General features: G+C 70.7%; 52 protein-coding genes, 4 tRNA genes and 1 pseudogene (1 of these 57 only partly in view). 37 read left to right on the plus strand and 20 right to left on the minus strand.

Features of this window, described 5'->3' with window-relative positions; translation table 11 throughout:
* The 5 genes and pseudogenes from ACWC97_RS30990 to ACWC97_RS31010 all read left to right on the plus strand — a co-directional run.
* Window positions 1-237 (plus strand): annotated as a pseudogene (locus tag ACWC97_RS30990) (hypothetical protein); the annotation flags it as partial.
* A gap of 337 nt (window positions 238-574) precedes the next feature.
* Window positions 575-1,414, plus strand: coding sequence for a DNA glycosylase family protein (locus tag ACWC97_RS30995; protein WP_352276058.1), 840 nt, complete (start codon window positions 575-577; stop codon window positions 1,412-1,414).
* Complete coding sequence (locus tag ACWC97_RS31000) at window positions 1,374-2,870, plus strand: B12-binding domain-containing radical SAM protein (protein ID WP_450652916.1); 1,497 nt, start codon at window positions 1,374-1,376, stop codon at window positions 2,868-2,870. The genes ACWC97_RS30995 and ACWC97_RS31000 overlap by 41 nt, the downstream gene beginning before the upstream one ends.
* Window positions 2,867-3,502: a dTMP kinase gene (gene tmk / locus ACWC97_RS31005; RefSeq protein ID WP_450652918.1), complete on the plus strand. Its 636-nt coding sequence runs from the start codon at window positions 2,867-2,869 to the stop codon at window positions 3,500-3,502. Before ACWC97_RS31000 ends, tmk begins: the two co-directional genes overlap by 4 nt.
* A gap of 4 nt (window positions 3,503-3,506) precedes the next feature.
* The gene (locus ACWC97_RS31010) at window positions 3,507-3,950 is read left to right on the plus strand and encodes an NUDIX hydrolase (RefSeq protein WP_352276062.1); all 444 of its coding nucleotides are present in this window, start codon (window positions 3,507-3,509) and stop codon (window positions 3,948-3,950) included.
* Window positions 3,951-4,171: 221 nt separating this feature from the next.
* On the opposite strand, the gene ACWC97_RS31015 is transcribed toward ACWC97_RS31010, so the two are convergent.
* The 4 genes from ACWC97_RS31015 to ACWC97_RS31030 form a co-directional block, all read right to left on the minus strand.
* Window positions 4,172-4,678: a hypothetical protein gene (locus ACWC97_RS31015; RefSeq protein ID WP_352276063.1), complete on the minus strand. Its 507-nt coding sequence runs from the start codon at window positions 4,676-4,678 to the stop codon at window positions 4,172-4,174.
* A gap of 143 nt (window positions 4,679-4,821) precedes the next feature.
* A complete protein-coding gene (locus ACWC97_RS31020) occupies window positions 4,822-6,480 on the minus strand; it encodes an FAD-dependent monooxygenase (RefSeq protein ID WP_450652920.1) in 1,659 nt (552 codons plus the stop codon).
* 79 nt (window positions 6,481-6,559) lie between these two features.
* On the minus strand, window positions 6,560-7,609 hold the full coding sequence (gene rarD / locus ACWC97_RS31025; protein ID WP_450652922.1) for an EamA family transporter RarD: 1,050 nt from the start codon (window positions 7,607-7,609) through the stop codon (window positions 6,560-6,562).
* A 119-nt stretch (window positions 7,610-7,728) separates the two neighbouring features.
* On the minus strand, window positions 7,729-8,589 hold the full coding sequence (locus tag ACWC97_RS31030) for an SDR family oxidoreductase (protein WP_450652924.1): 861 nt from the start codon (window positions 8,587-8,589) through the stop codon (window positions 7,729-7,731).
* Between the two features lie 114 nt (window positions 8,590-8,703).
* On the opposite strand from ACWC97_RS31030, the gene ACWC97_RS31035 reads away from it, so the two are divergent.
* Window positions 8,704-9,093, plus strand: a complete 390-nt coding sequence (locus ACWC97_RS31035) for a winged helix-turn-helix transcriptional regulator (protein ID WP_450652925.1) — start codon at window positions 8,704-8,706, stop codon at window positions 9,091-9,093.
* Window positions 9,094-9,108: 15 nt separating this feature from the next.
* On the opposite strand, the gene ACWC97_RS31040 is transcribed toward ACWC97_RS31035, so the two are convergent.
* The 6 genes from ACWC97_RS31040 to ACWC97_RS31065 form a co-directional block, all read right to left on the minus strand.
* Window positions 9,109-11,064 carry an APC family permease gene (locus ACWC97_RS31040; protein WP_450652927.1) on the minus strand — a complete coding sequence of 652 codons (1,956 nt, stop codon included), beginning with the start codon at window positions 11,062-11,064 and terminating at the stop codon, window positions 9,109-9,111.
* A gap of 102 nt (window positions 11,065-11,166) precedes the next feature.
* Window positions 11,167-12,234: a 2-oxoacid:ferredoxin oxidoreductase subunit beta gene (locus ACWC97_RS31045; protein WP_352276070.1), complete on the minus strand. Its 1,068-nt coding sequence runs from the start codon at window positions 12,232-12,234 to the stop codon at window positions 11,167-11,169.
* Window positions 12,227-14,182: a 2-oxoacid:acceptor oxidoreductase subunit alpha gene (locus ACWC97_RS31050; RefSeq protein WP_352276071.1), complete on the minus strand. Its 1,956-nt coding sequence runs from the start codon at window positions 14,180-14,182 to the stop codon at window positions 12,227-12,229. Before ACWC97_RS31050 ends, ACWC97_RS31045 begins: the two co-directional genes overlap by 8 nt.
* Before the next feature lie 312 nt (window positions 14,183-14,494).
* The gene (locus ACWC97_RS31055) at window positions 14,495-15,169 is read right to left on the minus strand and encodes a response regulator transcription factor (protein WP_352276072.1); all 675 of its coding nucleotides are present in this window, start codon (window positions 15,167-15,169) and stop codon (window positions 14,495-14,497) included.
* Between the two features lie 124 nt (window positions 15,170-15,293).
* The gene (locus ACWC97_RS31060) at window positions 15,294-16,652 is read right to left on the minus strand and encodes a sensor histidine kinase (RefSeq protein WP_385208080.1); all 1,359 of its coding nucleotides are present in this window, start codon (window positions 16,650-16,652) and stop codon (window positions 15,294-15,296) included.
* Window positions 16,653-16,727: 75 nt separating this feature from the next.
* The gene (locus ACWC97_RS31065) at window positions 16,728-17,936 is read right to left on the minus strand and encodes a sensor histidine kinase (RefSeq protein WP_352276075.1); all 1,209 of its coding nucleotides are present in this window, start codon (window positions 17,934-17,936) and stop codon (window positions 16,728-16,730) included.
* A 226-nt stretch (window positions 17,937-18,162) separates the two neighbouring features.
* Here ACWC97_RS31065 and ACWC97_RS31070 point away from each other — a divergent pair, with 226 nt between their 5' ends.
* The 12 genes from ACWC97_RS31070 to htpX all read left to right on the plus strand — a co-directional run bounded on the left by ACWC97_RS31070 (window position 18,163) and on the right by htpX (window position 29,766).
* Window positions 18,163-18,585 (plus strand): NADH-quinone oxidoreductase subunit A, encoded by a 423-nt coding sequence (locus ACWC97_RS31070; RefSeq protein WP_352276168.1) that lies wholly within the window; start codon window positions 18,163-18,165, stop codon window positions 18,583-18,585.
* Window positions 18,576-19,214, plus strand: a complete 639-nt coding sequence (locus ACWC97_RS31075) for an NADH-quinone oxidoreductase subunit B (RefSeq protein WP_352276076.1) — start codon at window positions 18,576-18,578, stop codon at window positions 19,212-19,214. Before ACWC97_RS31070 ends, ACWC97_RS31075 begins: the two co-directional genes overlap by 10 nt.
* Window positions 19,211-20,428 (plus strand): NADH-quinone oxidoreductase subunit C, encoded by a 1,218-nt coding sequence (locus tag ACWC97_RS31080; protein ID WP_450652931.1) that lies wholly within the window; start codon window positions 19,211-19,213, stop codon window positions 20,426-20,428. The genes ACWC97_RS31075 and ACWC97_RS31080 overlap by 4 nt, the downstream gene beginning before the upstream one ends.
* Window positions 20,425-21,396 (plus strand): complex I subunit 1/NuoH family protein, encoded by a 972-nt coding sequence (locus tag ACWC97_RS31085; protein WP_352276079.1) that lies wholly within the window; start codon window positions 20,425-20,427, stop codon window positions 21,394-21,396. The genes ACWC97_RS31080 and ACWC97_RS31085 overlap by 4 nt, the downstream gene beginning before the upstream one ends.
* On the plus strand, window positions 21,393-22,019 hold the full coding sequence (locus ACWC97_RS31090; RefSeq protein WP_450652933.1) for a NuoI/complex I 23 kDa subunit family protein: 627 nt from the start codon (window positions 21,393-21,395) through the stop codon (window positions 22,017-22,019). Before ACWC97_RS31085 ends, ACWC97_RS31090 begins: the two co-directional genes overlap by 4 nt.
* Complete coding sequence (locus tag ACWC97_RS31095; protein ID WP_385208098.1) at window positions 22,016-22,570, plus strand: NADH-quinone oxidoreductase subunit J family protein; 555 nt, start codon at window positions 22,016-22,018, stop codon at window positions 22,568-22,570. Before ACWC97_RS31090 ends, ACWC97_RS31095 begins: the two co-directional genes overlap by 4 nt.
* Window positions 22,570-22,995: an NADH-quinone oxidoreductase subunit NuoK gene (gene nuoK, locus ACWC97_RS31100; protein ID WP_450652935.1), complete on the plus strand. Its 426-nt coding sequence runs from the start codon at window positions 22,570-22,572 to the stop codon at window positions 22,993-22,995. The genes ACWC97_RS31095 and nuoK overlap by 1 nt, the downstream gene beginning before the upstream one ends.
* Window positions 22,992-24,992: an NADH-quinone oxidoreductase subunit 5 family protein gene (locus tag ACWC97_RS31105; RefSeq protein WP_450652937.1), complete on the plus strand. Its 2,001-nt coding sequence runs from the start codon at window positions 22,992-22,994 to the stop codon at window positions 24,990-24,992. The genes nuoK and ACWC97_RS31105 overlap by 4 nt, the downstream gene beginning before the upstream one ends.
* A 27-nt stretch (window positions 24,993-25,019) precedes the next feature.
* Window positions 25,020-26,567, plus strand: coding sequence for a complex I subunit 4 family protein (locus ACWC97_RS31110; RefSeq protein WP_450652939.1), 1,548 nt, complete (start codon window positions 25,020-25,022; stop codon window positions 26,565-26,567).
* On the plus strand, window positions 26,564-28,168 hold the full coding sequence (locus ACWC97_RS31115) for an NADH-quinone oxidoreductase subunit N (protein WP_450652941.1): 1,605 nt from the start codon (window positions 26,564-26,566) through the stop codon (window positions 28,166-28,168). Before ACWC97_RS31110 ends, ACWC97_RS31115 begins: the two co-directional genes overlap by 4 nt.
* 94 nt (window positions 28,169-28,262) lie before the next feature.
* The gene (locus tag ACWC97_RS31120; protein ID WP_352276089.1) at window positions 28,263-28,724 is read left to right on the plus strand and encodes an MscL family protein; all 462 of its coding nucleotides are present in this window, start codon (window positions 28,263-28,265) and stop codon (window positions 28,722-28,724) included.
* A gap of 178 nt (window positions 28,725-28,902) precedes the next feature.
* Entirely contained in the window at window positions 28,903-29,766 is an 864-nt protein-coding gene (htpX, locus tag ACWC97_RS31125; RefSeq protein ID WP_352276090.1) for a zinc metalloprotease HtpX, read from the plus strand.
* A gap of 20 nt (window positions 29,767-29,786) precedes the next feature.
* Here the strand turns inward: htpX and ACWC97_RS31130 are convergent, their stop codons facing one another.
* Complete coding sequence (locus ACWC97_RS31130; protein ID WP_352276091.1) at window positions 29,787-30,188, minus strand: YccF domain-containing protein; 402 nt, start codon at window positions 30,186-30,188, stop codon at window positions 29,787-29,789.
* A gap of 272 nt (window positions 30,189-30,460) precedes the next feature.
* On the opposite strand from ACWC97_RS31130, the gene ACWC97_RS31135 reads away from it, so the two are divergent.
* On the plus strand, window positions 30,461-30,733 hold the full coding sequence (locus tag ACWC97_RS31135) for a GlsB/YeaQ/YmgE family stress response membrane protein (protein ID WP_352276093.1): 273 nt from the start codon (window positions 30,461-30,463) through the stop codon (window positions 30,731-30,733).
* Here the strand turns inward: ACWC97_RS31135 and ACWC97_RS31140 are convergent.
* From ACWC97_RS31140 to ACWC97_RS31150, 3 genes are all read right to left on the minus strand, one after another.
* Window positions 30,694-31,398 (minus strand): alpha-ketoglutarate-dependent dioxygenase AlkB family protein, encoded by a 705-nt coding sequence (locus ACWC97_RS31140; protein ID WP_450652943.1) that lies wholly within the window; start codon window positions 31,396-31,398, stop codon window positions 30,694-30,696. The two genes, ACWC97_RS31135 and ACWC97_RS31140, sit on opposite strands and share 40 nt — an antisense overlap.
* A 1-nt stretch (window position 31,399) precedes the next feature.
* Window positions 31,400-31,900: a methylated-DNA--[protein]-cysteine S-methyltransferase gene (locus ACWC97_RS31145; protein WP_450652945.1), complete on the minus strand. Its 501-nt coding sequence runs from the start codon at window positions 31,898-31,900 to the stop codon at window positions 31,400-31,402.
* A gap of 219 nt (window positions 31,901-32,119) precedes the next feature.
* Window positions 32,120-32,608 (minus strand): YajQ family cyclic di-GMP-binding protein, encoded by a 489-nt coding sequence (locus tag ACWC97_RS31150; RefSeq protein ID WP_352276098.1) that lies wholly within the window; start codon window positions 32,606-32,608, stop codon window positions 32,120-32,122.
* 430 nt (window positions 32,609-33,038) lie between these two features.
* Between ACWC97_RS31150 and ACWC97_RS31155 the strand changes: the two genes are divergently transcribed.
* Window positions 33,039-33,120: transfer RNA gene (locus tag ACWC97_RS31155), tRNA-Tyr, on the plus strand.
* Between the two features lie 63 nt (window positions 33,121-33,183).
* Window positions 33,184-33,633 (plus strand): DUF523 domain-containing protein, encoded by a 450-nt coding sequence (locus ACWC97_RS31160; RefSeq protein ID WP_450652947.1) that lies wholly within the window; start codon window positions 33,184-33,186, stop codon window positions 33,631-33,633.
* Window positions 33,634-33,645: 12 nt separating this feature from the next.
* On the opposite strand, the gene ACWC97_RS31165 is transcribed toward ACWC97_RS31160, so the two are convergent.
* Window positions 33,646-34,302 (minus strand): SDR family oxidoreductase, encoded by a 657-nt coding sequence (locus ACWC97_RS31165; RefSeq protein ID WP_450652949.1) that lies wholly within the window; start codon window positions 34,300-34,302, stop codon window positions 33,646-33,648.
* A 34-nt stretch (window positions 34,303-34,336) separates the two neighbouring features.
* The gene (locus ACWC97_RS31170; RefSeq protein ID WP_352276102.1) at window positions 34,337-35,632 is read right to left on the minus strand and encodes an amidohydrolase family protein; all 1,296 of its coding nucleotides are present in this window, start codon (window positions 35,630-35,632) and stop codon (window positions 34,337-34,339) included.
* A 389-nt stretch (window positions 35,633-36,021) separates the two neighbouring features.
* On the opposite strand from ACWC97_RS31170, the gene ACWC97_RS31175 reads away from it, so the two are divergent.
* From ACWC97_RS31175 to ACWC97_RS31200, 6 genes are all read left to right on the plus strand, one after another.
* Window positions 36,022-36,094 (plus strand) — tRNA-Thr (locus ACWC97_RS31175).
* 46 nt (window positions 36,095-36,140) lie between these two features.
* Window positions 36,141-36,213 (plus strand) — tRNA-Met (locus tag ACWC97_RS31180).
* Between the two features lie 89 nt (window positions 36,214-36,302).
* Complete coding sequence (rpmG, locus tag ACWC97_RS31185; RefSeq protein WP_003956487.1) at window positions 36,303-36,467, plus strand: 50S ribosomal protein L33; 165 nt, start codon at window positions 36,303-36,305, stop codon at window positions 36,465-36,467.
* Window positions 36,468-36,575: 108 nt separating this feature from the next.
* Window positions 36,576-37,028 carry a MaoC family dehydratase N-terminal domain-containing protein gene (locus ACWC97_RS31190; protein WP_352276103.1) on the plus strand — a complete coding sequence of 151 codons (453 nt, stop codon included), beginning with the start codon at window positions 36,576-36,578 and terminating at the stop codon, window positions 37,026-37,028.
* Complete coding sequence (locus tag ACWC97_RS31195) at window positions 37,028-37,456, plus strand: MaoC family dehydratase (RefSeq protein WP_450652952.1); 429 nt, start codon at window positions 37,028-37,030, stop codon at window positions 37,454-37,456. The genes ACWC97_RS31190 and ACWC97_RS31195 overlap by 1 nt, the downstream gene beginning before the upstream one ends.
* A 137-nt stretch (window positions 37,457-37,593) precedes the next feature.
* Window positions 37,594-38,649: a UDP-N-acetylmuramate dehydrogenase gene (locus ACWC97_RS31200; protein WP_450652954.1), complete on the plus strand. Its 1,056-nt coding sequence runs from the start codon at window positions 37,594-37,596 to the stop codon at window positions 38,647-38,649.
* 19 nt (window positions 38,650-38,668) lie between these two features.
* Here ACWC97_RS31200 and ACWC97_RS31205 read toward each other — a convergent pair whose 3' ends face one another.
* Both ACWC97_RS31205 and ACWC97_RS31210 read right to left on the minus strand, forming a co-directional pair.
* Complete coding sequence (locus ACWC97_RS31205; RefSeq protein WP_450652956.1) at window positions 38,669-39,691, minus strand: adenosine deaminase; 1,023 nt, start codon at window positions 39,689-39,691, stop codon at window positions 38,669-38,671.
* A 121-nt stretch (window positions 39,692-39,812) separates the two neighbouring features.
* Complete coding sequence (locus ACWC97_RS31210; protein ID WP_450652958.1) at window positions 39,813-41,039, minus strand: pyridoxal phosphate-dependent aminotransferase; 1,227 nt, start codon at window positions 41,037-41,039, stop codon at window positions 39,813-39,815.
* Window positions 41,040-41,264: 225 nt separating this feature from the next.
* Between ACWC97_RS31210 and ACWC97_RS31215 the strand changes: the two genes are divergently transcribed.
* The 10 genes from ACWC97_RS31215 (at window position 41,265) to ACWC97_RS31260 (ending at window position 54,599) form a co-directional block, all read left to right on the plus strand.
* Window positions 41,265-41,337, plus strand: a tRNA-Trp gene (locus tag ACWC97_RS31215).
* A gap of 106 nt (window positions 41,338-41,443) precedes the next feature.
* On the plus strand, window positions 41,444-41,731 hold the full coding sequence (secE, locus tag ACWC97_RS31220) for a preprotein translocase subunit SecE (RefSeq protein ID WP_352276112.1): 288 nt from the start codon (window positions 41,444-41,446) through the stop codon (window positions 41,729-41,731).
* A 73-nt stretch (window positions 41,732-41,804) separates the two neighbouring features.
* The gene (gene nusG / locus ACWC97_RS31225; protein WP_450652960.1) at window positions 41,805-42,659 is read left to right on the plus strand and encodes a transcription termination/antitermination protein NusG; all 855 of its coding nucleotides are present in this window, start codon (window positions 41,805-41,807) and stop codon (window positions 42,657-42,659) included.
* Window positions 42,660-42,833: 174 nt separating this feature from the next.
* On the plus strand, window positions 42,834-43,268 hold the full coding sequence (rplK, locus tag ACWC97_RS31230) for a 50S ribosomal protein L11 (protein WP_006126872.1): 435 nt from the start codon (window positions 42,834-42,836) through the stop codon (window positions 43,266-43,268).
* An 81-nt stretch (window positions 43,269-43,349) separates the two neighbouring features.
* On the plus strand, window positions 43,350-44,072 hold the full coding sequence (gene rplA, locus ACWC97_RS31235; protein WP_352276115.1) for a 50S ribosomal protein L1: 723 nt from the start codon (window positions 43,350-43,352) through the stop codon (window positions 44,070-44,072).
* Window positions 44,073-44,241: 169 nt separating this feature from the next.
* Window positions 44,242-45,159, plus strand: a complete 918-nt coding sequence (locus tag ACWC97_RS31240; RefSeq protein WP_450652963.1) for a hypothetical protein — start codon at window positions 44,242-44,244, stop codon at window positions 45,157-45,159.
* Between the two features lie 275 nt (window positions 45,160-45,434).
* Window positions 45,435-45,965 carry a 50S ribosomal protein L10 gene (gene rplJ / locus ACWC97_RS31245; protein ID WP_352276119.1) on the plus strand — a complete coding sequence of 177 codons (531 nt, stop codon included), beginning with the start codon at window positions 45,435-45,437 and terminating at the stop codon, window positions 45,963-45,965.
* Window positions 45,966-46,076: 111 nt separating this feature from the next.
* Window positions 46,077-46,460, plus strand: a complete 384-nt coding sequence (gene rplL / locus ACWC97_RS31250; protein ID WP_352276120.1) for a 50S ribosomal protein L7/L12 — start codon at window positions 46,077-46,079, stop codon at window positions 46,458-46,460.
* Window positions 46,461-47,069: 609 nt separating this feature from the next.
* A complete protein-coding gene (gene rpoB / locus ACWC97_RS31255) occupies window positions 47,070-50,555 on the plus strand; it encodes a DNA-directed RNA polymerase subunit beta (RefSeq protein ID WP_352276121.1) in 3,486 nt (1,161 codons plus the stop codon).
* 129 nt (window positions 50,556-50,684) lie between these two features.
* Window positions 50,685-54,599 carry a DNA-directed RNA polymerase subunit beta' gene (locus ACWC97_RS31260; protein ID WP_352276123.1) on the plus strand — a complete coding sequence of 1,305 codons (3,915 nt, stop codon included), beginning with the start codon at window positions 50,685-50,687 and terminating at the stop codon, window positions 54,597-54,599.
* 66 nt (window positions 54,600-54,665) lie between these two features.
* Here ACWC97_RS31260 and ACWC97_RS31265 read toward each other — a convergent pair whose 3' ends face one another.
* Together ACWC97_RS31265 and ACWC97_RS31270 are read right to left on the minus strand one after the other, a co-directional pair.
* A complete protein-coding gene (locus tag ACWC97_RS31265) occupies window positions 54,666-55,643 on the minus strand; it encodes a M48 family metalloprotease (protein WP_450652966.1) in 978 nt (325 codons plus the stop codon).
* 26 nt (window positions 55,644-55,669) lie between these two features.
* Window positions 55,670-56,031: the 3' portion of a Pycsar system effector family protein gene (locus ACWC97_RS31270; RefSeq protein WP_352276126.1), read on the minus strand. It continues 148 nt past the right edge of the window; only the last 362 of its 510 coding nucleotides appear in the window; the start codon falls outside the window, past its right edge; the stop codon is at window positions 55,670-55,672.

Here is a 56,031-nt window from a genome sequence, read left to right on the forward strand (position 1 = left end):
GACAGTGATCCCGAGGACGGTCCGCGTCTGGATCTGGAGGGGAAGGCGTGGGTGCAGCACCTGCGGCCGCACCGGCCGGCCGGTGCCCGGCCGAACCGCCCGGCCGAGCTGCGTGAGTGGTACGCGGACCGCAAGGGTCAGCGCGAGGCGCAGGCCCACCTCAGGGGCGGCAGCCCGCTCCTCGTCGTCGTCCCGGACACCGACATGACGTACACCCTCTCCGCCCACCCGAGATGAGCAACCGTCGCGCCGACCGCGTCGGTCGTGCCGCGCGCAGGAGTCGAACCCGGTGTCATCGATGCCAGCTTGGTCGGCGCGCGGATGGCGTATGTGCCGCGCGATGGTGCGGGCCAGAAGGAGCGTGAATCCAGTCATTCCCCCGAGAACACGTTGAACGGCAAGCAGGCGGCTGTACTTCGGCCTGATTCGGCGATGAGATGCCCATCCGAAGCTACGTTGTTCGGGAGCGGAGAGGTCGCCGAGCGGATTCTTCTTCCCGTGCGGTACCTCGAAGCGTGTGCGTGCACCACCGCCATTTTGTCCAACCCCATGCGTTGCGACCGGAATTGAGCTCATGAGCGCGAAGATCATCACCGAACATCCCGGATGGCAGAACACGGCCGACGGTCATCGGGCCCGTCTTGTTGAGCACGCCGGAACCACGTGGCTCGCCCTCTGGGATGGCTCGGACGGATGTCTCTCCTTCTCGCCCATCGAAGGGGACGGTGACGTCGAGCAGCCGTGCCCCTCCCTCACGTCTTCGGTTGAGCTGCCCACTTTCGAAGGGGCCGGTCCGCTGCTCGCCGAGTTGGTGGGCATGGGTACGGTCGCCCGCCTCGACAACCCCTCGTTGTGGGACGCGATCGCGACGGCGATCCTCCGTCAGGTGGTGAGCGCGAAGCAGGCCCTGCGGAAACACCGGGCGTTCTATGGCGCGTACGGACAGACGGTCTCCACCATGGCCGGCGACTTCGCACGTGTGCCGACTGCCGAGACGGTCCTCGGTCTCTCCGACGAGGAGTTCGCGTCCGCTGGGACGAAGTTCAATCGAGTGGCCCTGCGTGCCGCTGCCGAGGCGTACCTCGAACGGGGTGAGCACTGGTCCACGCTCGACCCCGAGAGCCTGGTCAAAGAGCTCGTCGAAGTGCCTCGTATCGGCCCGTGGACGGCGGGCGCGGCCGCAGCCGACTTCACCGGCGACTTCTCGATCTATCCGCACGGTGATCTCGCCGTACGGACATGGGCCCGGAAGGCGGCCCCCAGTCTCGAATTTCCGCGAGGGGAGACGGAATTCGAGGCCATGTGGCGCCGATGGGCGCCTTCTCGCCCTCAGCTGCATGCCCTGACTCTGTTCACTCTCACGTGGGGGAGCAATGACCTTAACGACCGCAGAGGACACCCGCGCGACCACTGATCTGATCGCCGGTGCCGAGTCGAGCCGGGCGCTCGACGCCCTGTTCGTGAACGCGCCGCTCCGTGACTACGCCCTGCGTCCCAGGACCAACGACTACACGTTGCCCGTCCTGGGCATGGCATACATCGCCACGTACGCCCAGCAGGCCGGTTTCAACGTGGGTGTGCTGGATGCCGAGGCACATGGGCTCGGAGTCGACGCGACGGCGCGACTGGTCAACAACGTCCGCCCCCGGTGGGTGGGGATGAACCTGCTCGCCCCCACCTACGAGATGTCGGCCCGCATCGCCGCCGGGCTCGATCCCGGCATCGCGCTCATGGTCGGCGGGCACCACGCCCGTGCGATGCCCGCCCGTATTCTCGACGACCCCCGCATGGCCAACCTGCGGGCCCTGGTCGTCGGTGAGGGCGAGTCCCGGGTCGCCGCGCTCCTGGCCGATGACCGGCGGCGCACCGAACTTCCCGGAGTGATGTGGCGGGACCGTCTGCTCGGCACGCATGTCGTCGGTATCGCGCGTGAGAGGGCGGCCGACTGGCTCAGCCCGGACATCGACGCCCTGCCGCTCGTGAACCGGGAATTCCTGCCCCAGGACCCGTATCTCGCGGACGACGGCCGGATCGAGGCGAACATCGTCGGGTCACGCGGGTGCCCGTACGACTGCGGGTTCTGCGGAGCCGCCGTCTCGGCCAACCCCGATATCAGGATCCGGCCCCGATCGCCCGAGAGGATCGTCGGCGAGCTCGATCACCTGCACGAAGCCTACGGGGCGACTGCGTACCGGTTCGTCGACGACCTGTTCCTCGGGGCCAAACGCGTGATCATCCCGCAGATGGAGGCGTTCACCCGGCACCGGATCGGTGACCGGTACGTGTGGGACGCCACGGGGCGGATCAACGTGTTCGACCGGCTCGACGACGACATGCTCGACACGCTCAAGGCGAACGGGCTGCGCGAGGTTGCCCTCGGGATCGAGTCGGGGAGCGACCGGGTTCTCGCCGGTATGGACAAGCGGATCACCGCAGGGATGACCGAGAGGGTCACTGCCCGCCTGCTTATGCGCGGCATCGGCGTGAAGGGATATTTCATCCTGGGGTATCCGGGGGAGGACCAGGGAGACCTCGACGCCACGGTGCAGCACATCCACAACCTGTGGGGCATGGCGGACCGGTATGGCGCGGGACGCTTCCGGGCAAGTGTTTTCGAGTTCCGCCCCTACCCCGGCACGCCCGTCTGGACGGCGCTCACTGATGCGGGGCACGCCCCCGACACCCTGCTCGCGTATTCCGATGTCGACCTGACCGACGACGGCGCGCACGAGGGCATGAGGCAGCGCGACGAGTTCAATTTCTCGGTCGGTGTCCAGTTCGGAGCCGTACCTCTCCGCAGGTTGCGAAAGACACTCGCCGAACTGACGCGCGAGCAGCACGAGCGGAACCGCCTGGGGCACACCGTATGAGCAGGCGCCCCGGCACCTTCATCAGCGTGGACGGGCCGAGCGGCGTCGGGAAGTCGACCACGGTCGCCGAACTCGGCCGCCTGCTCCTCGGACGTGGCGTTCCTGTCCACACGACGACCGAACCCTCGACGAGCGAACTCGGTGAGTTCACCCGGTCCAGGGCGAACCACATCCACGGGCGTGCCCTGGCCTGTCTCGTCGCGGCCAACCGGTACGAGCACATCGAGGTCGAGCTCGACCCCCTTCTCACCTCCGGCCGTACCGTCGTCTGTGACCGCTACCTCGCATCGAGTCTCGTCCTTCAGCGGCTCGACGGCGTTCCCGAGCCGTTCGTGCTCGCCCTGAACCGGCACATTCCACTGCCCGACCTCGCGGTGATCCTCACGGCCGCACCCGAACGCATCTCGGCTCGCCTCGCCGAGCGCGGGAGACGCCACCGTTTCCATGACGATCCGATGGGGCCACGTCGCGAGATCGACCTCTACCGAGAGGCTGCACAGACCTTGAGGGGCCTCGGCGTCGAGGTGTTCTTGGTCGACTCGACGGACTCCACCCCCGCGGACGTGGCGACGCGAATCGCCGACGCTCTGCGGAGTAGCGTCGGGAAACCCGAACCCCACGACCCCCGGTGAGTACATGAACGCGACACCCGCGACCCCCGTGATCGATACGCACGTGATTCTGCGCGACGGCGACAAGGTGCTGTTGTCGCAGCGCGGAGGACCGTACGGCTACGGGCGGTGGCACGCTCCGTCGGGGAAACTGGACGCCGGTGAACCGCTCACCGCCGGCGCCGCCCGCGAGTTGCGCGAGGAGACCGGGGTCGAGGTCGATCCCCGGCACCTTCGGCTGGTGCACGTCGTGCACCACAAGCAGAGCCCCGAAATCGAACGGGTCGGCCTGTTCTTCGAGGCCACCAGGTGGCAGGGCGAACCGGTCAACCGCGAGCCCGAGAAATGCCTCGACCTGCGGTGGTGGTCCGTGTACGACCTGCCGGAGGACATCATCGAATACCCCGAGGCCGGACTGCTCGGCTACATCGAGGGTGGTGATCCGCTCACGGAGCACGGTTGGCCGTAGACCGCCTCCGGCCCAGCCGCTGGTGCGGAAGTGGCTGTGCGGGCCGTCGCGGGAGACCCGCACTTCGGATTGAAGACGTCGTCGTCAGCCCGCTCCGCCACTGTTGAGTCGCTGAACCCGGGTGATCGCGGGGCACGTCTCTCGTCGCTGGTCGGGGAAAATCGCCGGATGCCGGAACGGACGGAGACTCCCTCGGGGGCAGTGCCCCGGAAACGCCACGGCTAATTGCGGCGCAGTGCGTCGCGTACGGCCGTGGGGCCCGTGCCTCCCGGGGAGGGGAGGTTGACCGCCTGGTCGACGAGCCATGCGCCCGCCTCGCCGTGGACGAGTCGCAGTGCGGTGTGCGCGACCCGGCCCGGTCCCTCGTCGACGGTCACCCGGAGCCCGGTCCCCGCCGGGTGGTCGCCGAACGCCTCCACGTCGAATGCCGTGCCGGTGCTCATCCGGGCGTCCCGGTGATCGCCGATCCCGGGCGTTCCGATGATCTCGACGCATTCGTCGAGCGTCTTCGCGTCCATCCCGCGCCGCAGGCGTTCGGTCATGCCCTCGCAGACCGCCCTCCAGTCCCGGTGCAGCGAGGCACGCTGGTAGGCCCGCGCCGCTTCGACCGCGGCCGCCGTGGACGCGGTCGTCTCGGCGCCGTCGCCACTACTGCCGCCGCAACCGGTCAGCGGCAGCACCGCCGCTGCCACCAGCAGTCCGGCGGCGCGTCTGGATCTCGCAGCCACGTCCTGTCCCCCCAACTCTTCGACCTCGGAAGGAGGATTACAGCACGAGGCGCGATACGCCGGAGTCCCTAGTACCCGCTGGCGCCCGGCCGGTCATCGGCGCGGAGCCGCAGGCGGTGTACCCCCTCCGACGCGCCGCTTGCTCAGCGCGGTGCGGGGGCGCCGACCGCGCGGGTGAGATAGGTGATGACCGTGTCGGGTTCGGTGGCCGGGGCGATCAGGGCCACGTGGTTGTCCGGGCGGATCAGGACGAGCGTTCCGGTCGGCGCGGGCGGGGTGAGGCCGTAGGCGGTGCGGGCGTGGCCGGCGTCGTCGACGAGGCCGTGTGCGGCGTCCGTCTCCGCACCGTCCGTCTCCGCACCGTCCGTCTCCGCACCGGCCGTTCCCGCGTCCGGGCCGGACCCGTCCCCGTACGGTCCCGCGTCCACGCCGTACGCGCGCACGGCCGGGCCGTACGCCGCCTCCGTCGCCCGGAGCGCCTCGGCCGTGTCGGGGCCGAAGCCCAGCAGGGTGAAGTGCGGGCCCGCGAAGGCGTCGAACAGGCGGATCGGCGCGCCGGTCGCGGCGGAGCGGCAGGGGGCGTCCGGGGCCCGGTCGCCCGGCCGCAGCCGGGGTGTGGAGCCCGGGCCCGCCAGCGACGACCACGGGTAGCCCACGCCCAGGCCGGTCGTGTCGCCGGAGACCGCCGTGTCCAGGCCGCCGCCCGGTCGGCGGATCGCCTCCAGGGTCGCCCGGAGCCGGTCCGCCGTCACGTCCAGGGTCCAGGCGGCCACCGGCAGCCGCTCCTCCTCGTACGTGTCCAACAGGCGCGGGTCCGCCGAACCGACGGCGACCCGCGCGAGCTTCCAGCCCAGGTTGAACGCGTCCTGGATGCCCGTGTTCATGCCCAGTCCGCCCGCGACGGAGTGGACGTGCGCGGCGTCCCCGGCGAGCAGGACGCGGCCCACCCGGTAACGGTCCACCATCCGCTCGTTGACCCGGTACGTGGACAGCAGCGTGGCCCCGGTCAGGCGGTCGGCCGGGAGGCGGGTGTGCTTGGCGAACAGCCGCCGGAAACTCTCCAGGGAGGGCGGCACGGGCGCACCCGCCGCGTCCCGCTCCGGGCCCGCCTGGAACCACCAGCCCGCCCGCGTGCCCGGGATCGGGCACAGCATCACGGCACCGTCCTCGTCGAACCACTGGTGCCAGAGGGACCGGTCCAGGCCCTCCACCTCCACGTCCCCGCAGACCATCGACTGCTCCGGCGCGGTCTTCCCCTCGAACGGGACCCCGAGCAGCTTGCGCACCCGGCTGTGGGCGCCGTCGCAGCCCACCACGTACCGGGCGTCGATGCTCCGGCCGTCCGCCAGCGCGACCGTCACCAGGTCGTCCGCCTCCGTCAGGCCGACCGCCTCCGCCCCCAACTCCACCCGCACACCGAACTCCGCGAGGCGCTCCCGGAGGATCTCCTCCAGTTGCCACTGGGCGATCAGCCGGCCATGGGCGTACGGGGCATCGGGCGTCGGGCGCAGCGAAGCGGCCGGATCGGCGTCGGCGACCGGCACCCCGTCCCGGTACTTCCGCATCGGCAACGGTGCCGAACCCGCCGCCAGCACCCGGTCGGCGACCCCCAGATCCGCCAGCACCTCCAGGGACCGGGGATTCGGGCCCTTCGCCCGGGAACTGCGGGGGAATCCGGGCGAGCGGTCGATGATCCGCACGCCCACCGAGCGGCGGGCCAGATCGCAGGCCAGGGTCAGGCCGGTCGGGCCCGAACCGACGATCAGTACGGGGACGGGTGACGAAGGTACGGCGGCAGGCATGCGGGCTCCTCGGTCGCGGTTCCGTGGACGACCAGAGAACCGCAACCGAGTTAAAAATGCAACCGGGTAACGTTATGGGTCAGGGGTGGGGGGAAGGGCTCGGCTCCCCGGCCGCCGGGCGGGGAGCCGGGGCGGAGGGGATGTGCGGGGGCGCGACCTCCCGGGCCGCCGCCTCCCTGGTCACTGCTTCCCGGGCCGCCGTCCCCCGGGCCACTGCCTCCCGCGCCGCGCGCGCCCGCACCCGGTTCCGTCGAGCCGTACGGAACGCGTCCCAGGTCAGCACGGTCAGCGCCAGCCACACCAGGCCGAACCCGGCCCACCGCGCCGGCGGCATCGCCTCGTGGAAGTAGACGACGCCGAGGACGAACTGGAAGACCGGCGCCAGATACTGCAACAGCCCCAGGGTGGAGAGCGGCACCCGGATCGCCGCCGCCCCGAACAGGATGAGCGGAACGGCCGTGACGAGCCCCGCCGACGCCAGCAGCGCCGAGTGGCCGAGCCCCTCGGAGGCGAAGGACGACTCGCCCCGGGCGCCCAGCCACAGCAGATAGCCGAGCGCCGGAAGGAACATCACGGCGGTCTCGGCGGTGAGCGACTCCAGGCCGCCCATGTTGACCTTCTTCTTCATCAGGCCGTAGGTCGCGAAGGAGAACGCCAGGGTCAGCGAGATCCACGGCGGACGCCCGTAGCCGATCGCCAGCACCAGCACCGCCGCGAAACCCGTGCCGACCGCCACCCACTGTATGGGGCGCAGCCGCTCCCCGAGGAAGAGGACGCCCATGGCGATGGTGACCAGCGGGTTGATGAAGTAGCCGAGCGACGCCTCCACCACGTGCCCGTTGTTCACCGACCAGATGTACAGGCCCCAGTTGACGGTGATGGTGACGGCGGCCACCGCGAGCAGACCGAGCTTGCCCGGCTGTCGCACCAGCTCGCCGATCCACGACCAGCGGCGCAGCGCCAGCAGCGCGAGGAGGACGAAGCCGAGGGACCAGGTCATGCGGTGGGCGAGGATCTCGATCGATCCGGCGGGCTTCAGCAGCGGCCAGAAGAGCGGGACGAGCCCCCACATGGCGTAGGCGCTGAAGCCGGACAGGAGACCCGCCCGCTGTTCGTCGATCCCCTTCACGGGCCCTCCAGGCGTATCTGTTCCACCGCACGAAGGTAGCGCCGGGAAGGGCCCGGTGTCATACCCGTATCGGGATACGGTCATGACACACGAGGTCCCTGGGGGCGGGGGAGCGGGTGTTACGCCCGGGCCACCGCGGCGGACACCGTCTCGGCGAGCGGGGTCGTCGGGCGGCCGATCAGCCGGGCCAGATCGCCGCTGGTGAGGGCGAGCCGGCCGCGCGCGATCGCCTCGTCCACGTCGACGAGGATCGACGCGAAGAACTCCGGGACCCCGGCGCCGGTCAGGATCTCCTGGTGCACCGCGGCCGGGACGTTCCGGTACGAGATCTCCCGGCCGGTGGCGGCGGAGACGACCGCCGCGTACTCGGCGAGCGACCAGGCGACGTCGCCGCTCAGCTCGTAGGCCGCGCCGAGGTGGCCCTCGCCGGTCAGCACGGCGGCGGCCGCGGCGGCGAAGTCGGCCCGGGTGGCGGAGGCGATCCGCCCGTCACCGGCGTTGGCGACGATGGCGCCGTGGGCCAGGACCTGGCCCAGGTTGGCCGTGTAGTTCTCGGTGTACCAGCCGTTGCGCAGGAAGGTGTACGGCAGACCGGAGTCGAGGATCAGCCGCTCGGTGGCCCGGTGCTCGTCGGCCAGCCGGAAGTCGGCCTCGGGGCCGCCCAGGACGCCGGTGTACGCGAACTGGGCCACGCCCGCCGCCACGGCTGCGTCGATCACCGCAGCGTGCTGCGGCACCCGCTTGCCGACCGCGCTGCCGGAGATCAGCAGCACCCGGTCGCCGGCCCGGAAGGCGTCCTTGAGCGACTCCGGGCGGTCGTAGTCCGCGACCCGGACCTCCACGCCCCGGGCGGCCAGCGGCGCCGCCTTCTCCTCGTCCCGGACGACGGCGACGACCTCGCCCGCGTCCACGGTGGTCAGCAGCTCCTCGACGACCAGACGGCCGAGTTCTCCGGTGGCTCCGGCGACGACGATGCTCATGGGTGGTTCCTCCTGGGGGTACGCGGTCCGGGGCTCGATCCACCGGCCCACACGGCTCACCGTAGGGGGTGTACTCACTATTCGTAAGTACCCACTTGTAGGTAAGGTACTGGTATGAATGTAAGTGGAATGGACCCGCGCCCCGATGTGAACCGGCCGCTGTGTCCCTCCCGGCCGGTGCTCGAACATGTCACCAGCCGGTGGGGCGTCCTGGTCCTGGCCGCCCTGCTGGAGCGCTCGTACCGCTTCAGCGAGCTGCGCCGCGAGGTGGGCGGGGTCAGCGAGAAGATGCTGGCCCAGACCCTCCAGACCCTGGAGCGGGACGGCTTCGTGCACCGGGACGCCAAGCCGGTGATCCCGCCCCGGGTCGACTACGCGCTCACCACCCTGGGGCGGGAGGCCGCCGAGCAGGTGTGGGCACTGGCCCGCTGGGCCGAGCGCAGCGTGGACGCGGTGCGGGTGGCGCGCGAGGCGTACGACGAACGCAAGGCGCGGGCCTCGTAGCGGCGCCCGCCCCGCTCAGTCCGGGTCCGGGGTGCGCCCCTCCTCCAGGGCCCGCAACGCACGGGACACGTCGAACGGCAGGATCGTCACCGCCACGTGCGGCAGCGGGGCCAGCGCCTTGGCCATCTGCTCGCCGGTGCCCCGGTGCAGCAGCTTGCCGAGCACGTTGGAGTAGGTCCGGCGCGGCACCAGGACCGTCAGCGCGGTGTGGCCGTCCTCGGTGGTGCGGGCCGCCAGCTCCCGCATCGCGTGGCGCAGCCGCCGGTCCGGGCACGCCACCAGGTCCAGGGGCACGGAGGTGGCGGCGGTCGCCTCCCAGCGGGCGGCCAGCCGCCGGGCGTGCGGCTCGTCGATCGCGAAGTGCACGGCCCGGATCCCGTCCGGGCGCAGCTCATGGGCGTACCGCAGCGCCTTCAGCGTCGCCAGGTCCAGCGTCTCGACCAGCACGAGGACCAGGTGGCGCCGGTCGCGGGGGCGGTCGGCGCCCGGCGCCTGGATGCTCCGGAGCGCGGCGGCCTCGCGGCGGTACTCGCGGTTGATCCGGATCAGCCCCCACACGCCGAGCGGGAAGACCACCACGACCAGCCAGGCCCCCTCGGTGAACTTGGTCACCGCGAAGATCAGCACCACGGCGGCCGAGATCGCCGCGGCCAGCGCGTTCACCCCGATCTTGAGCCTGCGGTGCGGTTCGCGGCGCCGCAGGTGGTACGCGGTGAGCCCGGCCCCGGCCATGGTGAACGCGGTGAACACGCCGATCGCGTACAGCGCCACCAGCCGGTCCACGCTCGCCCCGGTGGCCAGCAGCAGGGCCAGCGAAACCACGGCCAGCGCGATGATGCCGTTGGAGAACGCGAGCCGGTGACCGCGCCGGGTCAGCACCCTCGGCAGGAACCGGTCCTGGGCCACGAAGCTGGCGAGGAACGGGAACCCGGTGAACGGGGTGTTGGCGCCGGTGTAGAGGACCAGCGCCGTCGCCAACTGCACGAAGACCAGCCCGGCCGTGCCGAGGGGGCCGTCACCGAAGGCGAAGTGCGCCTCCTGCGCGATGACCGTCGGGGTGCCGTCGGCGTACGGGACGGCGTGGGTGAAGTGGGCCAGCGTGGAGACGCCGAGGACCAGTGTGCCGAGGATGCAGCTCATCGTGATCAGGGTGCGGCGGGCGTTGCGGCCCTGCGGCTCGCGGAAGGCGGAGATGCCGTTGGAGATCGCTTCGAGGCCGGTCAGGGACGAGCCGCCGTTGGCGAAGGAACGCAGCACGATGAAGAGCGAGGCGCCGTAGAGCCAGCCGTCCCCCGGGGTGCCCAGCGGCACGACACCGGGGGCGTGCAGATCGGCGTGCGGCAGCTCCCCGGTGAGCCCGCGCAGCGCTGCGGCGACGAGCACCAGCCCGACCGCCGCCATGAACAGATAGGCCGGCAGCGCGAACGCCCGCCCCGCCTCCCGGATCCCGCGCAGGTTCCCGTACGCGAGCAGCACGATCACCCCGACGGAGACGGGGAGCTGGAGGTGGTCGAGGCCGGTGAAGCCGCCACCGGCCAGATGGGCGAGCGAGATCAGCGCGTTGGTGCCGGCCGAGACCTGCACGGCGACGGTGACGATGTAGTCGACGAGCAGGGCGACGGCGGCGATCTGCGCGACGTCCGGCCCGAAGTTCTCCCGCGCGACGACGTACGAACCGCCCGCCCGGGTGTAGATCATCACGACATCGCTGTAACAGAGCGTCAGGAGCAGCAGCACCAGGAGGATCGCGCCGGTCACCGGCATCAGCAGGGTGAACGCCGCCGTGCCGATCACGGGCACCAGGACCCGCAGCATCTCCTCGGAGCCGTACGCGGACGAACTGATGCAGTCGGAGGCGAGCACCCCGAGCGCCGTCCGGTTGTCCAGCTTCTCCTGACTGATGCGCTCGGTGGTCAGCGGTCTGCCGAGCAGACGCCGTTTGACGCGGTACGCGGGACGGTCCAGGGTCATGGCCACATCGTGCGCGGCGACCGGCCGCCGTCCCGGGACGCCGACGCCGGACGGGCCGAAGTTCAGCCCGTCCGGCGACGGCGGTACGTACCGGTGGCGGGGTCAGCCGACGACCGTCCAGTTGTCGTTCCCGGCGAGGAGCGCGCCCAGGTCGCCCTTGCCGTGCCGCTCCTCGGCGGTGTCGAGCTGCTCCGCCATGAGCGTGTCGTACACCGGACGTTCCACATCGCGCAGGACGCCGATGGGGGTCTGGTGCAGGGTGTCCGGGTCGGCGAGGCGGGAGAGCGCGAACGCGGTGGTCGGGGACGCGCTGTGGGCGTCGTGGACCAGGACGCGGGACTCGTTCTCCGGGGTGACGTCGACGACCTGGAGGTCACCGGTGGCCGGGTCGCGGACGACGCCCTTGGCGTCGTCTGTGCCGAAGCGGATGGGCTGCCCGTGCTCCAGCCGGATCACCGCCTCCTGCGCCCGGTCCTTGTCCTTCATGGCCTCGAAGGCGCCGTCGTTGAAGATGTTGCAGTTCTGGTAGATCTCCACGAGCGCCGTGCCCGGGTGGTCGGCGGCGGCGCGCAGCACGCTCGTGAGGTGCTTGCGGTCGGAGTCGATGGTGCGGGCGACGAAGGACGCCTCCGCGCCGAGCGCCAGGGAGACCGGGTTGAACGGGGCGTCCAGCGAGCCCATCGGCGTCGACTTGGTGATCTTCCCGATCTCGGAGGTGGGGGAGTACTGGCCCTTGGTCAGCCCGTAGATCCGGTTGTTGAAGAGGAGGATCTTGAGGTTGACGTTGCGGCGCAGGGCGTGGATCAGGTGGTTGCCGCCGATGGACAGGGCGTCGCCGTCACCCGTGACGACCCAGACGGACAGGTCCCGGCGGGAGGTGGCCAGCCCGGTGGCGATGGCCGGGGCGCGGCCGTGGATGGAGTGCATCCCGTAGGTGTTCATGTAGTACGGGAAGCGGGAGGAGCAGCCGATCCCGGAGACGAAGACGATGTTCTCCTTCGCCAGGCCCAGTTCGGGCATGAAGCCCTGCACGGCGGCGAGCACGGCGTAGTCGCCGCAACCGGGGCACCAGCGGACCTCCTGGTCGGACTTGAAGTCCTTCATGGTCTGCTCGGCCTCGGCCCGGGGCACCAGGTTGAGGAGCGGGTTGGCCGTGTCGGTGTCAGGCATCGATGGCCTCCTTGAGTGCCGTCGCGAGCTGTTCGGCCTTGAACGGCATGCCGTTGACCTGGTTGTAGCTGTGGGCGTCGACGAGGTACTTGGCCCGGACGAGGGTGGCGAGCTGGCCGAGGTTCATCTCGGGGACGATCACCTTGTCGTAGCTCTTCAGGACCTCGCCGAGATTCTTCGGGAAGGGGTTCAGATGGCGCAGATGGGCCTGCGCGATGGGCAGCCCCTCGCCGCGGAGGCGGCGCACGGCGGCGGTGACCGGGCCGTACGTGGAGCCCCAGCCGAGGACCAGGGTGCGGGCGCCGTCCGGGTCGTCGACCTCCACGTCGGGGACGGTGATCCCGTCGACCTTGGCCTGGCGGGTGCGGACCATGAGGTCGTGGTTGGCCGGGTCGTAGGAGATGTTGCCGCTGCCGTCCTGCTTCTCGATGCCGCCGATGCGGTGTTCGAGACCGGGGGTGCCGGGGACCGCCCAGGGGCGGGCCAGGGTCTGCGGGTCGCGCTTGTAGGGCCAGAACACCTCGGTGCCGTCGGCCAGTTCGTGGTTGGCTTCGGTGGCGAACCGGACGCGCAGGTCGGGCAGGTCGGTGACCTCGGGGATCCGCCAGGGCTCGGAGCCGTTGGCGAGATAGCCGTCGGAGAGGAGGAAGACCGGGGTGCGGTACGTCAGGGCGATCCGGGCGGCGTCCAGCGCGGCGTCGAAGCAGTCCGCCGGGGTCCGGGGCGCCACTACGGGCACCGGGGCCTCGCCGTTGCGCCCGTACATCGCCTGGAGCAGGTCGGCCTGCTCGGTCTTGGTGGGCAGGCCGGTGGACGGGCCGCCGCGCTGGATGTCGACGACCAGCAGCGGCAGCTCCAGGGAGACCGCCAGCCCGATCGTCTCGGACTTCAGCGCCACCCCGGGGCCGGAGGTGGTGGTGACCGCGAGCGAACCGCCGAAGGCGGCGCCCAGCGCCGCGCCGATCCCGGCGATCTCGTCCTCCGCCTGGAAGGTCCGCACACCGAAGTTCTTGTGCTTGGACAGCTCGTGCAGGATGTCGGAGGCCGGGGTGATCGGGTACGAGCCCAGGTACAGCGGCAGGTCCGCCTGGCGGGCGGCGGCGATCAGCCCGTACGACAGCGCCAGGTTCCCCGAGATGTTGCGGTACGTGCCCGGCGGGAACGCGTGCGAGGCGGGCGCCACCTCGTAGGAGACGGCGAAGTCCTCCGTCGTCTCCCCGAAGTTCCAACCCGCCCGGAACGCCGCCACGTTGGCCTCGGCGATCTGCGGCTTCTTCGCGAACTTCTGGCGCAGGAACGCCTCGGTGCCCTCGGTCGGCCGGTGGTACATCCACGACAGCAGGCCCAGCGCGAACATGTTCTTCGAGCGCTCGGCCTCCTTGCGGGACAGGCCGAACTCCTTCAGCGCCTCGATCGTCAGCGTCGTCAGCGGCACCGGGTGGACGTGGTAGCCGTCCAGCGAACCGTCCTCCAGCGGACTGGTCGCGTACCCCACCTTCGCCATCGGGCGCTTGGTGAACTCGTCGGTGTTCACGATGATCTCCGCGCCGCGCGGAATGTCGCCGATGTTGGCCTTCAACGCCGCGGGGTTCATCGCGACCAGCACGTCCGGCGCGTCCCCGGGGGTGAGGATGTCGTGGTCCGCGAAATGCAGCTGGAACGACGAAACCCCCGGCAGGGTGCCTGCGGGGGCGCGGATCTCGGCGGGGAAGTTCGGCAGCGTCGACAGATCGTTGCCGAACGACGCGGTCTCCGAGGTGAAGCGGTCACCGGTGAGCTGCATACCGTCTCCGGAGTCACCCGCGAAACGGATGATCACCCGGTCCAGACGGCGGATCTCCTTCTCGCCTGCTCCCGTGTCACCGGAGCGGGGGGCGCGCTGGCCCCCGACGAGCGCCTCGCTGGCCTCATCGGCCTGTCCGGCTGGGCTACTGACCTGGCTGGTCACTGAACTGGACCTCCCTAGCGGCGGCGGCTCGGGTTCCGCCGGTACACCGACGGTCCCCCTGCCCACCCTACTTCTGTAAGGGGTGCCTTACTCGGAGCGATCACATAATGGATGGGGTTTCGAGGCGCGAATTGATCCCTGATGTGGCGCGTTCCGTGTTCCGGGCGTCCTGGGGGCCCCGAGGTGCCCGGGGTCCGCACGTTAGCTGACGGTGCGTCAGGTCTCCAGGTCCGCCGCCACCGCCGGTCGGGGCGGGGTCGACCGGGGAGGGCCCGGCCGGCGCCGGGCTCCCGGCGCCGGAGGACCCGGGAATCAGGAGTTCAGGTACGTCAGGACCGCCAGGACGCGCCGGTGGTCCCCCTCGCTGGGGGACAGCCCCAGCTTCAGGAAGATGTTGCTGACGTGCTTCTCCACCGCGCCGTCGCTCACCACCAGCTGCCTGGCCACCGCGGAGTTCGTGCGGCCCTCCGCCATCAGCCCGAGCACCTCGCGCTCGCGCGGCGTCAGCCCGGCCAGGACGTCCTGCTTGCGGCTCCGGCCCAGCAGCTGCGCCACCACCTCGGGGTCCAGTGCCGTTCCGCCCCGCGCCACCCGCACCACCGCGTCCACGAACTCCCGGACCTCGGCGACCCGGTCCTTCAGGAGATAGCCCACGCCCCGGCTGGACCCGGCCAGCAGCTCCGTCGCGTACTGCTCCTCCACGTACTGCGACAGGACCAGCACCCCGATCCCCGGGTGGTCCTTCCGCAGCCGCACCGCCGCGCGCACGCCCTCGTCGGTGTGGGTCGGGGGCATCCGCACGTCGGCGACCACCACGTCCGGAGCCGCGCCCTGCGCCGCCAGCTCGTCCACCGTCCTGATCAGGGCCTCGCCGTCACCCACCCCGGCGACGACGTCATGCCCCAGATCGGTCAGCAGCCGGGTGAGCCCTTCCCGGAGCAGCACCGAATCCTCGGCGATGACCACTCGCACCCTGTTCTCCACCATGAAAGCCGCATCCCCCACTGGTCCGCCCGCGCTGTTCGGGTCCGTTCGTACGGTCCCCAGCATTACAGCTTTCCGGTGGTGGTGTGCGGTGCCCCGTTCATCCTGTTGCTGCGCATACGTCCGCTCAGCCGCGCCAGGGCAGCTCGGCGGTGATCCTGGTCGGGCCGCCCTGCGGGGAGTCCACGGCCAGGACGCCGTCCACCGCGTCCAGCCGCTCGGCCAGCCCCGCCAGCCCGCTGCCCGCCGAGGGGTCGGCGCCTCCCCGGCCGTCGTCGGTGACCTGGAGCATCAGCCGGTCGCCGGTGCGCCAGACCTCGACGGTGGCCGAGCGTGCCGCGCTGTGCTTGCTGACGTTCTGGAGGAGCTCGGAGACGGTGAAGTACGCGATGCCCTCGATCGCCTGGACCGGGCGTTCGGGCAGGTCGACGGTGACGGTGACGGGGACGGTGCAGCGGGAGGCGATGGCGGAGAGGGCGGCGTCGAGTCCGCGGTCGGTGAGGACGGCGGGGTGGATGCCGCGGGCGAGGTCGCGGAGTTCCTGGAGGGCGATCTTGACCTCGCCGTGGGCCTCGTCGACCATGCGGGCGGCGGCTTCGGGGTCGGCGGTCAGCTTCTCCTTCGCCAGCCCCAGATCCATGGCGAGGGCGACGAGGCGGGCCTGGGCGCCGTCGTGCAGGTCACGTTCGATGCGGCGGAGATCGGCGGCGGCGGTGTCCACGACCACGCCCCGGTCCGTCTCCAGCTCGGAGACCCGGCTCGCCAGCCGGGACGGCCCGAGCAGCCCGCGCACCAGCGCCCGGTCCACGTGCGCCAGCCCCCGGACCAGCCACGCCGTCACCGTCACCAGCACCAGGCCCGTCACGAAGGCCAGCACCATCCCGACCGGGGTGTCGACGTACACCGTGCGGCCCGTGTCGGAGTACACCTGGAGGCCGTCGTGGCCCAGCCGCGCGGGCAGGACCCAGTACCACAGCGGATACGTGAGGAGGGTCCAGCCGCACATCCAGAGCGGCAGCCCGAGGCCGAACGAGATCAGCGCCCACGGGAACTGCACCACCGAATAGAGCACGTGCCGCCAGGACGCCCCGTTCTTCAGCGACGCGCCCATCCAGGACATCAGCCCGCCGGTCCGCCCGCGCACCGGCTCCGGCGCCGCCACGTCCACCCCGAGCAACGCCCGCGCCCGCTCCCGCTCCACCGCGCCGAACCCCCGGCACAGGGCCAGCGTGCCGGCCAGGATCGGGATCCCGAGGAAGGTGATCAGCATGCCCACGCCGAACGTGGTCAGGGTGATCGAGAAGCCGAACAGGACCAGCCCGACCGGCACGCTCAGCACCTGGTACAGCAGCGCGCGCCAGGTCCTGCCCTCGAACGGGGCCCGCAGCGCGGCGGGCAGCAGACGCTTCAGCGGGGAGCCGTCCCCGGGACCGGCCGCCCCGGACCACCGAGGGTCCCGCGTGTCCGGTCCGTATGCCGTGGCCATGGGTGTGTCCGTTTCCTCTCGGCGTGCGCGTGCGTGATGCGCGGGTACGTGGGGTGCGGGTGCGGGGGGAGCGGCTCAGCCGCGCCGGATCCGCTCGGCCGCGGCCTTCTTCGACGGTTCGCGGTCGCGCCAGGGCAGCTCGGCGGTGACCGTGGTGGGCCCGCCGGCCGGCGAGTCCAGGACGAAGAGCCCGTCGACGGCGCCCAGCCGCTCGGCCAGCCCCGCCATCCCCGTGCCCCCGTCCATCCTCGCCCCTCCCCGACCGTCGTCGGTGACCTGGAGCATCAGCCGGTCGCCGGTGCGCCAGACCTCGACGGTCGCCGAGCGTGCCGCGCTGTGCTTGCTGACGTTCTGGAGCAGCTCGGAGACGGTGAAGTACGCGATGCCCTCGATGGCCTCCGCGGGACGCGCCGGCAGATCGACGGTGACGGTGACGGGGACGGTGCAGCGGGAGGCGATGGCGGAGAGGGCGGCGTCGAGTCCGCGGTCGGTGAGGACGGCGGGGTGGATGCCGCGGGCGAGGTCGCGGAGTTCCTGGAGGGCGATCTTGACCTCGCCGTGGGCCTCGTCGACCATGCGGGCGGCGGCTTCGGGGTCGGCGGTCAGCTTCTCCTTCGCCAGCCCCAGGCCCATGGCGAGGGCGACGAGGCGGGCCTGGGCGCCGTCGTGGAGGTCACGTTCGATGCGGCGCAGGTCGGCGGCGGCGGTGTCCACGACCACCCCCCGGTCCGCCTCCAGCTCCGCGATCCGGCGCTCCAGCTCGTCGGAGGGCGAGAGCAGCCCGCGCACCATCGCCCGGTCCCCGTTGGCGAGGAACCGCGTGATGTACGGCACCACCGGCCACAGCGCGATCAGACCCACCAGCGTCACCCCGAAGGTGAGCACGCCCCACGGCAGCCGGACGAAGGAGTAGAGCACCGCCCGCCACCCCACCGGGTCCTTGATGCTCGACCACAGCCACGGGAAGAACCCCGTCTCCCGCCGCGACAGCACCACCGGGCTCGGCTCGTCGATCCGCACCCCCAGCAGCGCCCGCGCCCGGCCCCGCTCGAACCGGCCGATCAGCCGCGCCCCGTGCAGCGAGACGGCGAGCAGCGGCAGACCGACGACCGTGACCGAGAGCGCCGCGCCGACGCCGATCGTCGCCACCGTGTAGACGAACGCGAGGAGCGTCATCGGCAGATCGGCCAGAAGATGGCCGATCTCGCGCCGCGTCCACCGGTCGGGGATGGCGCGGGCGGGCGGCGGCCGGTCGTCGTCCGGCACCTGGGGGCTCATGGTCATGGGACAAGCCTGCCGGTACGGATCGCCGCACGCCATGGGGCTCATGGGTGCCCCGGGGTGGGGATAACCCCACCTCGGGGCATTCACGACGGGCCCCTCGCCCGACGCGGCTGCTTACCCTCCCTTTAACAGGGCCTAGACTCCCGTGCGTACGGACACCGGACGGATTCCAGGGGAGCGAGGGGCGGACGTGGCTGACCTGCCGGATGCACCGGGCCTGCCGGATCTGACTGATCTGCCGGACCTGACGGGGTCGGCATCGACGTCGGCCGTTCTCGCGTCGGACTACTTCCGGGGATACGCGGTCGTCGGACTGCTCGCCGTGATCGGCGTGCTCTTCGTCGCCGTCGCCTTCGGGGCCGGCCGGCTGCTGCGCCCCGTGGTGCCGACGCCGGAGAAGCTCCTCACCTACGAATGCGGCGTCGACCCGGTGGGCGAGGGCTGGGCCCACACCCAGGTCCGCTACTACGTCTACGCCTTCCTGTACGTGATCTTCGCCGTCGACTCGATCTTCCTCTTCCCGTGGGCGACGGTCTTCGCCGCACCGGGATACGGGGCGACGACGCTGATCGAAATGTTCGTCTTCCTCGGTTTCCTGGCCGTGGGACTGCTCTACGCATGGAAGAAGGGCGTCCTCGAATGGACGTGACCAGCACGCGGGCCGACGGGGGAGCCGAGCAGCAGCCCCTGCCGACCTTCCTGCCGGAGCCCAAGCGGCTCGGCGTCCTGTCGCGCCTGGCACCCGAACCGATGAAGGTGGTCCTGAACTGGGGCCGCCGCTACAGCCTGTGGGTCTTCAACTTCGGGCTGGCCTGCTGCGCCATCGAGTTCATCGCCGCCTCCATGGCCCGGCACGACTTCATCCGGCTCGGCGTGATCCCGTTCGCCCCGGGCCCGCGCCAGGCCGACCTCATGATCGTCTCCGGCACGGTGACCGACAAGATGGCCCCGGCGGTGAAGCGGCTCTACGAGCAGATGCCCGAGCCGAAGTACGTCATCTCCTTCGGCGCCTGCTCCAACTGCGGCGGCCCCTACTGGGACTCGTACGCGGTCACCAAGGGCGTCGACCAGATCATCCCCGTCGACGTCTACGTACCCGGCTGCCCGCCCCGGCCGGAGGCGCTGCTCCAGGGCATCCTCAAGCTCCAGGAGAAGATCGCCCGCGAGTCGCTGGGCGAGCGGTACGCGACGGGCGGCACCCGCCCCTCGACCGCCGCGCTGCGCAGCGGACTCGTCGCCGCGCCGCCGAAGCCGGACACGGGGGAGGAGCCCGCGTGACCACCACCCCGGACGACGCCTACGACCGGCTGCCGGACGCCGCCGCCGAACTGTTCGGCGAGGGCGCGACGGCGGAGTACGCCTACGAACTGCTGACCGTCGACGTACCGGCCGCCGGCTGGATCACCGCCCTCGAAACCGCCCGCGACCGGCTCGGCTGCACGTACTTCGACTGGCTGAGCGCCGTCGACGAACCGGACACCGGCTTCCGGGTCTGCGCCCATGTCGTGGCCCTGGCCGGCGGCCGGGTCCGCCGCCTGATGCTCCGTACGACCGTGCCGCACGCGGCGCCGGTCCTGCCCACCGCCGTCGGCGTCTACGCGGGCGCCGCCTGGCACGAGCGCGAGACGCACGAGATGTTCGGCATCGGCTTCGACGGCCACCCGCACCTGGTGCCGCTGCTGCTGCCCGAGGGCTTCGAGGGCCACCCGCTGCGCAAGGACTTCGTGCTGGCGGCCCGGGTCGCGAAGGCGTGGCCCGGAGCGAAGGAGCCGGGCGAGTCGGAGCACGGCGGACCGAAGCGGCGCACGATGCTGCCGCCCGGGGTGCCCGACCCGAACGAATGGGGGCCCCTGAAGGGGCAGCTCCCGCCCGCCCCGGCCCGACCGGCGCGCGCCGCGCGTGCGGCGGGCGACCGGCCGGTACGCCGGACCCGCAGCGCGAGCGAGGGCTCGGCCGCCCAGCGCACCGCCGGAGCCACCGCCCCGGAAGCCGCGGCTCCGGCCGTTCCCGGGGCGGCCGGGGAGGCGCCCGCGCGCCCCACGAGGCCGCGCCGCAACCGCAGCGCCTCCCAGGGCTCGGCCAGCCAGCAGAACGAACCCCAGCCGAACGAACCCCGGAAGGACACCCCGGCGAAGCCGGGCCCGGACGCCCCTACGGACGCGGGCACCGGCTCCGGCACGGCCGCGAGCGACGCCCCCTGGCACCACGCCCGCCCGGCCTTCGACCCGGAAACGCCTCCCGAGGCTGCGGAAAAGCCTGAGGCCGCCGGGAAGCCCGAGGCCTCGGGAAAGCCTGAGGCCGCCGGGAAGCCCGGGACCCCTGAGGCTCCTGCGGCTCCCGAGACTGCCGGGGCTCCTGCGGCCGCAGGAACTCCCGAGGCTCCCGAGGCTCCTGAGGCCCAGGAAACCCCTGAACCTCCGAAGCCCCCCGAACACCCCAAGACACCCGAACCCCCTGAGTCCCCCGAGTCCGCCGGAGGCGATCCCGCGTGAACGACGTACTGGACGTCGCCCTCCGCCTCGTCGCCGTCTTCGTCGCCTTCCTGGTCCTCCCGCTCGTCGTCGGGCAGACCGAGCACAAGGTGATGGCGCACATGCAGGGCCGCCTCGGCCCCATGTACGCGGGCGGCTTCCACGGCTGGGCCCAGCTCGTCGCGGACGGCGTGAAGTTCGCGCAGAAGGAGGACGTGGTCCCGGCCGACGCCGACCGCCGCGTCTTCCAGCTCGCCCCGGCCGTCGCGCTCCTGCCGTACCTGCTGGTGCTCGTCGTCATTCCGATCGGCCCCGGCGAGGGCGCGGCCGGGCAGTTCATCGACGCGGGCGTCTTCTACGTACTCGCCGTCATGGGCGTCGGCGTGCTCGGCTCACTGATGGCCGGCTGGGCCTCGGCGAACAAGTTCTCCCTCCTCGGCGGGCTCCGCACCGCCGCCCAGCTGCTCGCGTACGAGCTGCCGATGCTGCTCGCCGCCGCCTCCGTGGCGATGGCGGCCGGAACCGTCTCGCTCACCGGCATCCTCGACTCCTTCGAGTGGTGGTGGCTGCCCTGGCAGATCGTCGGCGCCCTGGTCTTCTTCGTGGCCGGGCTCGCCGAACTCCAGCGCCCGCCCTTCGACATGCCGGTCGCCGACTCGGAGATCATCTTCGGCGCCTACACCGAGTACACCGGTCTGCGTTTCGCGCTCTTCCTGCTCGCCGAGTACGCGGGCATCGTCGTCCTGTGCGGACTGACCACCGTCCTCTTCCTCGGCGGCTGGCACGGACCGCTCGGCGCCGACGGACTCGGCTGGGTCTGGACGCTCCTCAAGACCGCGGTCCTCGCCTTCGTCGTCATCTGGCTCCGGGTCACCTACCCCCGGCTCCGCGAGGACCAGCTGCAGAAGCTCGCCTGGACCACACTCATCCCGCTCGCCCTCGCGCAGATCGCGCTCACCGGCATCGTGAAGGTGGCGATCAGTTCATGACCGCGCGCATCCCCGGCTCCGGACTGGCCAAGGGCCTGGCCGTCACCCTGCGGACGATGACCCGGAAGACGGTCACCGCGCAGTACCCCGACGTCCAGCCCGAACTGCCGCCCCGCTCGCGCGGCGTCATCGGGCTGTTCGAGGAGAACTGCACCGTCTGCATGCTCTGCGCCCGCGAATGCCCCGACTGGTGCATCTACATCGACTCCCACAAGGAGACGGTGCCCGCCGCCACCCCCGGTGGCCGCGAACGCAGCCGCAACGTCCTCGACCGCTTCGCCATCGACTTCTCCCTCTGCATGTACTGCGGGATCTGCATCGAGGTGTGCCCCTTCGACGCGCTGTTCTGGTCGCCGGAGTTCGAGTACGCGGAGACGGACATCCACGAGCTCACCCACGAACGCGACAAGCTCCGCGAGTGGATGTGGACGGTGCCGGAACCGCCCGCGCTCGACCCGGCCGCCGAGGAGCCGAAGGAGATCGCCGCCGCCCGCAAGACGGCCGAAAAACTCGAAGCCCAGCGCGCCCAGGAAGCCCAGCAGGCGCAAGAGGCCCAGCAGGCCGCCCAGGAGAACCAGCAGGCCCGGGAGAACCGGCGCCCGGAACGAGAAGGAGAGGCGTGACACTCGCAGCAGCCGCGGCCCACCCCGGCTTCCTCTCCCCGACCGGCGTCGAGATCGTCTTCGTCCTCGTGGGCCTCGCCACCTTCGGCGCGGCCCTCGCCACCGTCACCACCAGGCAACTGGTGCACGCCGCCCTCTGGCTGGTCGTGGCGCTCGGCGGACTCGCCGTCGAGTACCTCCTGCTCACCGCCGAGTTCATCGCCTGGGTGCAGGTGCTGATCTACGTCGGTTCCGTCGTCGTCCTCCTCCTCTTCGGACTGATGCTCACCCGGGCCCCCATCGGCCGCTCCCCGGACGCCGACTCCGGCAACCGCTGGGCGGCCCTCGCCGTCGCGCTCGCCGCCGCCGGATCGCTCGTCTGGGTCGTCGTCGACGCCTTCCGCACCACCTGGATCGACCTGGCCGGACCGGCCCGGGGCTCCACCGAGGTGACCGGCGCCTCCCTCTTCCGGCACTGGGTACTGCCGTTCGAAGCACTCTCCGTCCTGCTGCTCGCCGCCCTGGTCGGCGCGATCGTCCTGTCCCGCAAGCGCGGTAAGGAGCAGAGCTGATGCACCTCGCCTATCCCGCCGTGCTCGCCGCCCTCCTCTTCTGCACCGGGCTGTACGGAGTGCTCGCCCGCCGCAACGCGATCCTGGTCCTGCTCTCCGTCGAGCTGATGCTCAACGCCGTCAACCTCAACCTGGTCGCCTTCGACGTCTGGCTCCGCGACACCCTCCACGCCGGCCAGGCCCTCACCCTCTTCACCATCGCCATCGCGGCCGCCGAGATCGGCATCGGCCTGGCGATCGTCCTCGCCGTCCACCGCAACCGGGGCAGCTCCGACATCGACCGGCTCCGCGACACCGCCGAGACCGACGCCGCCGAGGACCTCCCCGCCCTCTCCGACGACGAGGCGCCCGCGCCCCCCGACGGCACCGATGACCAGGCCACTGCTGCGGCAGGGAAGGCAAAGAAGGCAGAGGCCACCGCGTGACCACCACGACCCTCGCCGTCCTCGTCCCCCTCCTCCCGTTCCTGGGCGCCGTCGCCGGCCTCCTGACCGGGCGCACCGCCCCCGGCTTCGTACGCCCCCTCGCCGTCCTGCCGACCGTCGCCGCGTTCGCCCTCGCCGTACTCGTCGCCTCCCGCCAGGGCGGCGGCCGGACCATCGACGCCGCGACGCGGCTCACCCCCACCGGCTCGGTCCCGATCGACCTCGCCCTGCACCTCGACGGCTTCGCGGTCCTCGTCGCCGTCCTGGTCGGGCTCGTCGCGAGCTGTGTGCAGATCTACTCGACCGCCTACCTCCGCGACGACCCCCGCTACCCCTCGTACGCGGCCCTGGTCTCCCTCTTCACCTCCGCGATGCTGCTCGTCGTCTACTCCGGCGACCTGATGGTGCTCCTGGTCGGCTGGGAGATCATGGGCATCTGCTCTTACTTCCTCGTCGGCCACTACTGGGAGACGCCCGAGGCCCGCGCCGCCTCCCTCAAAGCCTTCCTGGTCACCAAGCTCGGCGACGTCCCCTTCCTCATCGGCCTGTTCGCGCTCGCCGCGGACACCGGCACCTTCCGCATCACCGGCATCCTGGGCGCCGTCGCCAACGGCGGCCTCGACCACCCCACCCTCATCGCCCTGCTGCTCCTCGCGGGCGTCGCCGGGAAGTCGGCCCAGTTCCCCCTGCACACCTGGCTGCCCGACGCGATGGCCGGCCCCACCCCCGTCTCCGCGCTCATCCACGCCGCGACGATGGTCGCCGCCGGCATCTACTTCGTGGCCCGGCTCCTGCCCGTCTTCGCCCAGTCCGGCGCGGCACTCGTCGTCCTCGCCGCGATGGCCGCGATCACGATGGTCGGCTCGGGGCTCGCCGCCCTCGCCCAGGACGACATCAAACGCGTCCTCGCCTACTCGACGATCGGCCAGCTCGGCTACATGGCCGGTGCCCTCGCCGTCGGCGACCGGGCCGCCGCCGTCTTCCACCTCCTCTCCCACGGCGCGTTCAAGGCCGTGCTCTTCCTCGCCGCCGGAGTCGTCATCCACGCCGCCGGCACCAACTCACTGGCCGCCATGTCCCGCATGGGCGGACTGGCCCAGCGCATCCCGGACGCCTACTGGACGATGACCGTCGCCCTGTTCGCCCTCGCCGCCATCCCGCCGTTCGCCGGCTTCTTCTCCAAGGAAGCCGTCCTCGTCGCCGCCGAGCACACCGCACTCGGGGACCGGCACGTCGCCCCGGCCGCCGCGGGCTGGACCGTACTCGTCGCCGGACTGCTCGCCGCCCTCCTCACCGCCGCGTACGCCACCCGCCTCTGGCTCCTCGCCTTCCGGGGCCGCGGTGCCGAGGCACCCGACCACGGCAGGCAGCCCGCCGCGATGACCGCCGTCCTCTGGATCCTCGCCGTGCCCACCATCGCCTTCGGCCTGAGCGTCGGCGTGATCGGCGACTGGTTCGACGGCCGCAGCCTCGCGCCCACCCTCACCACCGCCGTCCTCTCCACCGGCGTCGCGCTGGCCGGCGGACTCATCACCTACGGCGCCTGGCGGCACACCTCCGCCCTCGCCGCCCGCACCCGCGTCGGCACCGTCGTCGCCCACCCGGACGCCGAACCCGCCGTCATCGAGGCCCAGGCCATGACCGCGCACACCGCCGCCTACGGAACCGACGGCGACGCCCCCGACCCGGCCGACCCCGGCCGCCTCCTGCTCGGGCCGCTGCACCACCACGCCGCCGCCGGTTTCCACCTGGACGCCCTGTACACGGCGCTGTTCGTCCGCCCCGTCCGGGCCGCGGCGAGCCTCGTCCGCTTCCTGGACCGCGAGGTCGTCGACACCTACGTACGCGGCTCCGGCACCGGCGCACGCTGGTTCGGCACCGCCGTCCGCCGCGCCCAGACCGGCAACGTGCAGACCTACCTCGGCGCGCTGCTCGCCGGCTCCCTGGTCCTGGTGATCGCCGCCGTCGTCTTCGCCAACGTCAACGCCGGGTCGTGAGCCGTGATCGATATCAGTGAATCCGTGATGCAGTTCCTTCTCGCGTTCGTCGTCGCCGGCCCGCTCGTCGGCGCCGCGGCCGCCCTCCTCCCGGCCCCGCCCGGACTGAAGGGGAGCAGCCCCGACCAGGCCGTGCTCCGCCACGGCGTGACCGTCACCGGCGCCGTTCTCCTCGGCGCGCTCGTCCTCGCCGCGGGCTTCGACCACGACCACCCGTCGAAGATGCAGGCCACCACCGACATCAGCTGGATCCCGGCGCTCGACGTCCGCATCCACCTCGGCATCGACGGCATCTCGCTCCCCCTTCTCGTCCTGACCGCGCTGCTGGCCTTCCTCTGCGCGCTCCACAGCTACTTCAAGCCCCCCGAGGGCCCCTCCCCGAAGGCCTTCGTCGCCCTCCTGCTCCTCCTGGAGACCGGCACCCTCGCCACCTTCGCCGTCCTCGACCTGATCCTCTTCTTCCTCGCCTTCGAGACGGTGCTCGTCCCGATGTACTTCCTCATCGCCCGCTGGGGCGGTGCCGGACGGCAGGCCGCCGCCTGGAAGTTCATCCTCTACACACTGCTCGGCTCGGTCGTCATGCTGCTGGGCCTGCTCCTGATCGGGCTCAAGAGCGGCACCTTCGACATGGTGGCACTCGCCACCGACAACGGCCGTGGGCTCACCTCGTCCGTGCAGGTCATCGCCGTTCTGGCGATCGGGATCGGGCTCGCCGTGAAGACCCCGATGTGGCCGCTGCACAGCTGGCTGCCGGACGCCCACACCGCCGCCCCGACCGTCGGCTCCGTCCTGCTCGCGGGCGTCCTGCTGAAGATGGGCACCTACGGATTCGTCCGCATCCTGCTCCCGATCGCCCCCGACGGGATGCACACCTTCGCGCCCTACCTCGCCGCCTTCGCCGTCGTCGGCATCGTCTACGGATCCCTGGCCTGCCTCGCCCTCGTCCGCCCCGGCGGCAAGGGCGACCTCAAGCGCCTGATCGCGTACTCCTCCGTCGGCCACATGGGCTTCGTGCTCCTCGGCATCGCGAGCATGACCCCCACCGGGGTCAACGGCGCGCTCTTCGCCAACATCGCCCACGGCCTCATCACCGGCCTGCTGTTCTTCCTGGTCGGCGCCATCAAGGACCGGTACGGCACCGCCGACCTGGACACCCTCTCCGGCGCCACCGGAGCCGCGCTCTACGGTCGGGCCCCCCGCCTCGGCGGCCTCCTCGCCTTCGCCGCCGTCGCCTCCCTCGGACTGCCCGGCCTCGCCGGGTTCTGGGGCGAGATGCTCGCCCTCTTCGGCTCCTTCGAGCCCGCCGACGGCCTCAGCAGGCCCGCCTTCCTCACCTTCATGTCGATCGCCGCGTTCGGCACCCTGCTCACCGCCGCGTACATGCTCATGGTCGTCCGCCGGGTCTGCATGGGCGAGAAGCGCGAGGCACCGGCCCTCGCCGACATCCGGACGTACGAGTTCGCCGCCTGGACCCCGCTCGCCGCGCTCACCGTCCTCGCCGGTCTCTGGCCCGCCGTCCTCCTCGGCCTCACCGACCCGGCCGTGCAGAAGCTCCTCGCAGGAGGCAAGTCGTGACCACCGCCGTCGCCGTCCCGGGCGTCGTCACCGCCGCCGGGAGCACCCCCGACCTCGTCCAGTCCGTCGACTGGCTCGCGATCGCGCCCCCGGTCGCCGTCGCCGCCATGGCCCTGGTCGTCCTGGTCGCCGACCTCTTCCTCCCCGAACACCGCAAAACGCTGCTCGGCACCCTGACCGCCGCCGGGCTCGTCGCCGCCCTGGCCCTGCTCGTCCCGCTGCGCGCCGGCGACCGCTCCACCTTCTGCCTCACCGAATCGGCCGCCGCGACCTCCGGGACCGCCTGCAGCTACACCGCCGACCACTTCGCCCTGGTCATCCAGGTCCTGGTGCTCGGCGGCGCCCTGCTCACCGCCCTGCTCTCGCTCGGCGACACCCGAGGGCGGCGCCCCGGGGAGTACTGGTTCCTGCTGCTGTCCTCCGCGGCCGGCGCCGCCCTGCTGCCCGCCGCCCGGGACCTCGCGACCCTGGTCATCGCCCTCGAAGTCGCCTCGCTGCCCGCCTTCGCGCTCGTCGGCATCAAGCGCGGCGACCGGCGCTCCTCCGAGGCCGCGCTCAAGTTCTTCCTCTCCTCCGTCGTCGCGACCGCCGTCATGCTGCTCGGCGTCAGCTTCGTCTACGCCGCCACCGGCACCCTGCACCTCACCGAGATCGCCGCCCGCCTCGACGACGTGCCCGGACAGCTCGACACCCTCGTCAAGGCGGGCGTCGCCCTCACCCTCGTCGGCTTTGCCTTCAAGACGGCCGCCGCGCCCTTCCACTTCTGGGTGCCCGACACCTACGTCGGCGCCCCGCTGCCGATCGCCGCGTACCTCTCGGTCGTCGGCAAGGCGGTCGGCTTCTCCGGCCTCATCCTCGTCACCGTGATCGCGTTCCCGGCCTACGCCGACGTCTGGGGACCGGCCCTCGCCGTCCTCGCCGCGCTCACCATGACCCTCGGCAACGTCGCCGCCCTGCGCCAGCGCGCCGACCGGGCCCGCGGCGCCGTACGCCTGCTCGCCTGGTCCTCCGTCGCCCAGGCCGGCTACCTCCTGGTCCCGATCGCCGCCGCCGCGTACTCCAGCGACGAGCACATCGGCTCCACCGTCGCCTACGCCCTCATGTACGCCGTCGTGAACCTCGGGGCCTTCGGGGTCGCCGCCCTGGTCGCCCGGACCAGCCCCGGCAACCGCCTCACCGACTACCGCGGCCTGTACGCCACCCGCCCCCTCGCCGCCCTGGCGATGGCCTTCTTCCTGCTCTGCCTGGCCGGACTGCCGCCCGGCATCATCGGCCTCTTCGCCAAGGTCACGGTCTTCTCCGCGGCCGTCGACGCCGGACTCGGCTGGCTCGCCGTCGTCATGGCCGTCAACGTCGTGATCGCGTTGTACTACTACCTCCAGTGGACCGCGACACTCTTCCGGGCCCCCGAGGAGGCCCCGGCGAACGCCCCGGCGCCCGCCCCCGCCGCGGTCCCCGCGGACGGCGCCGTACCCGCCCCCACCAGGCACGCCGTCCCGGCCCCCCTCACCGCCGTGATCGCGCTCACCACGGTGGCCGGAGTGCTGCTCTCCGGCGCCCCCCAGGCCGTCCTCCGCTTCGCCGCGGTCAATCTCTTCTGACGTCACGAAGATCGGTTTGCCCGGGGCGCCCCGTACAGGGCATGGTCTTGCCCGCACATCCCCCCACACGGACACATCCCAGAGGAGCAGAGCGGTGCTGAACGGGTTCAAGGACTTCATCCTGCGCGGAAACGTCATCTCCATGGCCATCGGTCTGGCCGTCGGAGCCGCGTTCACCGCGGTCGTCACCGGATTCAGCACGGCCTTCATCACCCCGCTGATCGGCCTCGCCACCGGATCCGTCGGCGACTTCAGCTCGGCGCAGTTCACGGTCGAGGGCGCCATCTTCCCGTACGGGAAGTTCCTCGCTGCCGCCATCGCGTTCCTGATCACCGCCGCCGTGCTCTACTTCGGCGTCGTCGTGCCCATGGCGAAGGTCCAGGCCCGGTTCGCCAAGGCGGAGAACGTCGACATCAAGGCCGTCGTCCGCGACTGCCCCCGCTGCTACACCGAGATCCCGGCCATCGCCTCCCGCTGCGCCCACTGCACCAGCGAGATCAAGCCCGACCCCGCGGCCCTGGAGACCGCCGGACTCCCGGTGCCCGCCCAGCGCTGACCCGTACGGCCCAGTGCCCGCTCCGGCCCGCAAGGGCCGGACGGGCCCTGCCCGGCGGCGGTACGGCCCCGGGGAACTCGCTCCTCCCGCCTGGCGTTGACCCGTACGGGAGGCTCCACTGGGTAGTGGAGACCACCAAGCAAAGGGTTCCCCTGCCGCACCACTTGGAGGGCGTACCGTGCACCGCCGGCACAACGGGCTGAGAACCGCCGTACTCCTCGGGGGCCTGTCCGCCCTCATCATCGTCATCGGAAGCTTCTTCGGGCGTACGGGCCTGATCGTCGCGGTCCTCGTGGCCCTCGGCACCAACGCCTACGCGTACTGGAACAGCGACAAGCTGGCGCTGAGGGCGATGCGGGCCCGCCCGGTGAGCGAGTTCGAGGCCCCGCAGCTGTACCGGATGGTCCGCGAGCTCTCCACCGCCGCCCGCCAGCCCATGCCCCGGCTCTACATCTCCCCGACGCAGGCCCCCAACGCCTTCGCCACCGGCCGCAACCCGCGTAACGCCGCCGTCTGCTGCACCGACGGCATCCTCCAGATCCTGGACGAGCGCGAGCTGCGCGGCGTCCTGGGCCACGAGCTGAGCCATGTCTACAACCGCGACATCCTGATCTCGTCCATCGCCGGGGCGCTCGCCTCCGTCGTCATGTTCCTGGTCAACTTCGCCTGGCTGATCCCGGTGGGCCGGTCCGACAACGACGACGGCCCCGGATTCCTCGGCATGCTGCTGATCATGATCCTCGGCCCGGTCGCGGCCTCGATCATCCAGCTCGCCGTCAGCCGCTCCCGGGAGTACGAGGCGGACGCCTCCGGAGCCCAGCTCACCGGCGACCCACTGGCCCTGGCCAACGCGCTGCGCAAGCTCGAAGCCGGTACGAAGCAGCTGCCGCTGCCCCCGGAGCCCAGGATCGAGACCGCGAGCCACATGATGATCGCCAACCCGTTCCGCCCCGGCCAGGGCCTGTCCAAGCTGTTCTCCACGCACCCGCCCATGGCGGAGCGGATCGCCCGGCTGGAACGGATGGCGGGCCCCCGCGCCTGAAGGGCCCACCGTCCGGAGGCTCAGCGGGCGCCGAACGCCTGGTCGCTGGGGACCACCTCGCGGCCCAGCGGCATCAGCGAGATCGGGATCAGCTTCAGGTTCGCCCAGCCGAAGGGGATGCCGATGATCGACACGAACAGCGGGATGCTGGTGAGCAGGTGCCCCAGCGCCAGCCACCACCCCGCGAAGACGAGCCAGATCACATTGCCGACGCAGGACGGCGCCCCCGCCTCCGGCCGTTCCACGGTCGTCCGCCCGAACGGCCACAGCACATAACCGGCGATCCGCAGCGACGCGATGCCGAACGGGATGGTCACGATCAGCACGAAACAGATGAGTGCCGCGACGAGATAGCCGAGGGCCATCCAGAACCCGCAGAACACCACCCAGATGATGTTCAGGATCAGCTGTATGGGCTTCATGTCGCTCGCCTTCCGGGGGTTGCCCGTAGTTGCTCCGATGGCCAGTATCGGCCCCGTCCGGGGGCAGAGGTAACCGGAGCGGTCCGCGTAGGTGACCGATCCGGCACCGGCCCGTTCGCCGGAGCCGCCCCTCACCAAGAACGCGCGAACCGCACCGCACAGTTGCTCGCGCGGGTCCCGGGTCACGGGCCGCGGGCCAGAAACCGGGGCAACCACGCCACCGTCATGGGCGTCCTGGATTCCAGGAACGAGTGATGGGTAGGTTCGCGCGCATGAGCATTATCGGATGGATCATTCTGGGCCTGGTGGCCGGTGTCATCGCCAAGGTCCTGCTGCCGGGACGTGACCCGGGCGGCCTGGTCGGCACCACCCTGATCGGAATCGTCGGCGCCTTCCTCGGTGGCTGGATATCGTCGCGCTTCCTCGACCGCCCCATCGACAACGACTTCTTCGACATGGCCACCTGGATCGCCGCCATCGGCGGTTCCCTGATCCTGCTGATCCTCTACCGGCTGCTGTTCGGGAACTCCCGCGAACGCCGCTGACGCCCCGTGCCGGCCAGTCCGGTCTCGCGCAGGGTGATGTTGAGCCGGCCATGGCTCAGCCCCGTCGCGGGACCGGCCGTCCCCGGCCGCACCTTCGGCACCCCGTGGAAGGCGTAACGGGACGGCCCGCCGAAGACGAACAGATCGCCCGAGGCCAACTCCACGTCCGTGTAAGGCCTTCCGCGGCCCTCCGGGTTGCCGAAGCGGAAGACGCAGCTGTCGCCGATGCTGAGCGACACCACCGGGGCGTCCGAGCGCTCCTCCTTGTCCTGGTGCATGCCCATACGGGCCGCCCCGTCGTAGAAGTTGACCAGCGCCGCGTCCGGCGCGTACGCCGCCGCCGGGCCCTCCTCCCCGTACGCCGCGGCCACCGCCTCACGCCCCAATTCCGCCAGCCAGTCGGGGAATTCGGCCACCCGGGCCCCGTTCACGTCGTCGGCCGTACGCGTGTACCGGTACGGCTGCCAGTGCCACCCCAGGCAGACCGTCCGCACCGACATCACCCCGCCGCCCGGCAGCGCGGTGTGCCGCAGCGGCACCGGCCCGCGCGCCCACTCCCGGCAGGCCGCCACCAACTCCCGCTGCCGCTCGATCGGAAGCCACTCCGGCACGTGCACCGCGCCCGGCGCGACCACGGCGCGGGGGCGGGGGAAGAGCCCGGTCACCTCAGCGCACCGCCCCGGCGCCTTCCAGCCCCAGCAGCAACTCCTTGCGCTCCAGGCCGCCCGCGTACCCCCGCAGCGACCCGTCGGCGCCGATCACCCGGTGGCACGGCCGCACGACCAGCAGCGGATTGCGCCCGATGGCCGTCCCCACGGCCCGCACCCCGGCCCCCGAGGAGCCGACCCGCGCGGCGATCTGCCCGTACGAGACGGTCTCCCCGTACGGCACGGTCTCCAGCGCGGCCCACACCCGCCGCTGGAAGTCGGTGCCGATGCCCTCCGCGTACCTGAGGTCGAAGCGGGTCAGCCGGCCCGCGAAGTACTCGCGCAGCTGGGCGGCGACCGGCTCGAAGGCCGCCTGTGCGCGCACCCAGCCCTCCTCGACCACCGCGCCGCCCTTCTGGCCGGGCAGCGAGAGCGAGGCGAGTGCCACCCCGTCGCCGGTCTCCTCGCCGACCAGCAGCAGTTCGCCCAGCGGGCTGTCGACCGTCGCGTACATGGTCATGACTCGTACCCTTCTCGCACGTCCTGCCGGATTCCGGGGGAAACCGTCACCCGATGTGGACCAGTCTGCGTCCCCCGCGCCGACCGGACCGGCGGTTTTCGGACGTCGAGCCCCGTGCGTTCCACCCGACTCACGCCCCGCCGCCCGCGCGAACGCGACGGGGCCCGTCGCCGGAGTCCTCCCCGGCGACGGGCCCCCGCCGCACCCTGTCCGGTCAGCTCACCGGTAGTTCACGTACTGCAGCGCGAAGTCGAAGTCCTGGCCCTTCAGCAGCGCCTGCACGGCCTGGAGGTCGTCCCGGCTCTTCGAGCTGACCCGCAGTTCGTCGCCCTGGACCTGCGCCTTGACGCCCTTCGGGCCCTCGTCGCGGATGATCTTCGCCACCTTCTTGGCGTTCTCCTGGGAGATGCCCTCCTCGATCGTGGCGGTGATCTTGTACTCCTTGCCGGACAGCTGCGGCTCGCCCGCGTCCAGCGACTTCAGCGAGATGCCGCGCTTGATCAGCTTGGACTGGAAGATGTCGAGGATGGCCTTGACCCGCTCCTCGCCGTTCGCCGCCATTAGGATCTTCTCGCCGGACCAGGCGATCGAGGCGTCGGTGCCCTTGAAGTCGTAACGCTGCGAGATCTCCTTGGCGGCCTGGTTGAGGGCGTTGTCGACCTCCTGCCGCTCGACCTTCGAGACGATGTCGAAACTGGAGTCGGCCATGACGTGTGGCTCCTTGGATCGGGGTACCGGGAATCGGGACGCGTCGGAATGCGCACGGCGCCGTGCGCGCGTACGAGCGGCGGCGGACCCACCGGTCCCGCGCGCCGCGGTCAAAGCCTAAGGGCTGTCCCGTCGTCCCCGGCGGGCGCGCGACGACAGCCGCGGCACCTCGCCGCGTTGTCGGAACATCCGAATACATGCAGTACGCGGACGCCCCTCCGTCTTGCGGCGCACCGCATTCGACGCCGCGCGCCGATCCACCGGGGACGACGGGACAGCCCTCTGCCTCCCCGCCCACCGGAGCCACTGACGGATCCGCCGACCAAGCCGCTGATCAACCGGGTGGCGAAGCACCCCCGGGCATCGGGTATCGTTTACGTCGTTGCCAGAGAGCACCGCCGAAAAGCGGGAATCAGCGGCAGCAAATCCCGGCGGTGTGCCCGAGTGGCCAAAGGGAGCAGACTGTAAATCTGCCGGCTCAGCCTACCCAGGTTCGAACCCTGGCGCCGCCACATGGAAGGGCCCCTGTCTCACGACAGGGGCCCTCTTTGTTTCTGCTGCGAGGGGCCGTGACGATGGAATCCGTACTGGTCAGTGCCTGTCTGCGCGGGGTGCCCTGCCGGTTCGACGGCCGGGCCAAGGAATCCGGCGCGGTGGCCGAGGCGCTCGGCGAGCGCCGTCCGGTCGCCTTCTGCCCCGAGACCGCCGCCGGGCTCGCCACCCCGCGCCGCCCCGCCGAGATCGTCGGCGGCGACGGCCACGACGTGCTCGACGGCCGGGCCCGCGTCGTCGACGACTCCGGCCACGACGTGACGGCGGAGTTCGTGGACGGCGCACAGCGGGCGCTGGCGGCCGCGCGGCGGGCCGGGTGCACCGAGGCGCTGCTGATGGATCGCAGCCCCTCCTGCGGGCGCGGAACGGTCTACGACGGCACGTTCACCGGCACGCTCCGCCCGGGTGACGGCGTGACCGCCGCGCTGCTGGAGCGCCACGGCATCGCCGTACGCCCCGCGCCGCGCGGCTGACGCCGGGCCGGCTCAGTTCCCGGCGACGTCCTTCACCGCGACCGAGACCGGTACGTTCCCCGCGATCAGCTCCAGCGTCAGCCCCGCCGTCGCCGGGGTGTCCAGCAGCTCCAGCAGCGCCACCGCCACGTCGTCGCGCGGCACCGGGCCGCGGCCGGTCGACGCGGCCAGCAGGACCGTCCCCTTGCCCGCGTCGTTGGTGAGCATGCCGGGGCGCAGGATCGTCCAGTCGAGCGCCGTACGGGAGCGCACGTCCGCGTCTGCCGCGCCCTTGGCCCGCAGGTAGGCGTCGAAGACCTCGTCGCCCGGATGGTCCGGATCGGCGCCCATCGACGAGACCACGACGTAGCGCCGTACGCCCGCCCGCTCGGCCGCGTCGGCGAACAGTACCGCCGCCCCGCGGTCCACCGTCTCCTTGCGTGCCGCGCCGCTGTCCGGGCCCGCCCCGGCGGCGAAGACCGCCGCGTCGGCACCGTCCAGCACCCGCGCCACCTCCTTCACGGAGGCCGATTCGAGATCCAGGACGACCGGCTCGGCGCCCACCGCCCTGAGGTCCTCGGCCTGGGCCGGATTGCGGATGACGCCCACGGCTTCGTCCCCGCGCGCGGCGAGCAGCCGCTCCAGCCGAAGCGCGATTTGACCATGTCCACCTGCGATGACGATGCGCATGGTCACGACGGTACGCCGGGACGGGCCGCCGCGCTCAGGGCCCGCCGGAGGGACCGTGATCGGATCGCCCCTGGCGGGGCAGGCCGAGGCCCACGGCGGTCTCGGAGTCGCAGTACTCGCGCACCGCGCTCGTCCGCGCCACCACCCGTCCCCGGTGCACCACGATCCGGCTGTACGCGAGCGAGAGCGCGCCCGCCAGCCCCTCCCCGCGCACGGCGAGCAGCTCGGCGGGGAACCCGGCCTCGACCCGGACGGCGGGCAGCCCCATCACCTCCCGGGCCACCGAGGACACCGCCCCGTACGCCTCCTCGGGCGATAACCCGTGCTGCGAGGCCAGCAGGTAGGCGGCCTCCAGGGGATCGCCCCGGCCCACCGGGTTCGCCACGTCCCGCAGCGCCCCGCTCCCCGCCGCGACCCGCACCCCGGCCGACCGCAGCAGCCGCACCGGCGCACTGCCCCGCCCCTCGGCCCCGCAGCAGCCGCCCTGGGGCAGGCAGATCACCGTCACCCCGGCCGCGGCGAGCTGGTCGGCGGCGCGCCCCGCGACCTGCGCGGGAAGCCGGGAGAGGCCCGCCAAGGGGCCCAGCGAGACGCCGGGGCGCAGCCCTCCCGCCATGGCGGCGAGCCGGGCGAGCCGGGCCGGGTCGGCGCCGTCCGTGTGCAGGTCGACGGGGCAGCCCTGCTCGGCGGCGACCTCCAGCACCGCCTCCGCATACCCCGCCGGGTCCGGATCGAGGTCCGGGCAGCCGCCGACCGCGCCGGCCCCCATCTTCACCGCGTCGCGCAGCATCGCCAGGTTCCCGGCGCCCGCGACACCGGTGAGCAGCCGGGGCACGGCGACAGGGGTCAGCTCGGCCAGCCCCCGCAGCGACCGGCGGGCCTGCAGCACGGCTTCGAGCGCGGCCAGGCCCTGGACGTCCCCGATCCGGACGTGCGAGCGCAGCGCGGTGGCGCCGTGGCCGAGCTGGAGCAGGGCGGCCTCGGTGGCGCGACGCCGGATGTCCTCCGGACGGTCCGAGGCCGGTCCGGGGAGGCCGGGGCCCGCGCCGTCGGCGGTGAGCGCGGTGTCGCCGTGGGCGTGGGGCTCGGCGGGGGCGGGGAGCAGCAGGTAGCCCCGCAGGTCGAGCCGCGGGCCGGAGGAGGCGGTGAGGCTGTCCGCCGTGCCGACGGCCTCGATGCGGCCGCCGCCGAGCCGTACGTCCACGACGCGGCCGTCGGCGAGACGGGCGCCGCAGAGCACCGGGCCGGTCCCGGCCGGGGAGGCGCCGCGGGAGGCGCCGGACGCGTCGGCGGCCCGGTCGTCCGGCTGCCGCGGCTGGCTGTCGGGCATCGTGCTCCAGGTAGCAGGCGATCGAAGGTGGGCGAAGGGGCGGGCGCGAGGAGAGGGGCAAAAGGGGGAGGGAACGAGGGAAGAGGGGCAAGATCACGCAGAGTGGGACGAGCCTAGGGGCGTGTCCGGCGCGGTTCGGGGAGGAGCGGAATAGTCGTACCGGTGCGGCCCGGCGGGATGTGCGGGGCGGAAACACGTCGGCGCGGTGCCGGGGGCCGGGGCCGGGGAAGCCCTGCTCAGAGGGGCGGCAGGGGCTTCCGGGGCGTGCGGTGCGCGGCCTGAGGGCCCGCGCGGCACGGGATCGGCGGTGCGTGCGTCCGGGCCGCGGGAGGGGGTCCGGAATCGGATTTGGGCGATCGGCGACGGACCGTGTAATGTCTTCCTCGCTCGCCCCAATAGCTCAGTCGGTAGAGCGTCTCCATGGTAAGGAGAAGGTCTGCGGTTCGATTCCGCATTGGGGCTCTGGTGATCGAGATCCCCCGCTTCGGCGGGGGAGATCAGTCATCAAAGCGGTGTAGCTCAGTCGGTAGAGCAAGCGGCTCATAATCGCTGTGTCACCGGTTCAAGTCCGGTCACCGCTACACACGGTAGCCGATTGTGGGGTCGGTCCTTCGATCGGCTACTCTTCTTTGCGTTCATCCGTCCATCCGTCCGTCCAAGGAGCACTCACGTGGCTGCCACCGACGTCCGCCCGAAGATCACGCTGGCCTGCGTGGAGTGCAAGGAGCGGAACTACATCACCAAGAAGAACCGGCGCAACAACCCGGACCGTCTTGAGATGAAGAAGCACTGCCCGCGCTGCAACTCGCACACGGCGCACCGCGAAACGCGCTGAATCAGGCTCGTACACGAGGCCGTCCCCTTTGGGGGGCGGCCTCGTGTCGTTGTATGAAGGCTGTTCTGTCTTCGGCCTGTTCACATTTCACCAGGAGGTAGCGAGCCCATGGCGCTCGACCAGTCCTTCGTGGGGCGGACCTATCCGCCCACCCCGCCGTACGAGGTGGGCCGGGAGAAGATCCGCGAATTCGCCGAGGCGGTGGGCGACGCGAATCCGGCGTACGTCGACCCCGAGGCCGCCAAGGCGCTCGGCCACAGCGATGTGATCGCCCCGCCCACCTTCGTGTTCTCCATCACCTTCAAGGCCGCCGGCCAGGTCATCCACGACCCGCAGCTGGGCCTGGACTACAACCGGGTGGTGCACGGCGACCAGAAGTTCAGCTACGTACGCCCCGTGCGGGCGGGGGACCGGCTGACCGTCACCTCGACGATCGAGTCCATCAAGTCCCTGGCGGGCAACGACATCCTGGACGTCCGGGGCGAGGTCCACGACGAATCGGGCGAGCACGTGGTGACCGCGTGGACGAAGCTGGTGGCGCGCGCCGCCGAGGAGGCGTGATGACGGCGAAGGTCGCCTACGAGTCGGTCGAGGTCGGTACGGAGCTCCCGGCGCAGTCCTTCCCGGTGAGCCGGGCGGCGCTGGTGCGGTACGCGGGTGCCTCCGGGGACTTCAACCCGATCCACTGGAACGAGAAGTTCGCCCGCGAGGTCGGGCTGCCGGACGTGATCGCGCACGGCATGTTCACCATGGCCGAGGCGATCCGGGTGGTCACGGACTGGGCCGGTGACCCGGCCGCGGTCATCGAGTACGGGGTGCGGTTCACCAAGCCGGTCGTCGTGCCGAACGACGACGAGGGTGCCCTGATCGAGGTCAGCGCCAAGGTGGCCGCCCTCCTGGACGACAACCGGGTGCGGGTGGACCTCACGGCCATGAGCGCGGGCCAGAAGGTGCTGGGCATGTCCCGCGCCGTGGTGCGGCTCGCCTGAGACCGCGGCGTACGAGGCATGAGGGGCGCGGTCCGCGGGGCCGCGCCCCTCAGCTCTTCCCCGTGACCGGAAGCGGGTGGTGGCCGCCACCCGTGCCCCGCCCGAGCGCCGGGGACACGGACCGTACCCTTGTCCCCGTGCAGGAACTCCATGACGCGCCCCTCGCCCCGCTGACCACCTTCCGGCTGGGCGGCCCCGCCACCCGCCTCCTCACGGCCACGACCGACGACGAGGTGGTCGCCGCCGTCCGCGAGGCCGACCGGAACGGCACCCCGCTGCTCCTCATCGGCGGCGGCAGCAATCTCGTCATCGGCGACAAGGGCTTCGACGGCACCGCCCTGCGCATCGCCACCCGGGGCTTCGCCCTGGACGGCACGCGCCTGGAGCTGGCCGCCGGCGAGGTCTGGACGGACGCCGTCGCCCGCACCGTCGAGGCCGGGCTCGCGGGCATCGAGTGCCTGGCCGGAATCCCCGGCTCCGCGGGGGCCACACCGATCCAGAACGTCGGCGCGTACGGCCAGGAGGTCTCCTCCACCATCACGGAGGTCGTCGCCTACGACCGCCGGGCCGGCGAGACGGTCACCATCCCGAACGCCGACTGCGCGTTCTCGTACCGGCACAGTCGTTTCAAGGCCGAACCCGACCGGTTCGTGGTGCTGCGGGTCCGTTTCGAGCTGGAGGACGCGGGCGGCCTCTCCGCGCCGCTGAAGTACCCGGAGACGGCCCGGGCGATGGGCGTCGAGCAGGGCGAGCGGGTGCCCGCGGCGGCCGCCCGCGAGACGGTGCTCGCGCTCCGCGCGGGCAAGGGCATGGTGCTCGACCCGCAGGACCACGACACCTGGTCGGCGGGGTCCTTCTTCACCAACCCGATCCTCGACGAGGCGGCGTACGAGGCCTTCCGCGCCCGGGTCGCCGACCGGCTCGGCCCCGAGGTGGTACCGCCCGCCTTCCCCGCGGCCGGGGGACACGTCAAGACCTCGGCGGCCTGGCTCATCGACCGGGCCGGCTTCACCAAGGGCTACGGCACCGGCCCGGCGCGCATCTCCACCAAGCACACCCTGGCCCTCACCAACCGGGGCGAGGCGAGCACCGAGGACCTCCTCGCGCTGGCCCGCGAGGTCGTCGCCGGGGTCCACGAGGCGTTCGGCGTCACGCTCGTCAACGAACCGGTGACGGTCGGCGTGCGGCTGTAGGGCGCCACCGCCCGCCGGATCAGACGGCGGGCTCCGCCAGCCAGGCGTCGACGCCCGCCAGCAGCTCCTCCCGCACCGCGGCCGGGGCGGCCGAGCCCCGCACCGACTGCCGGGCCAGCTCGGCCAGCTCCTCGTCCGTGAACGCGTGGTGGCGCCGGACGAGCTCGTACTGCGCCGCCAGCCGGGAGCCGAAGAGCAGCGGGTCGTCCGCGCCCAGGGCCATCGGCACCCCGGCGTCGAAGAGGGCGCGCAGCGGGACGTCGGCGGCCTTCTCGTACACGCCCAGCGCCACGTTCGACGCGGGGCAGACCTCGCAGGTCACCTGGCGCTCCGCGAGCCTGCGCAGCAGCCGGGGGTCCTCGGCGGCCCGCACCCCGTGCCCGATCCGGGCCGCGTCGAGGTCGTCCAGGCAGTCCCGCACGCTGGACGGGCCCGACAGCTCACCGCCGTGCGGCGCGGCCAGCAGGCCGCCCTCACGGGCGATGGCGAAGGCCCGGTCGAAGTCCCGGGCCATTCCGCGGCGCTCGTCGTTGGAGAGCCCGAAGCCGACCACGCCCCGGTCCGCGTACCGCACCGCGAGCCGGGCGAGCGTGCGGGCGTCCAGCGGGTGCTTCATCCGGTTCGCCGCGATCACCACCCGGATCGGCAGGCCGGTCTCCGCGGAGGCGCTGTCCACCGCGTCCAGGATGATCTCGATCGCCGGGATCAGCCCGCCGAGCAGCGGGGCGTAGGAGGTCGGGTCGACCTGGATCTCCAGCCAGCCGGAGCCGTCCGCGACGTCCTCCTGGGCCGTCTCGCGGACCAGCCGCCGGATGTCCTCCGGCTCCCGCAGGCAGGACCGGGCGATGTCGTAGAGCCGCTGGAAACGGAACCAGCCGCGCTCGTCCGTGGCCCGCAGCTCGGGCGGCTCGCCGCTGGTCAGCGCGTCCGGGAGCCGGACGCCGTACTTGTCGGCGAGTTCGAGCAGGGTCGTTGGCCGCATCGACCCGGTGAAATGCAGGTGCAGGTGGGCCTTGGGCAACAGCCGTACATCACGCTCCATCCCCGGATCCTGCCGTATGCGCGGGGTTCGGTGGTAGCCGGTTCCCGAATCAGGGGTGAACCCCGAACAAATGAGCGACCCCCGGCCGGAGCCGGGGGCCGCCCACTCATGGAGCAGCCGCTCAGGCCTTGGCCTCGGCGAGCAGCTTCTGGATCCGCGAGACACCCTCGACCAGGTCGTCGTCGCCCAGGGCGTACGACAGCCGGAGGTAGCCCGGCGTACCGAACGCCTCACCCGGGACGACCGCGACCTCGGCCTCGTCCAGGATGAGCGCCGCCAGCTCGACCGAGGTGGCCGGACGCCGGCCCCGGATCTCCTTGCCGAGCAGCTCCTTCACCGAGGGGTAGGCGTAGAACGCGCCCTCGGGCTCCGGGCAGAACACCCCGTCGATCTCGTTGAGCATCCGGACGATGGTCCGCCGGCGCCGGTCGAAGGCCGTGCGCATCTCGGCGACCGCGTCCAGGCTCCCGGAGACGGCGGCCAGCGCGGCGACCTGGGCCACGTTGGAGACGTTGGACGTGGCATGCGACTGGAGGTTGGTCGCGGCCTTGACCACGTCCTTCGGGCCGATGACCCAGCCCACCCGCCAGCCGGTCATCGCGTACGTCTTGGCGACGCCGTTGACCACGATGCACCGGTCGCGCAGCTCGGGCACCATCGCGGGCAGCGAGGTGAACTTCGCGTCGCCGTAGACCAGGTGCTCGTAGATCTCGTCGGTCAGTACCCACAGGCCGTGCTCGGCGGCCCAGCGGCCGATCGCCTCGGCGTCGGCCTCGCTGTACACGGCGCCGGTCGGGTTCGACGGGGAGACGAACAGGACGACCTTGGTGCGCTCGGTGCGCGCCGCCTCCAGCTGCTCGACGGAGACCCGGTAGCCGGTCGTCTCGTCGGCCACGACCTCCACCGGGACACCGCCGGCCAGCCGGATCGACTCCGGGTAGGTCGTCCAGTACGGGGCGGGGACGATGACCTCGTCGCCCGGGTCGAGGATCGCGGCGAACGCCTCGTAGATGGCCTGCTTGCCACCGTTGGTCACCAGGATCTGGGAGGCGTCGACCTCGTAGCCCGAGTCGCGCAGCGTCTTCTCCGCGATGGCGGCCTTGAGCTCCGGGAGGCCCCCCGCCGGGGTGTAGCGGTGGTACTTCGGGGTGCGGCAGGCCTCGACGGCGGCGTCGACGATGTAGCCGGGCGTCGGGAAGTCGGGCTCGCCGGCACCGAAGCCGATCACCGGGCGGCCGGCGGCCTTGAGGGCCTTGGCCTTGGCGTCGACGGCGAGGGTGGCGGACTCGGAGATGGCAGCGATACGGGCGGAGACCCGGCGCTCGGAGGAGGAGGTTGCAGCGCTCATGGCTCCCATGGTCCCAGACCGTGATCCCAGTCGGCGCAAGGGTTTCAGGGTCCGGACACCGCCCGGACAGCATGTGGACGGGATACGACCAGGAGTTGTCGGAAGCTATCTGTTCGACGCGGGGCCGATGAGCACGTACACTCACCTGTCGTTGGCCTTCACCAGCCGCACCGTTCCTGCATCGGAGTCATCCGGGAAGATGCGGTAGGTTGGTGGAAACCACAAAGGGTCGTAGCTCAATTGGTAGAGCACTGGTCTCCAAAACCAGCGGTTGGGGGTTCAAGTCCCTCCGGCCCTGCTACACACTCCTTCGCCAGGATGTGTGCGCATGTACGTACTTCAATGCACCGCCGTGCGGCTCCACCGGGCGCGGCACGGCCATGACCCGGAATCAGGTGAGAAGCGTGACGGACGCCGTGGGCTCCATCGACATGCCTGATGCCGAGGATGAAGTACCCGAGTCGAAGAAGAAGACCCGGAAGGGCGGAAAGCGCGGGAAGAAGGGCCCTCTGGGTCGCCTCGCGCTGTTCTACCGCCAGATCATCGCCGAGCTGCGCAAGGTCGTCTGGCCCTCTCGCAGCCAGCTGACGACGTACACCACTGTGGTGATTGCTTTCGTCGTCGTCATGATCGGCCTGGTGACCGTGATTGACTTCGGATTCCAGCGGGTCATCAAGTACGTCTTCGGCTGATCCCGCGGAGGGCGCCTCATGGGCGCCCCTTTCGCATGTTCCACCCATTTGTATTCCAGGAAGAAGCAGCCACGTGTCTGACCCGAACCTGAACGACGCCGTCGAGCCGACGGCGGGCGCCTTCGAGTCCGCCGAGGACGAGCTCGACATCGTCGAGGCGGCGGACGCCGAGGACCCGGACCAGGCCGAAGCTGCCGACGCCGCCGCGGGTGAGCCCGCCGAGGAAGCCGCCCTGCACGCCGACGAGGCCGAGGAAGCCGCGGAAGAGGCCGGGGACGCGGACGTGGAGGAGGCCGAGGAGGCCGCCCCCGTCGACGCCGTCACGGCGCTCCGCGAGGAGCTGCGCGGTCTGCCCGGCGAGTGGTACGTCATCCACACGTACGCCGGTTACGAGAAGCGCGTGAAGGCCAACCTGGAGCAGCGCGCCGTCTCGCTCAACGTCGAGGACTTCATCTACCAGGCCGAGGTGCCCGAGGAAGAGATCGTCCAGATCAAGAACGGTGAGCGCAAGAACGTCCGCCAGAACAAGCTCCCGGGCTACGTCCTGGTGCGCATGGACCTGACGAACGAGTCCTGGGGCGTCGTCCGCAACACCCCCGGCGTCACCGGCTTCGTGGGCAACGCCTACGACCCGTACCCGCTGACGCTGGACGAGATCGTCAAGATGCTCGCCCCGGAGGCCGAGGAGAAGGCCGCCCGCGAGGCCGCCGAGGCCGAGGGCAAGCCGGCTCCGGCCCGCAAGGTCGAGGTCCAGGTGCTCGACTTCGAGGTGGGCGACTCGGTCACCGTCACCGACGGCCCGTTCGCCACGCTCCAGGCGACGATCAACGAGATCAACGCCGACTCGAAGAAGGTCAAGGGCCTGGTCGAGATCTTCGGTCGCGAGACCCCGGTCGAGCTCAGCTTCGACCAGATCCAGAAGAACTGAGCCTCCCGGCTGATTCTGGACACATGCCTACCGAGCAGGTCAGACCGGCTGAGAAGCCCGTCTGACCTGCTTGGTTTTTGGTCGCGCAGCTATACCCGTTATCGTTGTGCGGTATGCCTCCATCCGGATGACCGGACGGCGGCGAAACACTCTCACTAGGACCCGGAGAGAGCAATGCCTCCCAAGAAGAAGAAGGTCACGGGGCTTATCAAGCTCCAGATCAACGCCGGTGCGGCCAACCCGGCCCCGCCGGTCGGCCCCGCGCTCGGTCAGCACGGCGTCAACATCATGGAGTTCTGCAAGGCCTACAACGCCGCGACCGAGTCGCAGCGTGGCATGGTCGTGCCGGTGGAGATCACGGTCTACGAGGACCGTTCCTTCACCTTCGTCACGAAGACTCCGCCGGCCGCCAAGCTGATCCTCAAGGCTGCGGGCGTGGAGAAGGGCTCCGGCGAGCCCCACAAGACCAAGGTCGCCAAGCTGACGGCTGCCCAGGTCCGTGAGATCGCCACGACGAAGCTCCCCGACCTGAACGCCAACGACCTCGACGCCGCGTCGAAGATCATCGCTGGCACCGCCCGTTCCATGGGCATCACGGTCGAAGGCTGAGTCAGCCCCTCACGTCCTCAGTGGTAGGGCCAAGCGCTGGCCCGCACCACGACTCCACACTCTGAAACCACAGGAGCAGCAGTGAAGCGCAGCAAGAACCTCCGGGCTGCGGACGCCAAGGTCGACCGGGAGCGCCTCTACGCCCCGCTCGAGGCCGTCCGTCTCGCCAAGGAGACCGCGACCACGAAGTTCGACGGCACCGTCGAGGTCGCCTTCCGCCTGGGTGTCGACCCGCGCAAGGCCGACCAGATGGTCCGTGGCACCGTGAACCTCCCGCACGGCACCGGCAAGACCGCCCGGGTCCTGGTCTTCGCGACCGGTGACCGTGCTGCGGCCGCGGAAGCCGCGGGCGCCGACATCGTCGGCTCCGACGAGCTCATCGACGAGGTCGCCAAGGGCCGCCTGGACTTCGACGCCGTCGTCGCCACCCCGGACCTCATGGGCAAGGTCGGCCGCCTCGGCCGCGTGCTCGGTCCGCGTGGTCTGATGCCGAACCCGAAGACCGGCACCGTCACCCCCGATGTCGCCAAGGCTGTCACCGACATCAAGGGCGGCAAGATCGAGTTCCGCGTCGACAAGCACTCGAACCTGCACTTCATCATCGGCAAGGTGTCGTTCGACGACACCAAGCTGGTGGAGAACTACGCGGCGGCGCTGGAGGAAGTCCTCCGTCTGAAGCCGTCCGCCGCCAAGGGCCGCTACATCAAGAAGGCCGCTCTGGCCACCACGATGGGCCCCGGCATCCCGCTGGACGCCAACCGCACCCGTAACCTCCTCGTCGAGGAGGACCCGGCCGCCGTCTGAGCCTCCGCGCTCGGCACCAGGCCGCGTCACGTGTGACAAAGGACGGGCCCCGCAACCTTTCGAGGTGCGGGGCCCGTCCTCGTTCACGTCATACGAATACCGAAGGCGGTGTCGGAGGCGTGCGTTAGCGTGAGGTCCCGACGGAGCCGAACGAGGGGTGGAAGCTGACATGAGGACCAGTACCGTGCGACGCGTGTGTCTGTCGGTGGCGGCAGTGGCGGCGCTGACGTCGGTCGCGGCCTGCAGCGGGTCGGACAGCGGCAAGAGCGCCGACCGGGGGACCGCCGACAAGGCCGGCGGTGTGGTGAAGGCCGACCCGATCGCCGCGCTGCGCAGCGTGGAGAAGAAGACCGGCGGGGAGCGGTCGGCCAAGATCGAGGGCACCACCGAGATGGGCACCGTGATGTCCATGAAGCAGACCGGAACGGTCGACTGGTCCGACGGGCTCTCCGGCACCATGGAGATCACCTACACCGGCGGCAGCATGGCGGACACCCTGAAGCAGTCCGGCGCCGACGGCACGATGCAGGCCCGGTACTTCAAGGACGGCTACGTCGCCAACATGGGCGAGGGCTTCGCCAAGCAGGTCGGCGGCAAGCACTGGATCAGCTACCGCTACGCCGACCTCGCCAAGATGGCGGGCGCCTCCGGCGAGGCGATGAAGCAGCAGATCCAGAACGCCACCCCCGAGCAGGGCGTGAAGTCGCTGCTGGCCTCCGGCGACGTGAAGAAGGTCGGCGCCGAGGACGTACGCGGGGTGCGGACCACCCACTACTCCGGCACCCTCGACGTCGCCGCGCTGACCGGGAAGAACTCCGAGCTCGACGCCGCCCAGCTGAAGGAGCTCAAGGAGCAGCTCAGCGCGGCGGGCATCACCACCGAGCAGGTCGACATCTGGGTCGACGCCAACGACCTGCTGGTCAAGAAGGTCGAGCGCGGTCAGATGAAGACCGGCGAGTTCAACTCCACGGTGTACTACAGCGACTACGGGACGAAGGTCTCCGTCGAGCGGCCCGCGGCCGCCGACACGGTGGACTTCACCGAGCTGCTGAAGCAGCAGCAGGGGGCGGCCGGCGCCGCGTCCTGACGCTCCCGGTCCGACCCGGACCGGACGGATTTGCTCGGCGCGACCACGGTCGCGTACTCTCCTACAGAAGCCAAAGACCGCTGGTCGTTGCCGTGCTCTCGCAAGAGGGCCGGTGGCCGAAGGATCCGTAGAGTACGGACGACCTGCGCAGGTGACTGTGGAAAGCTCCCGGAATTCTTTTCGGTCGAGCTACGCCCTGGCGCCTGCGCCGGGGCGTTTCGTCTTTCCCGGCCCCTTCTGAGCGGTCCTCATCACCCGGAAGGAGGCCGACGCTCATGGCAAGGCCCGACAAGGCTGCCGCGGTAGCCGAGCTCGCGGACCAGTTCCGCAGCTCGAACGCCGCCGTGCTGACCGAGTACCGGGGTCTCACCGTGGCGCAGCTCAAGACGCTGCGTCGTTCGCTCGGTGAGAACGCCCAGTACGCCGTGGTGAAGAACACGCTGACCAAGATTGCGGCCAACGAGGCCGGGATCACTTCGCTCGACGACCAGTTCACCGGTCCGACGGCGGTTGCCTTCATCACCGGTGACCCGGTGGAGTCGGCGAAGGGTCTTCGTGACTTCGCCAAGGAGAACCCGAACCTGATCATCAAGGGCGGTGTCCTTGATGGCAAGGCGCTGTCCGCCGATGAGATCAAGAAGCTTGCGGACCTCGAGTCCCGCGAGGTTCTGCTCAGCAAGCTGGCCGGTGCCTTCAAGGGCAAGCAGTCCCAGACTGCTCAGCTCCTCCAGGCGCTGCCGTCGAAGTTCGTCCGCACCGCGGAGGCGCTTCGCGTCAAGCTCGACGAGCAGGGCGGTGCCGAGTAACTCGGCTCGCGCATTGACCGCCGCCCATCAGGGAGACGGTCGCAGCGGGCCGAACGTACGCCCGCCTACATGTACATCCGGCACCTGCCGAATTAGTGGAAGGACGCCATCATGGCGAAGCTGTCCCAGGAAGACCTGCTCGCGCAGTTCGAGACGATGACCCTCATCGAGCTCTCCGAGTTCGTGAAGGCCTTCGAGGAGAAGTTCGACGTCACCGCCGCCGCGGCCGTCGCCGTCGCCGGTCCGGCCGGCCCGGGCGCCGTTGCCGAGGCCGTCGAGGAGAAGGACGAGTTCGACGTCATCCTCACCGGCGCCGGCGACAAGAAGATCCAGGTCATCAAGGTCGTGCGTGAGCTGACCTCGCTGGGTCTGAAGGAGGCCAAGGACCTCGTCGACGGCACCCCGAAGCCGGTCCTCGAGAAGGTCGCCAAGGAGGCCGCCGAGAAGGCTGCCGAGTCCCTCAAGGCCGCCGGCGCTTCCGTCGAGGTCAAGTGACTCAGGGAGTCTGCTGACTCCTCCTGGCGCCCCGTGCCGCACGGCACGGACGTCATCTGACGAAGGGCGATCACCCATCGGGGTGGTCGCCCTTCGGCGTACCCGAAGCGGCTGCCTTGCTCTTCCCGCGTTGACGAGTATGGTGATCATCGCTGTTGCCTCGCGGTGCGGCCGACCGGCGCCGGACGGAGGGCCCGGGGCCTCCTCCCCGGGGGAGGGCCTTGACGAACCGCACGCGGCGCGCAATTCTCAGGACGCGTCGTCACAACGATCCGGGATTCGAGGCATGGATCGTGGACGGAGCGGGCAGTAAAGAAGAGCGCATCGCGCGCAAAGGTTCTAGCCATGGGTGTTGAGAACAGCTGTTGAGAGCGACGTGGGTCTCTGAGAACCCCCACTGGACATCAGTGTGCCTTTTGGCTACACTGACCCTTTGCGCTGCCTGTTAGCTGCCTCCTGCCCGTCACCAGGGGCATGCCCTCGCTTGAGCACCGATGATTGATCGCCTCTGACCTGGCCTTTTGGCTTGGGTCGGGGTTCGACTGTCACCGTGTCCGGCTTGGGACCGGTACGCGCGTAGTGAGTCCGAGCCCTCGGAAGGACCCCCTCTTGGCCGCCTCGCGCAACGCCTCGACCGCGAATACGAACAACGGTGCCAGCACTGCCCCGCTGCGCATCTCCTTTGCAAAGATCAAGGAGCCCCTCGAGGTTCCGAACCTCCTCGCGCTGCAGACCGAGAGTTTTGACTGGCTCCTCGGCAATGCCGCATGGAAGGCTCGCGTCGAGGCTGCTCTGGACAGCGGACAAAACGTCCCCACCAAGTCCGGCCTGGAAGAGATCTTCGAGGAGATCTCGCCGATCGAGGACTTCTCCGGGTCGATGTCGCTGACTTTCCGCGACCACCGCTTCGAGCCCCCGAAGAACTCGATCGACGAGTGCAAGGAGCGCGACTTCACGTTCGCCGCCCCGCTCTTCGTCACCGCCGAGTTCACCAACAACGAAACCGGCGAGATCAAGTCCCAGACGGTCTTCATGGGCGACTTCCCGCTGATGACCAACAAGGGCACCTTCGTCATCAACGGCACCGAGCGTGTCGTCGTGTCGCAGCTGGTCCGCTCGCCGGGCGTCTACTTCGACTCCTCCATCGACAAGACGTCCGACAAGGACATCTTCTCCGCCAAGATCATCCCGTCCCGGGGTGCCTGGCTGGAGATGGAGATCGACAAGCGCGACATGGTCGGCGTCCGCATCGACCGCAAGCGCAAGCAGTCCGTCACCGTTCTCCTGAAGGCTCTCGGCTGGACCACCGAGCAGATCCTGGAGGAGTTCGGCGAGTACGAGTCCATGCGCGCCACCCTGGAGAAGGACCACACCCAGGGCCAGGACGACGCGCTGCTCGACATCTACCGCAAGCTGCGCCCGGGCGAGCCGCCCACCCGCGAGGCCGCTCAGACGCTGCTGGAGAACCTCTACTTCAACCCGAAGCGCTACGACCTCGCGAAGGTCGGCCGCTACAAGGTGAACAAGAAGCTCGGCGCCGACGAGCCGCTCGACGCCGGTGTGCTCACCAGCGACGACGTCATCGCGACGATCAAGTACCTGGTCAAGCTGCACGCCGGTGAGACCGAGACGGTCGGCGAGTCCGGCCGGTCGATCATCGTCGAGACCGACGACATCGACCACTTCGGCAACCGCCGCATCCGCAACGTCGGCGAGCTGATCCAGAACCAGGTCCGTACGGGTCTCGCCCGTATGGAGCGCGTCGTGCGCGAGCGCATGACCACCCAGGACGTCGAGGCGATCACGCCGCAGACCCTGATCAACATCCGGCCGGTCGTCGCCTCCATCAAGGAGTTCTTCGGCACCAGCCAGCTGTCGCAGTTCATGGACCAGAACAACCCGCTGTCGGGGCTGACGCACAAGCGTCGTCTCAACGCGCTCGGCCCGGGTGGTCTCTCCCGTGAGCGGGCCGGGTTCGAGGTCCGTGACGTGCACCCCTCGCACTACGGCCGCATGTGCCCGATCGAGACGCCCGAAGGCCCGAACATCGGTCTGATCGGCTCGCTGGCCTCCTACGGCCGGATCAACGCTTTCGGCTTCATCGAGACGCCGTACCGCAAGGTCGTCGACGACCAGGTCACCGACGAGGTCGACTACCTGACCGCCGACGAGGAGGACCGCTTCGTCATCGCGCAGGCCAACGCGCCGCTGACCGACGACCTCCGGTTCGCCGAGTCCCGCGTGCTGGTCCGCCGCCGTGGCGGCGAGGTCGACTACGTGCCCGGCACGGACGTCGACTACATGGACGTCTCGCCGCGCCAGATGGTGTCCGTCGCCACCGCGATGATCCCCTTCCTGGAGCACGACGACGCCAACCGTGCCCTCATGGGCGCGAACATGATGCGTCAGGCGGTGCCGCTGATTAAGTCGGAGGCCCCGCTCGTCGGCACCGGCATGGAGTACCGCTGCGCCACCGACGCCGGCGACGTGCTCAAGGCCGAGAAGGACGGTGTGGTCCAGGAGGTCTCCGCGGACTACATCACCGTGACCAACGACGACGGCACGTACACCACGTACCGCATCGCCAAGTTCATGCGCTCCAACCAGGGCACCTCGGTCAACCAGAAGGTCGTCGTCTCCGAGGGCGACCGGGTCGTCGCCGACCAGGTCCTCGCCGACGGTCCGGCCACCGAGAACGGCGAGATGGCCCTCGGCAAGAACCTGCTCGTGGCGTTCATGCCGTGGGAGGGTCACAACTACGAGGACGCGATCATCCTGTCGCAGCGCCTCGTGCAGGACGACGTCCTCTCCTCGATCCACATCGAGGAGCACGAGGTCGACGCCCGTGACACCAAGCTGGGCCCCGAGGAGATCACCCGGGACATCCCGAACGTCTCCGAGGAGGTCCTCGCCGACCTCGACGAGCGCGGCATCATCCGGATCGGTGCCGAGGTCGTCGCCGGTGACATCCTCGTCGGCAAGGTCACGCCCAAGGGTGAGACCGAGCTGACCCCCGAGGAGCGCCTGCTCCGCGCGATCTTCGGTGAGAAGGCGCGCGAGGTCCGCGACACCTCGCTGAAGGTCCCGCACGGCGAGATCGGCAAGGTCATCGGCGTCCGCGTCTTCGACCGCGAGGAGGGCGACGAGCTGCCGCCGGGCGTGAACCAGCTGGTCCGCGTCTACGTCGCGCAGAAGCGCAAGATCACCGACGGTGACAAGCTCGCCGGCCGTCACGGCAACAAGGGCGTCATCTCGAAGATCCTCCCGATCGAGGACATGCCGTTCCTCGAGGACGGCACCCCGGTCGACATCATCCTCAACCCGCTGGGTGTCCCGTCCCGAATGAACCCGGGACAGGTCCTGGAGATCCACCTCGGCTGGCTCGCCAGCCGCGGCTGGGACGTCTCCGGCCTCGGTGACGAGTGGGCCAAGCGGCTCCAGGCCATCGGCGCCGACCAGGTCGCCCCCGGCACCAACGTCGCCACCCCCGTCTTCGACGGTGCGCGCGAGGACGAGATCTCCGGTCTCTTCGAGGCCACGATCCCGAACCGCGACGGCGACCGCCTGGTACAGCCCTCCGGCAAGGCCCAGCTGTTCGACGGCCGCTCCGGCGAGCCGTTCCCGGACCCGGTCTCGGTCGGCTACATGTACATCCTCAAGCTGCACCACCTCGTCGACGACAAGCTCCACGCGCGTTCGACGGGCCCGTACTCCATGATCACCCAGCAGCCGCTCGGTGGTAAGGCGCAGTTCGGTGGACAGCGATTCGGTGAGATGGAGGTGTGGGCCCTTGAGGCATACGGCGCCGCATACGCCCTCCAGGAGCTCCTGACCATCAAGTCCGACGACGTGACCGGCCGCGTGAAGGTCTACGAGGCCATCGTCAAGGGCGAGAACATCCCCGAGCCGGGCATTCCCGAGTCCTTCAAGGTGCTCATCAAGGAAATGCAGTCGCTCTGCCTCAACGTGGAGGTGCTGTCCTCGGACGGCATGTCCATCGAGATGCGCGACACCGACGAGGACGTCTTCCGCGCGGCGGAGGAGCTCGGTATCGACCTGTCCCGGCGCGAGCCGAGCAGCGTCGAAGAGGTCTGACGGGTTGGCCGGCCGGATCCCCGTGATCCGGCCGGCTCTCCCCGGACCCGTTCAGACCATTGCTGAAGTGCCCCGATTTCTCGCCTGACGCGAGGGGGCTCGAACCCCCGAAAGAGGGATTGACGACAAGTGCTCGACGTCAACTTCTTCGACGAGCTGCGGATCGGCCTCGCCACCGCGGACGACATTCGTACCTGGTCCCACGGCGAAGTGAAGAAGCCGGAGACCATCAACTACCGCACGCTCAAGCCCGAAAAGGACGGACTCTTCTGCGAGAAGATCTTCGGTCCGACCCGGGACTGGGAGTGCTACTGCGGCAAGTACAAGCGTGTCCGCTTCAAGGGCATCATCTGTGAGCGCTGTGGCGTCGAGGTCACCCGCGCCAAGGTGCGCCGTGAGCGGATGGGCCACATCGAGCTCGCCGCTCCCGTCACCCACATCTGGTACTTCAAGGGCGTCCCGTCGCGCCTGGGCTACCTCCTCGACCTCGCGCCGAAGGACCTGGAAAAGGTCATCTACTTCGCCGCGTACATGATCACGTTCGTGGACGAGGAGCGCCGTACGCGCGACCTGCCGTCGCTGGAGGCGCACGTCTCCGTCGAGCGCCAGCAGATCGAGAACCGCCGCGACGCCGACCTGGAAGCCCGCGCCAAGAAGCTCGAGACCGACCTGGCCGAGCTGGAGGCCGAGGGTGCCAAGGCCGACGTGCGCCGCAAGGTGCGCGAGGGTGCCGAGCGTGAGATGAAGCAGCTGCGCGACCGTGCGCAGCGCGAGATCGACCGTCTCGACGAGGTGTGGAGCCGCTTCAAGAACCTCAAGGTCCAGGACCTGGAGGGCGACGAGCTGCTCTACCGCGAGCTGCGTGACCGCTTCGGCACGTACTTCGACGGCTGCATGGGCGCCGCCGCGCTGCAGAAGCGCCTGGAGTCCTTCGACCTCGACGAGGAGGCCGAGCGCCTCCGCGAGATCATCCGCACCGGCAAGGGCCAGAAGAAGACCCGTGCGCTCAAGCGCCTCAAGGTCGTCTCCGCGTTCCTGCAGACCAGCAACAAGCCCAAGGGCATGGTGCTCGACTGCGTGCCGGTCATCCCGCCGGACCTGCGTCCGATGGTGCAGCTGGACGGTGGCCGCTTCGCGACCTCCGACCTGAACGACCTGTACCGCCGCGTCATCAACCGCAACAACCGCCTGAAGCGGCTTCTCGACCTCGGCGCGCCCGAGATCATCGTGAACAACGAGAAGCGCATGCTCCAGGAGGCCGTCGACGCGCTCTTCGACAACGGCCGTCGTGGTCGCCCGGTCACGGGCCCCGGCAACCGTCCGCTGAAGTCGCTGTCCGACATGCTCAAGGGCAAGCAGGGTCGCTTCCGTCAGAACCTGCTCGGCAAGCGTGTGGACTACTCCGCGCGTTCCGTGATCGTCGTCGGTCCGCAGCTCAAGCTGCACCAGTGCGGTCTGCCGAAGGCCATGGCGCTGGAGCTCTTCAAGCCGTTCGTGATGAAGCGCCTGGTCGACCTGAACCACGCGCAGAACATCAAGTCGGCCAAGCGGATGGTCGAGCGCGGCCGCACGGTCGTGTACGACGTCCTCGAAGAGGTCATCGCCGAGCACCCGGTCCTGCTGAACCGTGCGCCCACGCTGCACCGCCTCGGCATCCAGGCCTTCGAGCCGCAGCTGGTCGAGGGCAAGGCCATCCAGATCCACCCGCTCGTCTGCACCGCGTTCAACGCGGACTTCGACGGTGACCAGATGGCCGTGCACCTGCCGCTCTCCGCGGAGGCGCAGGCCGAGGCCCGCATCCTGATGCTGTCCTCGAACAACATCCTCAAGCCGGCCGACGGCCGTCCGGTCACCATGCCGACCCAGGACATGGTGCTGGGCCTGTTCTTCCTCACCACGGACGAGGAGGAGCGCGACGTCGTCGGACAGGGCCGCTCCTTCGGCTCCACGGCCGAGGCGATCATGGCCTTCGACGCCCGCGAGCTGTCGCTCCAGGCGAAGGTCGACATCCGCTTCCCGGTGGGCACCATCCCGCCGCGCGGCTGGGTGCCGCCGGTCTCGGAGGAGGGCGACGACGGCGTCGCGGAGCGCGAGTTCCAGCCGGGCGACTCGTTCCGGCTGCGGACCTCGCTGGGCCGCGCGCTCTTCAACGAGCTGCTGCCCGAGGACTACCCGTTCGTCGACTACTCGGTCGGCAAGAAGCAGCTCTCCGAGATCGTCAACGACCTCGCCGAGCGCTACCCCAAGGTCATCGTGGCGGCGACGCTCGACAACCTGAAGGCGGCCGGCTTCCACTGGGCGACCCGTTCCGGTGTCACCGTGGCCATCTCCGACGTCGTGGTCCCCGAGGCCAAGAAGGCGATCGTCGCGGGCTACGAGGCGCAGGACGAGAAGGTCCAGAAGCAGTACGAGCGCGGTCTGATCACCAAGGACGAGCGCACGCAGGAGCTCATCGCGATCTGGACCAAGGCGACCAACGAGGTCGCCGAGGCGATGAACGCGAACTTCCCGCGGACCAACCCGATCTTCATGATGGTCGACTCGGGCGCCCGAGGAAACATGATGCAGATGCGTCAGATCGCCGGTATGCGTGGTCTGGTGTCCAACGCCAAGAACGAGACGATCCCGCGTCCCATCAAGGCGTCCTTCCGCGAGGGCCTGTCCGTGCTGGAGTACTTCATCTCCACGCACGGTGCCCGTAAGGGTCTGGCGGACACCGCCCTGCGTACCGCCGACTCGGGTTACCTGACCCGTCGTCTGGTGGACGTCTCGCAGGACGTGATCATTCGCGAGGAGGACTGCGGCACCGAGCGCGGCCTCAAGCTGAAGATCGCGGAGCGGGGCGCCGACGGTGTCCTCCGCAAGACCGAGGACGTCGAGACCAGCGTCTACGCCCGCATGCTGGCCGAGGACGTCGTCGTCGACGGCAAGGTCATCGCGCCGGCCAACGTCGACCTCGGTGACGTGCTCATCGACCAGCTGGTCAGGCACGGCGTCGAGGAGGTCAAGACCCGCTCGGTCCTGACCTGCGAGTCCGCGGTCGGCACCTGTGCCTTCTGCTACGGCCGCTCGCTCGCCACCGGCAAGCTGGTCGACATCGGTGAGGCGGTCGGCATCATCGCCGCCCAGTCCATCGGTGAGCCCGGTACCCAGCTGACGATGCGTACCTTCCACACCGGTGGTGTGGCCGGTGACGACATCACCCAGGGTCTGCCCCGTGTCGTCGAGCTCTTCGAGGCCCGTACGCCCAAGGGTGTCGCCCCGATCTCGGAGTCCGCGGGCCGGGTCCGGATCGAGGAGACCGAGAAGACCAAGAAGATCGTCGTCACCCCGGACGACGGCAGCGACGAGATCCCCTTCCCGATCTCCAAGCGTGCCCGTCTGCTGGTGGGCGAGGGCGACCACGTCGAGGTCGGCCAGAAGCTCACCGTCGGTGCCACCAACCCGCACGACGTGCTGCGCATCCTCGGCCAGCGTGCGGTCCAGGTGCACCTGGTCGGCGAGGTCCAGAAGGTCTACAACTCGCAGGGTGTGTCGATCCACGACAAGCACATCGAGATCATCATCCGGCAGATGCTCCGCCGCGTGACGATCATCGAGTCCGGCGACGCGGAGCTGCTGCCGGGCGAGCTCGTCGAGCGCTCGAAGTTCGAGACCGAGAACCGTCGTGTGGTCACCGAGGGCGGTCACCCCGCCTCCGGCCGTCCGCAGCTGATGGGTATCACCAAGGCCTCGCTGGCGACGGAATCCTGGCTGTCGGCCGCCTCCTTCCAGGAGACGACCCGAGTTCTGACGGACGCGGCGATCAACGCCAAGTCCGACAGCCTCATCGGCCTCAAGGAGAACGTCATCATCGGTAAGCTCATCCCGGCCGGTACGGGCCTGTCCCGCTACCGCAACATCCGGGTCGAGCCGACCGAGGAGGCCAAGGCCGCGATGTACTCGGCCGTCGGCTACGAGGACATCGACTACTCGCCGTTCGGCACCGGCTCCGGCCAGGCCGTCCCGCTGGAGGACTACGACTACGGTCCGTACAACCAGTAAGCGAGTCGCTTGACAGGTCCTGAGGGCGGCCACCCCGTTGCGTACGGGGTGGCCGCCCTTCGGCGTTCACAGGTAGGCCCGGAGGTGGTGGAGCCGGGTCGGGACGTCGGGGTGGGTGGCGAGCAGCCGGGCGGGCACCGAGGTGTGCGTCGGCCGCTCGTCCTCGTGGAGCGCCTCCAGCACCTCGGCGAGGTCAGGGGCGAAGCCGAGCACCGCGGCGTGCCGGTCGGCACGGAGCTCGGCGCGCCGTCCCACGGCCGCCGACAGGTACGGGAGCGCGAGCAGCAGCGGAAGCCCGTAGAGGATCCGGGTGGCCGCGGAGTCGAGCCCGCCCAGCGCGAGGAGCAGGACGCCCCCGGCCGCGTAGACCGCACAGCGGGAGGGCGTGACCGCCAGGGCCGCCAGCGTGCGCAGTACCCGCCGCACCAGCCGTCCGGGCAGCCCGTACCAGTGGCAGAGCAGCAGCGACCAGGCGTGGCCGCCGGTGTGGTGCCCCAGCTCGTGGGCGAGTACGGCGGCCAGCCGGCGGCTCGACAGCCGTTCCAGCGCGTACCGGGTGACGCCGACGATGTGCCCGGCGGCGGCGAGTGCGTTGAGGCCGTCGCTGTCCTCGACCCAGAGCCGGTAGCGGGACCCGTCGATGCCGGCGACGGCCGTCACCTCCCGCCAGACCGGCTCCAGCCGGGCGGCCTCCCGGGGCATCGGCCGCCGCAGTCCGAACAGGTGGCGGGCGAGCAGGTCCTCCGTGGGCCGGTGGAAGACCAGGGCGCCGGAGACCAGCCAGAGGGCGGCCGGTATCCAGAACGGCACCCCGGCCCCGTACTCCAGGAGCCCGCCCACGAGCAGGACCACCAGCGCACTCGTCAGGAAGGAGGGCAGCGCGAGCGCCAGCTGTGCCAGGGCGGTGAGGTCCGTCCGCCGCTGACGGGCCGCGTAGTACGCACGGCGGCCGGGGCCGTGCTCGTAGACCAGGTCGTCGGGGGCGGACCCGTCCGGCGGCACGCGGCTGTCGTCCGGGTCCTGGGGGTGTGGGGTCGGTGGCATCGTGGTCATCCTTCGGCGGTCGGGGCTCAGCCGAGCAGCAGTGAGACGGGGAGCAGGACGGTGCTCAGGGCGTAGGCGAGCAGCCCGGTCCGTATCCACCGGTGCTTGCACAGGGCGATCCGGCTGGTCTCGGCCAGGGCGGTGACGAGGGCGGTGGTCCGGGAGCGCTCGGTGGCGTCGAGCGCCTCCGGGAGCCGGCCCCGCCGGGCGGCGTCCTGGATGTCCCCGAAGTAGGTGAGCGGTTCGCCGGGGACCCAGACGCTGCGGCGGTAGCGCGGGAGCACGGCCATCAGCAGGGCGACCAGCGCGGCCGCCAGCCCGCCCACACCCGTCCACCACAGGGCCGTCCCGGCGCCGTCGAGCGCGCCCGGCCGCCAGGCCCGGCCCG

Source organism: Streptomyces sp. NPDC001108, from assembly GCF_053598535.1.

What these genes read in the sequence shown, in the direction of transcription:
- ACWC97_RS31135 (WP_352276093.1), top strand. Translation starts at nt 30,461, where the DNA reads ATGAGCATTATCGGATGGATCATTCTGGGCCTGGTGGCCGGTGTCATC.
- ACWC97_RS31045 (WP_352276070.1), bottom strand. Translation starts at nt 12,234, where the DNA reads ATGCCTGACACCGACACGGCCAACCCGCTCCTCAACCTGGTGCCCCGG.
- rplL (WP_352276120.1), top strand. Translation starts at nt 46,077, where the DNA reads ATGGCGAAGCTGTCCCAGGAAGACCTGCTCGCGCAGTTCGAGACGATG.
- ACWC97_RS31065 (WP_352276075.1), bottom strand. Translation starts at nt 17,936, where the DNA reads ATGACCATGAGCCCCCAGGTGCCGGACGACGACCGGCCGCCGCCCGCC.
- ACWC97_RS31150 (WP_352276098.1), bottom strand. Translation starts at nt 32,608, where the DNA reads ATGGCCGACTCCAGTTTCGACATCGTCTCGAAGGTCGAGCGGCAGGAG.
- ACWC97_RS31090 (WP_450652933.1), top strand. Translation starts at nt 21,393, where the DNA reads ATGACCGCGCGCATCCCCGGCTCCGGACTGGCCAAGGGCCTGGCCGTC.
- ACWC97_RS31055 (WP_352276072.1), bottom strand. Translation starts at nt 15,169, where the DNA reads ATGGTGGAGAACAGGGTGCGAGTGGTCATCGCCGAGGATTCGGTGCTG.
- ACWC97_RS31265 (WP_450652966.1), bottom strand. Translation starts at nt 55,643, where the DNA reads ATGCCACCGACCCCACACCCCCAGGACCCGGACGACAGCCGCGTGCCG.
- ACWC97_RS31195 (WP_450652952.1), top strand. Translation starts at nt 37,028, where the DNA reads ATGACGGCGAAGGTCGCCTACGAGTCGGTCGAGGTCGGTACGGAGCTC.
- ACWC97_RS31035 (WP_450652925.1), top strand. Translation starts at nt 8,704, where the DNA reads ATGAATGTAAGTGGAATGGACCCGCGCCCCGATGTGAACCGGCCGCTG.
- rplJ (WP_352276119.1), top strand. Translation starts at nt 45,435, where the DNA reads ATGGCAAGGCCCGACAAGGCTGCCGCGGTAGCCGAGCTCGCGGACCAG.
- ACWC97_RS31010 (WP_352276062.1), top strand. Translation starts at nt 3,507, where the DNA reads ATGAACGCGACACCCGCGACCCCCGTGATCGATACGCACGTGATTCTG.
- ACWC97_RS31040 (WP_450652927.1), bottom strand. Translation starts at nt 11,064, where the DNA reads ATGACCCTGGACCGTCCCGCGTACCGCGTCAAACGGCGTCTGCTCGGC.
- ACWC97_RS31190 (WP_352276103.1), top strand. Translation starts at nt 36,576, where the DNA reads ATGGCGCTCGACCAGTCCTTCGTGGGGCGGACCTATCCGCCCACCCCG.
- ACWC97_RS31205 (WP_450652956.1), bottom strand. Translation starts at nt 39,691, where the DNA reads ATGGAGCGTGATGTACGGCTGTTGCCCAAGGCCCACCTGCACCTGCAT.
- rplK (WP_006126872.1), top strand. Translation starts at nt 42,834, where the DNA reads ATGCCTCCCAAGAAGAAGAAGGTCACGGGGCTTATCAAGCTCCAGATC.
- ACWC97_RS31030 (WP_450652924.1), bottom strand. Translation starts at nt 8,589, where the DNA reads ATGAGCATCGTCGTCGCCGGAGCCACCGGAGAACTCGGCCGTCTGGTC.
- ACWC97_RS31240 (WP_450652963.1), top strand. Translation starts at nt 44,242, where the DNA reads ATGAGGACCAGTACCGTGCGACGCGTGTGTCTGTCGGTGGCGGCAGTG.
- ACWC97_RS31170 (WP_352276102.1), bottom strand. Translation starts at nt 35,632, where the DNA reads ATGCCCGACAGCCAGCCGCGGCAGCCGGACGACCGGGCCGCCGACGCG.
- nuoK (WP_450652935.1), top strand. Translation starts at nt 22,570, where the DNA reads ATGCACCTCGCCTATCCCGCCGTGCTCGCCGCCCTCCTCTTCTGCACC.
- tmk (WP_450652918.1), top strand. Translation starts at nt 2,867, where the DNA reads ATGAGCAGGCGCCCCGGCACCTTCATCAGCGTGGACGGGCCGAGCGGC.
- ACWC97_RS31145 (WP_450652945.1), bottom strand. Translation starts at nt 31,900, where the DNA reads ATGACCATGTACGCGACGGTCGACAGCCCGCTGGGCGAACTGCTGCTG.
- ACWC97_RS31020 (WP_450652920.1), bottom strand. Translation starts at nt 6,480, where the DNA reads ATGCCTGCCGCCGTACCTTCGTCACCCGTCCCCGTACTGATCGTCGGT.
- ACWC97_RS31165 (WP_450652949.1), bottom strand. Translation starts at nt 34,302, where the DNA reads ATGCGCATCGTCATCGCAGGTGGACATGGTCAAATCGCGCTTCGGCTG.
- ACWC97_RS30995 (WP_352276058.1), top strand. Translation starts at nt 575, where the DNA reads ATGAGCGCGAAGATCATCACCGAACATCCCGGATGGCAGAACACGGCC.
- ACWC97_RS31060 (WP_385208080.1), bottom strand. Translation starts at nt 16,652, where the DNA reads ATGGCCACGGCATACGGACCGGACACGCGGGACCCTCGGTGGTCCGGG.
- ACWC97_RS31210 (WP_450652958.1), bottom strand. Translation starts at nt 41,039, where the DNA reads ATGAGCGCTGCAACCTCCTCCTCCGAGCGCCGGGTCTCCGCCCGTATC.
- ACWC97_RS31130 (WP_352276091.1), bottom strand. Translation starts at nt 30,188, where the DNA reads ATGAAGCCCATACAGCTGATCCTGAACATCATCTGGGTGGTGTTCTGC.
- ACWC97_RS31075 (WP_352276076.1), top strand. Translation starts at nt 18,576, where the DNA reads ATGGACGTGACCAGCACGCGGGCCGACGGGGGAGCCGAGCAGCAGCCC.
- ACWC97_RS31110 (WP_450652939.1), top strand. Translation starts at nt 25,020, where the DNA reads ATGCAGTTCCTTCTCGCGTTCGTCGTCGCCGGCCCGCTCGTCGGCGCC.
- ACWC97_RS31160 (WP_450652947.1), top strand. Translation starts at nt 33,184, where the DNA reads ATGGAATCCGTACTGGTCAGTGCCTGTCTGCGCGGGGTGCCCTGCCGG.
- ACWC97_RS31000 (WP_450652916.1), top strand. Translation starts at nt 1,374, where the DNA reads ATGACCTTAACGACCGCAGAGGACACCCGCGCGACCACTGATCTGATC.